This is a genomic window from Streptomyces sp. NRRL F-5122 (assembly GCF_001507435.1).
GTDB lineage: Bacteria > Actinomycetota > Actinomycetes > Streptomycetales > Streptomycetaceae > Streptomyces > Streptomyces lannensis.
On record NZ_LMWH01000004.1, the window covers coordinates 167521 to 217377 of the forward strand.

Annotated in this window: 42 protein-coding genes and 3 pseudogenes (1 of these 45 only partly in view); 15 read left to right on the plus strand and 30 right to left on the minus strand. The window is 71.2% G+C overall.

Annotated elements, in window-relative coordinates:
- From ADL25_RS02970 to ADL25_RS02990, 5 genes and pseudogenes are all read left to right on the plus strand, one after another.
- On the plus strand, window positions 1–1430 hold the 3' portion of the coding sequence (locus ADL25_RS02970) for a glycoside hydrolase family 13 protein (protein ID WP_059126004.1). 250 nt of this gene lie to the left of the window's left edge; 1430 of the gene's 1680 nt are visible here — the last part of the coding sequence; the start codon falls outside the window, past its left edge; its stop codon occupies window positions 1428–1430.
- A 262-nt stretch (window positions 1431–1692) separates the two neighbouring features.
- A complete protein-coding gene (locus ADL25_RS02975) occupies window positions 1693–3075 on the plus strand; it encodes an alpha-amylase (protein ID WP_059126005.1) in 1383 nt (460 codons plus the stop codon).
- A gap of 216 nt (window positions 3076–3291) precedes the next feature.
- A complete protein-coding gene (gene pulA, locus ADL25_RS02980) occupies window positions 3292–8709 on the plus strand; it encodes a pullulanase-type alpha-1,6-glucosidase (RefSeq protein WP_059126006.1) in 5418 nt (1805 codons plus the stop codon).
- Between the two features lie 71 nt (window positions 8710–8780).
- Window positions 8781–10399: pseudogene (locus ADL25_RS02985) on the plus strand (SpoIIE family protein phosphatase).
- Between the two features lie 27 nt (window positions 10400–10426).
- Entirely contained in the window at window positions 10427–10777 is a 351-nt protein-coding gene (locus tag ADL25_RS02990) for a 5-carboxymethyl-2-hydroxymuconate Delta-isomerase (protein ID WP_059126007.1), read from the plus strand.
- A gap of 25 nt (window positions 10778–10802) precedes the next feature.
- On the opposite strand, the gene ADL25_RS02995 is transcribed toward ADL25_RS02990, so the two are convergent.
- The 5 genes from ADL25_RS02995 to ADL25_RS03015 all read right to left on the minus strand — a co-directional run bounded on the left by ADL25_RS02995 (window position 10803) and on the right by ADL25_RS03015 (window position 15959).
- Complete coding sequence (locus tag ADL25_RS02995; RefSeq protein ID WP_107116489.1) at window positions 10803–11492, minus strand: TetR/AcrR family transcriptional regulator; 690 nt, start codon at window positions 11490–11492, stop codon at window positions 10803–10805.
- A 167-nt stretch (window positions 11493–11659) separates the two neighbouring features.
- On the minus strand, window positions 11660–13588 hold the full coding sequence (locus ADL25_RS03000) for a hypothetical protein (protein WP_059126064.1): 1929 nt from the start codon (window positions 13586–13588) through the stop codon (window positions 11660–11662).
- A gap of 128 nt (window positions 13589–13716) precedes the next feature.
- Window positions 13717–14244: a tetratricopeptide repeat protein gene (locus tag ADL25_RS03005; RefSeq protein WP_059126009.1), complete on the minus strand. Its 528-nt coding sequence runs from the start codon at window positions 14242–14244 to the stop codon at window positions 13717–13719.
- A gap of 153 nt (window positions 14245–14397) precedes the next feature.
- Window positions 14398–15543 (minus strand): RNA polymerase sigma factor, encoded by a 1146-nt coding sequence (locus ADL25_RS03010; RefSeq protein WP_059126010.1) that lies wholly within the window; start codon window positions 15541–15543, stop codon window positions 14398–14400.
- Between the two features lie 8 nt (window positions 15544–15551).
- A complete protein-coding gene (locus ADL25_RS03015; protein ID WP_059126011.1) occupies window positions 15552–15959 on the minus strand; it encodes a YciI family protein in 408 nt (135 codons plus the stop codon).
- Between the two features lie 291 nt (window positions 15960–16250).
- On the opposite strand from ADL25_RS03015, the gene ADL25_RS03020 reads away from it, so the two are divergent.
- The gene (locus ADL25_RS03020) at window positions 16251–16673 is read left to right on the plus strand and encodes a hypothetical protein (RefSeq protein ID WP_059126012.1); all 423 of its coding nucleotides are present in this window, start codon (window positions 16251–16253) and stop codon (window positions 16671–16673) included.
- A 75-nt stretch (window positions 16674–16748) separates the two neighbouring features.
- Here the strand turns inward: ADL25_RS03020 and ADL25_RS03025 are convergent, their stop codons facing one another.
- The 5 genes from ADL25_RS03025 to ADL25_RS03045 all read right to left on the minus strand — a co-directional run bounded on the left by ADL25_RS03025 (window position 16749) and on the right by ADL25_RS03045 (window position 22354).
- Window positions 16749–18278, minus strand: coding sequence for a DUF1996 domain-containing protein (locus tag ADL25_RS03025; RefSeq protein WP_059126013.1), 1530 nt, complete (start codon window positions 18276–18278; stop codon window positions 16749–16751).
- Between the two features lie 374 nt (window positions 18279–18652).
- Window positions 18653–19645, minus strand: coding sequence for an NAD-dependent epimerase/dehydratase family protein (locus ADL25_RS03030; protein WP_079050136.1), 993 nt, complete (start codon window positions 19643–19645; stop codon window positions 18653–18655).
- 70 nt (window positions 19646–19715) lie between these two features.
- Window positions 19716–20300: a winged helix-turn-helix domain-containing protein gene (locus tag ADL25_RS03035; RefSeq protein ID WP_059126015.1), complete on the minus strand. Its 585-nt coding sequence runs from the start codon at window positions 20298–20300 to the stop codon at window positions 19716–19718.
- 398 nt (window positions 20301–20698) lie between these two features.
- Window positions 20699–21727 carry a glutamine synthetase gene (glnII, locus tag ADL25_RS03040; protein WP_059126016.1) on the minus strand — a complete coding sequence of 343 codons (1029 nt, stop codon included), beginning with the start codon at window positions 21725–21727 and terminating at the stop codon, window positions 20699–20701.
- 141 nt (window positions 21728–21868) lie between these two features.
- Window positions 21869–22354, minus strand: coding sequence for a MarR family transcriptional regulator (locus ADL25_RS03045; protein ID WP_059126017.1), 486 nt, complete (start codon window positions 22352–22354; stop codon window positions 21869–21871).
- Between the two features lie 67 nt (window positions 22355–22421).
- Here ADL25_RS03045 and ADL25_RS03050 point away from each other — a divergent pair, with 67 nt between their 5' ends.
- Complete coding sequence (locus tag ADL25_RS03050) at window positions 22422–23285, plus strand: alpha/beta fold hydrolase (protein WP_059126018.1); 864 nt, start codon at window positions 22422–22424, stop codon at window positions 23283–23285.
- 2 nt (window positions 23286–23287) lie between these two features.
- On the opposite strand, the gene ADL25_RS03055 is transcribed toward ADL25_RS03050, so the two are convergent.
- Entirely contained in the window at window positions 23288–23974 is a 687-nt protein-coding gene (locus ADL25_RS03055) for a hypothetical protein (RefSeq protein ID WP_059126019.1), read from the minus strand.
- A 136-nt stretch (window positions 23975–24110) separates the two neighbouring features.
- The gene (locus tag ADL25_RS03060; RefSeq protein ID WP_059126020.1) at window positions 24111–24470 is read right to left on the minus strand and encodes an arsenate reductase family protein; all 360 of its coding nucleotides are present in this window, start codon (window positions 24468–24470) and stop codon (window positions 24111–24113) included.
- Window positions 24471–24634: 164 nt separating this feature from the next.
- Here ADL25_RS03060 and ADL25_RS03065 point away from each other — a divergent pair, with 164 nt between their 5' ends.
- Entirely contained in the window at window positions 24635–24943 is a 309-nt protein-coding gene (locus tag ADL25_RS03065) for a hypothetical protein (RefSeq protein WP_059126021.1), read from the plus strand.
- A 67-nt stretch (window positions 24944–25010) separates the two neighbouring features.
- Here the strand turns inward: ADL25_RS03065 and ADL25_RS03070 are convergent, their stop codons facing one another.
- Window positions 25011–26204, minus strand: coding sequence for a winged helix DNA-binding domain-containing protein (locus tag ADL25_RS03070; RefSeq protein WP_059126022.1), 1194 nt, complete (start codon window positions 26202–26204; stop codon window positions 25011–25013).
- A gap of 151 nt (window positions 26205–26355) precedes the next feature.
- Between ADL25_RS03070 and ADL25_RS03075 the strand changes: the two genes are divergently transcribed.
- Window positions 26356–26850 (plus strand): hypothetical protein, encoded by a 495-nt coding sequence (locus tag ADL25_RS03075; protein WP_234380348.1) that lies wholly within the window; start codon window positions 26356–26358, stop codon window positions 26848–26850.
- A 117-nt stretch (window positions 26851–26967) separates the two neighbouring features.
- Here the strand turns inward: ADL25_RS03075 and ADL25_RS03080 are convergent, their stop codons facing one another.
- Window positions 26968–27690 carry an alpha/beta hydrolase gene (locus tag ADL25_RS03080; protein ID WP_059126024.1) on the minus strand — a complete coding sequence of 241 codons (723 nt, stop codon included), beginning with the start codon at window positions 27688–27690 and terminating at the stop codon, window positions 26968–26970.
- 260 nt (window positions 27691–27950) lie between these two features.
- Here ADL25_RS03080 and ADL25_RS03085 point away from each other — a divergent pair, with 260 nt between their 5' ends.
- Window positions 27951–28226 carry a hypothetical protein gene (locus ADL25_RS03085; protein WP_059126025.1) on the plus strand — a complete coding sequence of 92 codons (276 nt, stop codon included), beginning with the start codon at window positions 27951–27953 and terminating at the stop codon, window positions 28224–28226.
- Between the two features lie 22 nt (window positions 28227–28248).
- On the opposite strand, the gene pspAB is transcribed toward ADL25_RS03085, so the two are convergent.
- The 3 genes from pspAB to glnA all read right to left on the minus strand — a co-directional run bounded on the left by pspAB (window position 28249) and on the right by glnA (window position 31425).
- Window positions 28249–28833 carry a PspA-associated protein PspAB gene (gene pspAB / locus ADL25_RS03090; RefSeq protein ID WP_059126026.1) on the minus strand — a complete coding sequence of 195 codons (585 nt, stop codon included), beginning with the start codon at window positions 28831–28833 and terminating at the stop codon, window positions 28249–28251.
- A gap of 6 nt (window positions 28834–28839) precedes the next feature.
- Window positions 28840–29760 carry a zinc metalloprotease HtpX gene (gene htpX / locus ADL25_RS03095; RefSeq protein ID WP_059126027.1) on the minus strand — a complete coding sequence of 307 codons (921 nt, stop codon included), beginning with the start codon at window positions 29758–29760 and terminating at the stop codon, window positions 28840–28842.
- A gap of 255 nt (window positions 29761–30015) precedes the next feature.
- Window positions 30016–31425: a type I glutamate--ammonia ligase gene (gene glnA / locus ADL25_RS03100; protein WP_059126028.1), complete on the minus strand. Its 1410-nt coding sequence runs from the start codon at window positions 31423–31425 to the stop codon at window positions 30016–30018.
- 198 nt (window positions 31426–31623) lie between these two features.
- Between glnA and ADL25_RS03105 the strand changes: the two genes are divergently transcribed.
- Window positions 31624–32091 (plus strand): RDD family protein, encoded by a 468-nt coding sequence (locus ADL25_RS03105; protein ID WP_059126029.1) that lies wholly within the window; start codon window positions 31624–31626, stop codon window positions 32089–32091.
- Between the two features lie 151 nt (window positions 32092–32242).
- Here ADL25_RS03105 and ADL25_RS03110 read toward each other — a convergent pair whose 3' ends face one another.
- From ADL25_RS03110 to lipB, 4 genes are all read right to left on the minus strand, one after another.
- A complete protein-coding gene (locus tag ADL25_RS03110; protein ID WP_059126030.1) occupies window positions 32243–32941 on the minus strand; it encodes a DUF4191 domain-containing protein in 699 nt (232 codons plus the stop codon).
- 87 nt (window positions 32942–33028) lie between these two features.
- Window positions 33029–33226 carry a hypothetical protein gene (locus tag ADL25_RS03115; RefSeq protein WP_059126031.1) on the minus strand — a complete coding sequence of 66 codons (198 nt, stop codon included), beginning with the start codon at window positions 33224–33226 and terminating at the stop codon, window positions 33029–33031.
- A gap of 280 nt (window positions 33227–33506) precedes the next feature.
- Window positions 33507–34472, minus strand: coding sequence for a lipoyl synthase (lipA, locus tag ADL25_RS03120; RefSeq protein WP_059126032.1), 966 nt, complete (start codon window positions 34470–34472; stop codon window positions 33507–33509).
- 105 nt (window positions 34473–34577) lie between these two features.
- The gene (gene lipB, locus ADL25_RS03125; RefSeq protein ID WP_059126033.1) at window positions 34578–35375 is read right to left on the minus strand and encodes a lipoyl(octanoyl) transferase LipB; all 798 of its coding nucleotides are present in this window, start codon (window positions 35373–35375) and stop codon (window positions 34578–34580) included.
- Between the two features lie 251 nt (window positions 35376–35626).
- On the opposite strand from lipB, the gene ADL25_RS03130 reads away from it, so the two are divergent.
- Window positions 35627–37063: a hypothetical protein gene (locus ADL25_RS03130; RefSeq protein WP_059126034.1), complete on the plus strand. Its 1437-nt coding sequence runs from the start codon at window positions 35627–35629 to the stop codon at window positions 37061–37063.
- Window positions 37064–37066: 3 nt separating this feature from the next.
- Here ADL25_RS03130 and ADL25_RS03135 read toward each other — a convergent pair whose 3' ends face one another.
- Entirely contained in the window at window positions 37067–38485 is a 1419-nt protein-coding gene (locus ADL25_RS03135) for an NAD(P)/FAD-dependent oxidoreductase (RefSeq protein WP_059126035.1), read from the minus strand.
- Window positions 38486–38672: 187 nt separating this feature from the next.
- A complete protein-coding gene (locus ADL25_RS03140; RefSeq protein WP_059126036.1) occupies window positions 38673–39575 on the minus strand; it encodes a TIGR01777 family oxidoreductase in 903 nt (300 codons plus the stop codon).
- 95 nt (window positions 39576–39670) lie between these two features.
- Between ADL25_RS03140 and ADL25_RS03145 the strand changes: the two genes are divergently transcribed.
- Complete coding sequence (locus ADL25_RS03145) at window positions 39671–40189, plus strand: GNAT family N-acetyltransferase (RefSeq protein WP_181923027.1); 519 nt, start codon at window positions 39671–39673, stop codon at window positions 40187–40189.
- Here ADL25_RS03145 and ADL25_RS03150 read toward each other — a convergent pair.
- Window positions 40184–41368, minus strand: coding sequence for a MarP family serine protease (locus ADL25_RS03150; protein ID WP_059126038.1), 1185 nt, complete (start codon window positions 41366–41368; stop codon window positions 40184–40186). The genes ADL25_RS03145 and ADL25_RS03150 overlap by 6 nt on opposite strands.
- Window positions 41369–41555: 187 nt before the next feature.
- Between ADL25_RS03150 and ADL25_RS03155 the strand changes: the two genes are divergently transcribed.
- Both ADL25_RS03155 and ADL25_RS03160 read left to right on the plus strand, forming a co-directional pair.
- Window positions 41556–42362 (plus strand): peptidoglycan recognition protein, encoded by an 807-nt coding sequence (locus ADL25_RS03155; RefSeq protein ID WP_079050138.1) that lies wholly within the window; start codon window positions 41556–41558, stop codon window positions 42360–42362.
- Window positions 42363–42486: 124 nt separating this feature from the next.
- Window positions 42487–42699, plus strand: coding sequence for a hypothetical protein (locus ADL25_RS03160; protein WP_059126039.1), 213 nt, complete (start codon window positions 42487–42489; stop codon window positions 42697–42699).
- Window positions 42700–42766: 67 nt separating this feature from the next.
- Here ADL25_RS03160 and ADL25_RS03165 read toward each other — a convergent pair whose 3' ends face one another.
- From ADL25_RS03165 to ADL25_RS03190, 6 genes and pseudogenes are all read right to left on the minus strand, one after another.
- A complete protein-coding gene (locus tag ADL25_RS03165; protein ID WP_059126040.1) occupies window positions 42767–43285 on the minus strand; it encodes a DUF4240 domain-containing protein in 519 nt (172 codons plus the stop codon).
- Between the two features lie 56 nt (window positions 43286–43341).
- The gene (locus tag ADL25_RS03170) at window positions 43342–44316 is read right to left on the minus strand and encodes a helix-turn-helix transcriptional regulator (protein ID WP_059126041.1); all 975 of its coding nucleotides are present in this window, start codon (window positions 44314–44316) and stop codon (window positions 43342–43344) included.
- A 124-nt stretch (window positions 44317–44440) separates the two neighbouring features.
- Complete coding sequence (aceE, locus tag ADL25_RS03175) at window positions 44441–47143, minus strand: pyruvate dehydrogenase (acetyl-transferring), homodimeric type (protein WP_059126042.1); 2703 nt, start codon at window positions 47141–47143, stop codon at window positions 44441–44443.
- Between the two features lie 277 nt (window positions 47144–47420).
- Window positions 47421–48044 carry a GntR family transcriptional regulator gene (locus ADL25_RS03180; RefSeq protein ID WP_059126043.1) on the minus strand — a complete coding sequence of 208 codons (624 nt, stop codon included), beginning with the start codon at window positions 48042–48044 and terminating at the stop codon, window positions 47421–47423.
- A 335-nt stretch (window positions 48045–48379) separates the two neighbouring features.
- A pseudogene (gene sucB, locus ADL25_RS03185) lies at window positions 48380–49597 on the minus strand (2-oxoglutarate dehydrogenase, E2 component, dihydrolipoamide succinyltransferase); the annotation flags it as partial.
- 74 nt (window positions 49598–49671) lie between these two features.
- Window positions 49672–49857 (minus strand): annotated as a pseudogene (locus ADL25_RS03190) (dihydrolipoyl dehydrogenase); the annotation flags it as partial.

The following is a 49857-nucleotide window of genomic DNA, read 5'->3' on the forward strand; positions in this document are numbered from 1 at the left end:
CCGACTACCGCGCCGTCGACCCCATGTTCGGCAACCTCCTGGACGCCGACGCGCTGATCCGCGACGCCCACGGTCTGGGGCTGCGCATCATCGTCGACCTGGTTCCGAACCACTCCTCGGACCAGCACGAGTGGTTCAAGCGGGCGCTCGCCGAAGGTCCCGGCTCGCCGCTGCGCGAGCGCTATCACTTCCGCCCGGGCAAGGGGGAGAGCGGCGAACTGCCGCCCAACGACTGGGAGTCCATCTTCGGCGGCCCGGCCTGGACCCGTGCCGTCGAACCCGACGGCACCCCCGGCGAGTGGTATCTGCACCTCTTCGCGCCCGAGCAGCCCGACTTCAACTGGGACCACCCCGCGGTCGGCGACGAGTTCCGCTCCATCCTGCGCTTCTGGCTCGACATGGGCGTCGACGGGTTCCGCATCGACGTCGCCCACGGCCTGGTGAAGGCCGAGGGACTGCCCGACCTCGGCAGCCACGACCAGCTCAAGCTGCTGGGCAACGATGTCATGCCGTTCTTCGACCAGGACGGCGTCCACGCCATCTACCGGCAGTGGCGCACCGTTCTGGACGAGTACGCCGGGGAGCGCGTGTTCGTCGCCGAGGCCTGGACCCCCACCGTCGAACGCACCGCCAACTACGTCCGCCCCGACGAACTGCACCAGGCCTTCAACTTCCAGTACCTGAGCGCCGACTGGGACGCGGCCGGGCTGCGCGTCGTCATCGACCGGACCCTGGAGGCCATGCGCCCGGTCGGCGCCCCCGCGACCTGGGTGCTCTCGAACCACGACGTGACCCGCCACGCCACCCGCTTCGCCAATCCGCCCGGCCTCGGCACCCAGATCCGCACGGCAGGCGACCGCGAGCTGGGGATCCGGCGGGCGAGGGCGGCCACCCTGCTCATGCTGGCGCTGCCCGGGTCGGCGTACATCTACCAGGGCGAGGAACTCGGTCTGCCCGACGTGGTCGACCTGCCCGACGAGGTGCGCCAGGACCCGGCGTACTTCCGCGGCGCGGGGCAGGACGGCTTCCGCGACGGCTGCCGTGTCCCGATCCCGTGGACCCGCACCGGGTCGTCCTACGGCTTCGGCACCGGCGGCAGCTGGCTGCCGCAGCCGGAGGGCTGGGGCGACCTGAGCGTCGAGGCACAGCAGGGCGTGGCCGGCTCCACCTTGGAGCTGTACCGTTCCGCGCTCGCCGCGCGGCGCGAGCAGCCGGGTCTCGGCGCGGGCGACGCGGTGGAGTGGCTGCGTGCGCCCGAGGGTGTACTGGCTTTCCGGCGCGGGGAATTCGTCTGCGTCGCCAACACCACCGGTGAGTCGGTCGCCGTCCCGGCGTACGGCCGTGTGCTGCTAGCGAGTGACGAAGTGACCGAGGCGGACGGTGAGGTGAAGGTGCCGGCCGACGCGACCGTCTGGTGGACGGCCGTCTGACGCTTCGCAAGGTTTCGGGGGCCCGTCGTCCGGGATGGACGGCGGGCCCCTTCGTTCGCCGCTGCGGCACCAACTCCCGGTGATCCTGGCCTGGTTGGCGGCCATGACAGGAACATGCCCGAGGGGTTGACCGCCGTGGTCCGGGCTCGTACGGTCTGCTCCACTGCAAGTGGTTGAAAACTTGCAGCAATTCCCCGCAGCGAGTCCCAGGGTCCCCGACAGGCGCCCTCAGCAGATCCTTCAACGGAGAAGGAACCCCCACATGGCCAGCAGAACGCTCTCCGGCGCCCTCGCCCTCGCGGCGGCCGCGTCGGTCGCACTCGCCGTCCCCGCCGGGACCGCCCAGGCCTCCCCGCCCGGCACCAAGGACGTCACGGCGGTCCTTTTCGAGTGGAGATTCGCCTCGGTCGCCAGGGAGTGCACCACGACCCTCGGCCCGGCCGGCTACGGCTACGTGCAGGTCTCCCCGCCCGCCGAGCACATACAGGGCTCGCAGTGGTGGACGTCCTACCAGCCGGTGAGCTACCGGATCGCGGGGCGCCTCGGCGACCGCACGGCCTTCCGGAACATGGTCGACACCTGCCATGCGGCAGGCGTGAAGGTCGTCGTGGACACCGTCGTCAACCACATGTCGGCCGGCAGCGGAACGGGCACGGGAGGCTCGCCGTACACGAAGTACGACTACCCGGGCCTGTACTCGTCCGCCGACTTCGACGACTGCACCGCCCAGGTCACCAACTACCAGGACCGCTGGAACGTGCAGCACTGCGAACTGGTGGGCCTCGCGGACCTGGACACCGGTGAGGAGTACGTCCGCAAGACGATCGCCGGCTATATGAACGACCTCCTCACCCTCGGCGCCGACGGCTTCCGTGTCGACGCGGCCAAGCACATCCCGGCGGCCGACCTGGCCGACATCAAGTCCCGGCTGACAAATCCCTCCGCGTACTGGAAGCAGGAGGTCATCTACGGCGCGGGCGAGGCCGTCCAGCCGACCGAGTACACGGGCAACGGCGACGTCCAGGAATTCCGCTACGCCTACGACCTCAAGCGGGTGTTCACCAGCGAGAAGCTGGCCTACCTCGGCAACTACGGCGAGGGCTGGGGCTACTTGAACAGCTCGGTCGCCGGAGTCTTCGTGGACAACCACGACACCGAGCGCAACGGCTCGACCCTGAACTACAAGAGCGGCGCGAACTACACGCTGGCGAACGTCTTCATGCTGGCCTGGCCCTACGGGGCGCCCGACGTCAACTCCGGCTACGAGTGGTCCGACGCCGACGCGGGCCCGCCGAACGGCGGCCAGGTCAACGCCTGCTGGCAGGACGGCTGGAAGTGCCAGCACGCCTGGCCGGAGATCAAGTCGATGGTCGCCTTCCGCAACGCCACACGCGGCCAGGCGGTCACCAAGTGGTGGGACAACGGCGGCAACCTCATCGCGTTCGGCCGCGGCAGCAAGGGCTATGTGGTGATCAACCACGAGAGCACGGCGGCCGACCGGTGGTACGAGACGTCGCTGCCCGCGGGCACCTACTGCGACGTACAGGGCAACAGGACCGTCACGGTCGACGGCAGCGGCTGGTTCCAGGCGTCGGTCGCCCCGAACACGGCGCTCGCCCTCTACGCAGGGAAGTCGAGCTGCTGAGTCCGGACACCCGTCGAGGCCCGCTGCCCGCCCTGTCCGGGGCAGCGGGCCTTCGGCCGTCGTGCGACCGCCGATGCAATTGTTTTCCGATGGTTTCAAGACTCTTGCTGTAAAGCTTGCAGGGACGGTACGGTCGCGCGGGCGCCCGGCGACGGAGCCGTGCCGCGGCGCAGGGGTCGGACCCGATCGAGCCGTAATCGCAAGGAGTTCACGCCTGTGATACCGAGATGGCCGGCGCCCCGCAGGCGCCCCGCCCAGAGCCGGACAAGGGTCGCGGCCCTCACCGTCACCGCACTCGCCGCGGCACTCATGCCGCCCCTGGCCGCACAGGCCGCCACCGTGCCACCGCCGCCGACCGACGCGCGGCTCGCGGCCGAGCCCGCACGGCACGACGCGACCCGGGAGCAGTTCTACTTCGTCATGCCGGACCGCTTCGCCGACGGCGACGTCTCCAACAACCGTGGAGGGCTGACCGGTTCGCGTCTGGCGACCGGGTACGACCCCAGCGACAAGGGGTTCTACCAGGGCGGTGACCTCAAGGGCCTGACCAAGAGGCTCGACTACATCAAGGGCCTCGGCACCACCGCCATCTGGATGGCGCCGATCTTCAAGAACCAGCCGGTGCAGGGCACCGGTTCCGACGCCTCGGCCGGCTACCACGGTTACTGGATCACCGACTTCACCCGTGTCGACCCGCACTTCGGCAGCAACGACGACCTGCGGACCCTCATCTCCAAGGCGCATGCCAAGGGCATGAAGGTCTACTTCGACGTCATCACCAACCACACCGCCGATGTCGTCGACTACAAGGAGAAGTCCTACGACTACCTCTCCAAGGGGGCCTTCCCCTATCTGACCAAGGACGGGCGGCCCTTCGACGACGCCGGCCACGCCGACGGCACGAACGGCTTCCCGGCCACGGACGCCGACTCCTTCCCGCGCACCCCGGTGGTCCCCGCCGCGAAGAAGGACGTCAAGGTCCCCACCTGGCTCAACGACCCGACGATGTACCACAACCGCGGTGACTCCACGTACGCCGGCGAGTCCACGACATACGGCGACTTCTCCGGGCTCGACGACCTGTGGACAGAGCGTCCCGAGGTGGTCGAGGGCATGGAGAGGATCTACGAGCGGTGGGTGCGGGACTTCGGTGTCGACGGCTTCCGCATCGACACCGTGAAGCACGTGAACATGGAGTTCTGGACGCAGTGGGCGACGGCGCTCGACCGGTATGCCGCCGCGCACGGACGCAAGAACTTCTTCATGTTCGGTGAGGTCTATTCCTCCGACCCGTCGGTCACGGCCCCGTACGTCACCCAGGGGCGCCTCGACGCCACCCTCGACTTCCCCTTCCAGGAGGCGGCCCGCCAGTACGCCTCCCAGGGCGGCAGCGCGCAGAAGCTCGCGGGCGTCTTCGCGAACGACTACCGCTACACGACCGACAAGGCCAACGCCTACGAGCAGGTCACCTTCCTCGGCAACCACGACATGGGGCGGATCGGCTCCTTCCTGGAGCAGGACAACCCCGAGGCGTCGGACGCGGAACTGCTCGGGAAGGACCGGCTCGCCAATGAGCTGATGTTCCTCAGCCGCGGCAATCCGGTCGTCTACTACGGCGACGAGCAGGGCTTCACCGGATCGGGCGGCGACAAGGACGCCCGCCAGACGATGTTCGCGTCCAAGGTCGCGGACTACCTGGACGACGACGAGATCGGCACCGAACGCACGCACGCGAGCGATGCCTACGACACGAGTGCGCCGCTCTACCGGCAGATCAGCACCCTCTCCGCGCTGCGCAAGGACAACCCCGCGCTCGCCGACGGTGTCCAGACCGAGCGGTACGCGGCCGACGGCCCCGGCATCTACGCCTTCTCCCGCACGGGGAACGACGGGACCGAGTACGTCGTCGCCTTCAACAACGCCGGCGCACAGAAGACGGCCACGTTCGCGACGGGGTCGGCCACGATGGCGTTCCGCGGCATATACGGGACCGACACGCAGGTCAGGAGCGGCGCGGACAAGAAGGTCACCGTCACCGTCCCCGCCGGGTCCGCCGTCGTCCTCAAGGCCGCCGCCCGTCTCGGCACCCCCGCCGCAAGGCCGACCCTCGTCCTGAAGGCCCCGGACGCGGGCGCCACCGGCACCGTCGACCTCACGGCCGACGTCGACGGTGGCCTGCTCGACCGGGTCGTGTTCGCCGCCCAGACCGGCAACGGGCCCTGGCGTGTGCTCGGTTCAGCCGACCACGCCCCGTACCGGGTCACCCAGACCATCGACAAGGACGCGGCCCCCGGCACCGTCCTGCGCTACAAGGCGGTCGTGGTCGACACGGCCGGGCGCACCGCGAGCGCCACGGCCACGAGCACCACCGGCACGCCGCCCGCGCCCGAGGTCCCCACGGCCTCCTCCCGCGACTATGCCGTCGTCCACTACAAGCGAGCCGACGGCGACTACGCGAACTGGAACCTGTACGCCTGGGGCGACCTCGCCGACGGCGAGGCGACCGAGTGGCCGGCCGGCCACCCCTTCTCCGGGCGCGACGCCTACGGCGCCTTCGCCTGGGTCAAGCTCAAGCCGGGCGCCTCGAACGTGGGCTTCCTGGTCGTCGACAAGAACGGCACCGAGGACGTGTCCGCCGACCGTGCCATCGACGTCACCAGGACCGGCGAGGTCTGGGTCGAGCAGGGCAAGGAGACCGTCCTCACCGAGAAGCCGGCGGCCGACTACCCCGCCCAGGACAGGATGAAGGCGATCCTCCACTACCACCGCGCGGACGGTGACTACGACGGCTGGGGGCTGCACGTCTGGACGGGCGCGGCGAACCCCACCGACTGGTCCGACCCGCTGAAGCCGGTGCGCACCGACGCGTACGGCGCGGTCTTCGAGGTGCCGCTCACCGAGGGGGCCACCAGCCTCGGCTACATCGTCCACAAGGGCGACGAGAAGGACCTGCCCTCGGACCAGTCACTGGACCTCACGGCGAACGGCCACGAGGTGTGGCTGCTGAGCGGCCAGGAGAAGTACCTGCTGCCCCAGCCCGCGGGCAGCGCGGCCGCCCTCGACCTGACCACGTCCAAAGCCGTCTGGACCGACCGCGACACCCTGGCCTGGAACGGTGCCGACAACGCCGCCTCGACCCAGTTGCTCTACTCCCACGACGGTTCGATCGCCGTCGAGCACGGCACACTCACCGGCGACGACGTGCGCTGGCTGCGGCTGACGAGGAGCACGCTCACCGACGCGCAGAAGGCGAAGTTCCCGTATCTGAAGGACTACACGGCCTGGTCCGTCGACCCGCGCGACCGGGACCGGGTGCGCGAGGCACTGAGCGGTCAGCTCGTGGCCTCCCAGCGCGCGGCGAACGGCGCCGTGACGGCCGCGACGGGAGTGCAGATCGCCGGTGTCCTGGACGATCTGTACCCCGATGCGACCAAGGCCGCCCTCGGCCCGGTCTTCCACGACGGCCGGCCGACCCTGTCCGTGTGGGCGCCGACGGCCCAGAGCGTGCACCTCGACCTCGACGGCACCACCGTCCCGATGCGCCGTGACGCCGCCACCGGCGTATGGTCCGTCAGCGGCCCGGCGTCCTGGAAGAACAGGCCCTACCGGTACGTCGTGAAGGTCTGGGCGCCCAGCGTCCGCAAGATCGTCACCAACGAGGTCACCGATCCCTACTCGGTCGCCCTGACCGCGAACTCGGAGCGCAGCCTGGTCGTCGACCTGAACGACAGATCCCTCGCCCCGCGCGGCTGGTCGACGCTCGACAAACCGAAGGCCGTGCCGCTCAGGGACGCCGAGATCCAGGAGTTGCACATCCGGGACTTCTCGGCCGCCGACGGCACGGTCCCGGCGAAGGACCGGGGTACCTATCTCGCCTTCGCGGACAAGGACAGCGACGGTTCCGCGCACCTGCGCGCGCTGGCCGAGGCCGGGACGTCGTACGTCCATCTGCTGCCCGCCTTCGACTTCGCCACCGTCCCCGAGAGGCAGGCCGACCGGACGAGCCCCGACTGCGACCTCACCTCCTACGCGCCCGACTCGGACAAGCAGCAGGAGTGCGTCACGAAGTCCGCCGCCAAGGACGCCTACAACTGGGGTTACGACCCGTACCACTACACGGTTCCCGAGGGGTCCTACGCCACCGACCCGGACGGCACCGCCCGTACGCTCCAGTTCCGCGAGATGGTCAAGTCGCTGAACCAGGACGGCCTCAGGGTCGTCATGGACGTCGTCTACAACCACACGTCGGCGAGCGGTCAGGCGGAGACCAGCGTCCTGGACCGGATCGTGCCGGGCTACTACCAGCGGCTCCTCGCCGACGGCTCGGTGGCGAACAGCACCTGCTGCGCCAACACCGCGACCGAGAACGCCATGATGGGCAAGCTCGTCGTGGACTCCCTCGTCACCTGGGCCAAGGAGTACAAGGTCGACGGGTTCCGGTTCGACCTCATGGGCCACCACCCGAAGGCCAACATCCTCGCCGTGCGGCGGGCCCTCGACACGCTGACCGTCGAGAAGGACGGTGTCGACGGCAAGAAGATCATCCTGTACGGGGAGGGCTGGAACTTCGGCGAGGTCGCGAACGACGCCCGCTTCGTCCAGGCCACGCAGGCGAACATGGCGGGCACCGGCATCGCCACCTTCTCCGACCGGGCGCGTGACGCGGTGCGCGGCGGCGGCCCCTTCGACGAGGACCCCGGCGTCCAGGGCTTCGCCTCCGGTCTGTACACCGACCCCAACTCCTCGACGGGCAACGGGACGCCCGCCGAGCAGAAGGCCCGCCTGCTGCACTACCAGGACCTCATCAAGGTCGGTCTCAGCGGCGACCTCGCCGGCTACCGCTTCACCGACACGGACGGCAGGAAGGTCACCGGAGCCGAGGTCGACTACAACGGTGCACCGGCCGGTTACGCAGACGCGCCGGGTGACGCCCTCGCCTACGCCGACGCGCACGACAACGAGTCGCTCTTCGACGCGCTCGCGTACAAGCTGCCCAAGGACACCTCCGCGTCCGACCGGGCCCGTATGCAGGTCCTCGCCATGGCGACGGCCGCCCTCTCGCAGGGCCCCTCGCTGTCCCAGGCGGGCTCGGACCTGCTGCGCTCCAAGTCCCTCGACCGCAACTCGTTCGACAGCGGCGACTGGTTCAACGCCATCCACTGGAACTGCCGCGACGGCAATGGGTTCGGCCGCGGGCTGCCGCCCGCGGCCGACAACCGGTCCAAGTGGCCGTACGCGGGGCCCCTGCTGACCTCGATCGAGGTGGGGTGCGCCCAGATCGACGGCACCTCCGCCGCGTACCGGGACCTGCTGAGGATCCGTACGACCGAGCGCGTCTTCTCGCTCGCGACCGCCGACGAGGTGCAGTCGAAGCTGTCCTTCCCGCTTTCCGGCAAGGACGAGACGCCCGGTGTGATCACGATGCAGCTGGGCGATCTGGTCGTCGTCCTCAACGCGACGCCGCAGCGGCAGGAGCAGACGGTCGCGGACCTGGCGGGCAAGGCCTACGCGCTGCACCCGGTGCAGGCCGCGGGCGCAGACCCTATCGTCAAGACGTCCTCGTACGCGGAGGATTCCGGGACGTTCGCCATTCCGGGTCGCACGGTGGGGATCTTCTCCAGGGTCGGACACTAGGACACCAGCGTGGTGGGGCGGGCCGGGAACTCCCGGTCCGCCCCTTCTCCGTGCGCCGAGGGGCGGCTCACATGGATGGCAACGGCAAACAGACCGAGTCCACCGTGATGGTGGTCGACGACGTGCACGCCAGCCGCTACGCGCTGGGTGCGGTGCTCCGCCGGGCGGGACACAGCGTGGTGCCCGTCGCCAGCGGCGGCGAGGCACTGACCGAACTCGATCTGCGGCTGCGCCGGGGCACCCTGCCCGACGTCGCCCTCGTCGACGTGGGCCTGCCGGACATGAGCGGCTTCGAACTGTGCCGCAGGCTCAAGTCCTCGCCCACCACCGCCGCACTCCCGGTCGTGCACTTCTCGGCCGTATCCGCCGGGCCCGGATTCCGCTGCCGTGGGCTGGACTCCGGCGGCGAGGCGTATCTGTCGGTGCCGGCCGAACCCGAGGAGATCCAGGCCGTCGTACGCGCCGCCGTGCGCGGAGCACGGATGAGGACCGGGGCGGAGGCACTGGCGCGGCGGCTGACGCTGCTGTCCGAGACGATCGTCTGTGTGCAGGCGGCGCGCTGCATGACGGAACTGGTACGGGCCGCAGCCGAGGGCGCCGCCCGGCTCACCGGCTCGCCCGCGTGGTCTTCGTGCTCGGTGAGGAGGGGGAGCTGTACCGGGGACTGTCCCGCTCCCGCGCCCGCACCTCGCTGCCGGACTCCGAGGCCCATGAGACGGTCGCCCGGCTGATCCGCGGTCTGTTCGGCGCGCACACGGGCGCGCACGGCACGGTGGTGCCCTATCCACTGTGGCCTGCGGGGTTTCTGCGGCCCGGCAAGGCCGAGGACGCGCGTGTGGTGGTCGCGCGAAGCCGGGAGTGCAAGCCCGCCGTCTGCGTCGCCGTGCCCGCACACGGCCCGACGGACGAGGGCGACCGGCTGGTCACCCGGCTCGCCCGGGCCACCGCCCTCGCCGCGGAGACGCTGCTCATGTACCAGGTGGAGCGCCATGTGGCGCTCACTCTGCAGCACAGCTTCCTGCCCCAGGAGGCGCCCGAGGTCCAGGGTGCCGAGACGGTCGTCCGCTATGTGCCCGCCTCGCGGCAGACGGAGATCGGCGGGGACTTCTACGCGGCGCTGACCACCTCGCAGGGGGTGCTCGCGGCGGTGGGCGACATCGCGGGGCACTCGCTGGACGCCGCCACCGTCATGGTGGAGATCCGGCACGCGTTGCGCGCCTACTGCGTCGAGAACCCGGATCCGCGGATCCTGGCCGGGCGCCTCGACCGGCTGCTGCAGCACTTCCATCCGGACGTCACCGCCACGGTCTGCCTGGCCCTGGTCGAACCGGCCGACGGGCGCATGCGGATCGCCAACGCGGGCCACATTCCACCCCTGGTCGTGCACGAGGACGGCACGGCGGAGTACGTATGCGCCGAAGGGCCGTTGCTCGGACTCGGGCTGGACCGGCCGCCGCCGACCGAGGCGGTGCTGGGTCCCGCGGACCGCCTGCTCATGGTCACCGACGGGCTCATCGAGACCCGTGGCACCGATCTCGCCGTGTCGATGGAACACCTGCGCTCGGCCGCCGCCGGGGCTCCGCCCGGTGCGGCCACACTGTGCGACACACTGCTGCGCTGCTTCGGTCGGGACCGCGAGGACGACATCGCACTCCTCGCGCTGCGGCTGGGCGGCACGGAGCTAGGGTGAGGGTGCCCGCCGTAGAACAGGAGCGTCATGCCGCAGATCACCGTCGACTACTCCGCAACACTGGAGGACTCCTTCGACCGGCGCGGGTTCGCGCCGGCGCTGCACGCCGAGGTGGTCGAGATCGCGGCCGCGCGGATCGAGGCGTGCAAGACCCAGTTCCGCCGCACCGAGGACACCACGGTCGGCGCCGACCTCGAGGGCCACGCGGTTGTGCACGTCACCCTGGGGCTGCTGGCCGGACGCAGCGACGACACCAGGGTGCGGCTCACCGAGGCGACACTTGAGCTGCTGCGGCAGCATGTGAAGCCGGCCGAAGGACTCGCCCTGCACCTCTCCGCCGAGGTGCGGGATCTCGACCCGTCGTACCGCAAGTCCTAGAGCTGACGGGCCGTCGACGCGTCCGTCAGGACGCCAGGGAGATCAGCCGGGCGGCCAGATCGCCGAAGGGTCCGTCGCCCGGCTCGTCCCGCAGCACCCGCCGCAGCAGCGTCGCCATCTCGTCGTCGTGGACGGCGCTCACCGCCGACAGCGCGGCGAAGTCGTGCACGAGCTGGACCTCCAGCTCGCGGCGGGGGATCCGGCGCCCGTCCAACCAGATCAGTGCCGTCGACTCGACGAGCGAGATCCACGAGCGGATCACCAACTCCAGGCGCGCCGGCGGCTCCGTGATGCCCAGGTGCGCGAGGATCTGGACATACGCGGCCTGACGCACCGAGTCGATGAGCGCGTTCGTCCGCGACGAGCCGACCGCGGGCCCGCCGCGCATCAACGCCGAGAAACCGGGGCCGTGTTCGTCGACGAAGTCGAAGAACCGGTGCATCACGCGCAGCAGCCGGGCGCCCAGCGGCCCCTCCTGCGGCTCCACGAAGCGGCCCGCCAGATCCTCCGAGGCGCGCGTCAACGCGGCTTCGTAGAGGCTCAGTTTGCCGGGGAAGTAGTGATAGACCAGCGGCCTCGAGATGCCGGCGGCCGACGCTATCTCGTCGATCGAGACCTCGTCGGGGGAGCGCCGGCTGAACAGTTCGAGCGCGATGCCGATCAACTGCTGCCGCCGTTCCTCGACTCCCATTCTGCGGCGTACCCCGGTTGTCATGCGAACACCTTACCGATCGGATCCGGTCCCGAACGGGTCCCGGTGACCATGGAGGTTCACATATTCAGCACGATCTACTCACCGAATGCCCATGATTCGGGTGTCAACGGCCCGCGCCGCACCGCGGTCGGCCCCCGAGACACCACCGAGCGGCCGGCAGCCCGCGCTCAGCGCAGACCGCTGATCGTCCTGCCGTCCTCGAGAGTCCCCTTCAACCCGGCCTGCGCACCCTGCGCCGCCCGCACCGCCAGCAGGTTTCCGTCCGCCGAACCCGTCACCCCGCCGGTCGCCCGGATCGACCCGGTGTCCGAGCTCCCCGCGGCGAGGAGGTACCAGCGACCTTCCGCGGATTTCCACAACACCCCCGCCAGCACATGGGGATCCTTCGTGCCGCACGCGGTGACGCCCTCGGCCTTGGCCGCGACCGCCCCGTACCGACCGCCAGGCGTCTGGAACTGAGCCAGCACCCGCGGCCCGTCCCCCCGCCAGGTGTCGGCCCGTGTGCACACCCAGGCGGCCGACCCGGACCCGTCCGGCAGCGTCTGCTGCGCGAACTCCCAGGCGTTGACGGACCGGACGCCCTGTGACCGCACGGCCGCCAGCGAGCAGGCGAACGGGGACCAGGTCCGCAGGGCCTCCGCCTTCGAGGCCTCGCCCGGTGCGCCGGGCCGTCCCACGGTCAGATGCGCCGGGGTCAGCTCCCCGAGGTCGGTCAGCAGCCGGGTGCCCGAACCTTCCGTGAGCTGGAGCACGTTCCACGACGAGCACGAGCCGGTCCCCTCGGCCGGACCGGCCAGCGGCGCGGTCACGCCGTCCTGGAGGCCCAGGTCCACCGCCTCGGCGGACGGTTCGAGCAGGTCCCGCTCAGCGGCTTCGGTCACCCAGGGCGCGGTCAGATAGCGGACGTTGCCGTCGGCGCGGCCCAGGACGACCGCCTCCGCCTCGGCGCCGGTGGCCGCGTCGACCCGTGCGAAGTCGAGTGCGGCTCCGTCCGTGCCGCCGGCCGGCTCGGCATAGCGGGCGATACGCAGACCGTCGTAGAAGATCACCACGCGTGCCGCGTCGACGCGCCCGGCGTAGAGCAGTTGCGGTGGCCCGGCCGGAGCACCCGAAGGGGTGCCGGGGGTGGCGGAGACCTGGACCGACCCACCGGGTCGCGACCAGACGGCGAGGGCGCGCCGGAGCAGCGCGGTGTCCCCGGTGAGGCCACCGCGCGCCGGCCACACGGAGAAGTCGGTGCGCGCCGAGGTCCGCCAGGCGGTGGGCGGCACCTTGGTGAGCTTGGCCGGGTCCAGTGCGGCCCGGGCCGCGGGGTTCTGCGCATCCCCCGGGGCGGCCGCACCGTCCGGGCCCCAGCCGCCGCTGGGCAGGGCGAGCAGCACGCCGCACACCACGGCGGCGCCCGCTGCGGCGAGCGCGGCCTTGGTGTGCTGCCGGCGCCGCATCAGATCGGTCGGCCGGGCCTGCAGTGAGCACGGGTCGAACTCGGGGGACCCCAGCAGCGCGTCCTGCCTGGGCACGCGCGAGGCCTCGCGCAGGGCGGCCGTCGGGCGGGTGACACCCGCGGCGGACAGCACCTTGCGCACGTCGTCCTCGGGCAGCCGCTCCAGGCCGCGCAGCACATAGGCGGCGCGGGCCGGCCCGGGCAGGGCGGACAGCTGCTGGTCCAGGGCGAGTTCCTCGGCGCCGCCCGAGCGTGGGAACAGCTTCAGGCCCCACACCTGGGGAAACAGGGGTGGCAGTTGCGAGCGCCTGGGCCAGGCCGTGCGCTTCGGCGGGCGGCCCGCCTGCAGAGCCGTACGCAGTACCTGGAGACGCAGCAAGGAGTACCCGGGGTCCTCCTTCCCGCCGTCGGTTCCTCCCGCGGCCTGAGCCGGGATCACGGAGGCGGAGGCGCGTCTGCGGGGCAGCGCACGCTGGACGAGGGCGTGTGCGGTCAGCACCCGCCGCGTACGGCCGAGACCGGGTGGCAGCACCAGATAGGCGAGGCGGACGAGCCGGGGGTAGTGCTCGACGAGTGCGGCCTCGGCCTGCTCGACGTCGACGACCGGTCCGGAGCCGGGAGTTGATCGCGGGGCGACTTCCTGTGACTGCACGTCCGGCAAACGAGCGAGACGGTGGTTGGTCACCTGGACGGTTGGCCGGCCCGGTTCCCGGGCGACCCTGGGCACAGGGCGCCCGCGGACGTTTCGGACCGGGCCGTCCGAGCGGGCCGGACGGACGCTCAGGCTCCCGGTTCGACCAGCATGCGGGCGTAGTTCGCCATCGAGCGCTGGTAGCGCGGCAGATGGGGTGCGAGCGCGCCGAGCACCAGGGACAGGCCCTCGCGGTCGCGGCCCAGGCTGGACAGGCACAGGGCCAGGCAGCCGCGCACGGCGTCGTCCAGTTCGTCGGAGGGGGCGTCGAGTTCGGGGGTGAGCAGGGTGACACCCTCCTCGGCCTGTCCGGTGTTCCGCAGCGAACTGGCCAACTGGATCTTCGTGCGGCGCCCGCGGTAACCGTCGAGGCCGCGGGCGAGCGCCTCCCGGTACAGCGGCACCGCCTTGTCCGAGTGACCCGTCGAGTCCCAGGCGCAGGCCCTTTCGAAGAACCCGAGCGGGCTGTCCTCGGGCAGTTCGGCGACGAGGGCGTCGATCACGGCGCGGAAGTCCGCGGCGCTCTCGGGCGATCCGCCGCCGGGTGCCGTCCTGGTGTGCTCCTCGAAGGCCGCCCAGGCGGCGGCCACGCGCTGTTCCCAGTCCTGCGTGCTCATGATCCCCCTTGCTCCGGTGTTCAGGCCGCCCACCCTCGCACAACTGTGCCGGTTGGGGCACCGGATTCGGGGCCGCCACGAACGGGCCCGGTTCGGCGGCTCTCCGGGCGGCCGTACCGCCGCCGGGCAGGTCGCCGTCCGGGCGGTGGGCCGTCAATGACGGAACCGAGCGTTGAGCCGGGCCGCCTGGCGCGTCAGATGGTCGCGCTCGGCGAGGTTCGCCGCCTTGCGGGCCGCCTCGGCGTACAGACGCGCGGCCGTACCGAGGTCGCCGTCGCGTTCGTGGAGGTACGCCGCCACCGCGCAGTGGCGGGGGAGCGAGTCGTCCAGCCCGGCGAGCGCCGCAAGTCCGGCGCGCGGTCCGTCGGCCTCGCCCACGGCCACCGCGCGGTTGAGGCGGACGACCGGGCTGTCGGTCAGCCGCGCGAGCTCGTCGTACCACTCGACGATCTGCACCCAGTCGGTCTCCCCGGCGGTGGGCGCGTCGGCGTGGAGTGCGGCAATGGCCGCCTGGGCCTGGAACTCGCCGAGCCGGTCGCGGGCGAGGGCCCCCTGCAGGATCCCGACACCCTCGGCGATCGCCTCGGTGTCCCACCGGGCGCGGTCCTGCTCGGCGAGCGGCACCAGGCTGCCGTCGGGTGCGGTCCGGGCAGCGCGCCGGGCGTGGTGCAGGAGCATGAGGGCCAGCAGCCCGGCCACCTCGGGGTGGTCGATCACGGCCGCGAGCTGCCGGGTGAGCCGGATGGCCTCGGCGGCCAGGTCGACGTCGCCGGAGTAGCCCTCGTTGAAGACCAGATAGAGGACGCGCAGCACGGTGGCGACGTCCCCGGGCTGGTCGAACCGCACGCCGGAGACGGTGCGCTTGGCCCGGCTGATGCGCTGGGCCATGGTCGCCTCCGGCACCAGATAGGCCTCGGCGATCTGACGGGTGCTCAGCCCGCCCACGGCGCGCAGCGTGAGCGCGACCGCGGACGACGGCGTGAGCGACGGGTGGGCGCACAGGAAGTAGAGCCGGAGCGTGTCGTCCGCCGTCGGGGCCGGACCGGGCGTCGGCTCCTTGTCGACGGCCTCCTCGCGCCGGCGGCGCGCCGCGTCCGCCCGGGTCGCGTCCAGGAACCGGCGCCAGGCCACGGTCACCAGCCAGCCCTTCGGGTCCCGCGGTGGCCGCTCCGGCCACACGCGGACCGCCTCCACCAGTGCGTCCTGCACGGCGTCCTCGGCCGCCGCGAAGTCGGCTCCGCGGCGGACGAGGACGGAGAGCACGCTCGGTGTGAGGCTCCGGAGCAGGGCCTCGTCCATGGGGGAGGTCACTCCGTGATGGTGGGCGGGGCGCTCAGGAACGGGCGCACCTCGAGCCACTCGTGGATCGGCTTCCCGCCCGCCCCGGGAGCGGCCGACAGCTCCCCGGCCAGGTCGACGGCGCGCTCGTAGCTGTCGACGTCGATCACCATCCAGCCGGCGATGAGGTCCTTGGTCTCGGCGAACGGGCCGTCGGTGACCGGAGGGCGGCCCTCCCCGTCGTAGCGGACCCACCTCCCCTCGGGGGCGAGCGCCTGACCGTCGACGAACTCGCCGGTCTTCTCCAGCCGGGCCGCGAAGTCCTGCATGTACTGGATGTGCGCCGAGATCTCCTCCGGCGTCCACTGGTCCATGGGTACGTCGTTGACCGCCGCCGGTGCTCCGCGGTAGTGCTTCAGCAGCAAGTACTTGGCCATCGTGATTCTCCTCGGTGCTGGTGCGACCCATTGTGGTCACGTTCACTGCGGGGACGGAGCCGCTCACGTGTTCTCGACATCGCCGACGGATTGTTTTTGGGAGATCTTCCGGACGGGGCCCGGGCCCCGTCCCGGACGTCGTGCCGGAGCCGTCCCCGCACGGCCGGATCGTGCGTGATCCGGAAGGGACCGCCGGTGCCATTGAGCACGGGCCGCGCCGCAGCCGTAGGGAAGGGCAGGGCCCTTGCGGGGGCTCCCGGCGGCATGGGCCCCGAGGAGCGGAGGAAACACATGAGATGGACGCGCGAGATGCTGACGGCCGGTGCGGCCGCCGCCCTGCTGACGCTGACCGGGTGCGCGGGGTCGGGAGGGTCGGACGACGCCCAGGAGAGGATCCCGGTGACCGCGACCGGCAGCCTGGAGGACCTGGCAGCGGACGTGAAGTGCAAGCCGGACATCCAGACGGACGCGGACGAGATCCGGCAGGCCATCTGCAACAACTCCGACGGCAAGTTCGTGCTCGCCACCTTCGCCACCGACCGGGGGCAGCGTGACTGGATCAACGACGCCAAGGACTACGGCGGCTTCTATCTGGTGGGCCGCAAGTGGGTCGCGGTGGGCGACGACGGCGTGGTCAAGGCGTTGCGCGGCACGCTGGGCGGCGATGTGGAGATCGGCACGGACCACCACGCCCACGCGGGGCACGGCGGCTGAGCCGCGTGGGGGCGGACATGCCGAAGGCCGGTGGCGGGATCTCCCGCCACCGGCCTTCTTCAGTCGATCACCGGGTCACTGACACTGCTGACCGCGGTTGACGCAGTTGGTGATCTTGTTCGCCAGGCCGCCGGTCGTGACACTGATGAAGTCGTCGTGATCGGTGGCCGGCTTGTGGAGCTGCTCGGGGAAGCCGTCCACCGCATAGGCGTTCTTCACCACGCCGTTCTGCAGGGTCGGCGGCGTGATCTTGTACACCAGACGCATCGTCAGCTGCGGGATCGCCTTGAAGCCGTTCTGGCAGTTGCCGCGCGCGTCGGCGAAGGCCACATGCGTGCGGTGGTTGGCACTGTCGATGTTCTGGCCGTCCCAGCAGCTCTGGAACGCGAACGTGCGGACCACGTTGCTGCCCCGCGGGCAGATCGGGTACTGCGTCGTCAGCTGGACCTTGTTCTCGAAGCCGGTGCAGCTCCAGTGCGCGTTGGCGTTCGCCAGTCCGTTGGTCGTGGTCTTGGCGTCACCGGTGATGATGCGAAGGAACTGCGGCATCGCGACGACCTTGCCGGTCGGGCTGCCGACGTACTTGATCTGCGCCTGCACCGGCGTCAGGATCCGGCCGACGTTGCCTTCCTTGCCGCCGCCGTCCGCGTCCTGGTCGAAGTCCTGCGAGCCGTCCTGAACACGGACGACCGGCCAGTAGTAGGACGACAGGTCGTTCTTGTTCTGGCAGCTGGTCCCGCCCTGCAGGAACGTGTCGTTGCTGGCGAACGCGTTGACCTTCTGGTTGCCGACGTAGTCGTGCAGGTGGTGCGCGCCGTTGGCCACGCCGGGCGCCACGATCACGTTGTCGGTGTTGTGGTTCTTGTTGGCGTTCACGCCGCACCGAGTGGTGAACGTGCCCGTCGAGGCGTTGCGGCTCCTCTGGGGCTTCGCCTGGACGTTCCGCCGCACCTTCGTGATGTCGACGAAGTCGGCCGCGACGGGACCGTTGCCGGCCTGGCCGCCGTTGCCCTGCTGCTGGCCGCCGTTGTTGTTCTGCTGCTGACCGCCGTTCTGCTGCTGGCCACCGGTGTTCTGCTGCTGACCACCGTTCTGCTGTTGGCCCGTGTTGTCCTGGCCGGCGTTGGTGTTGGCCTGATTGGCGGTGGCTCCGGTGCAGCCGGCCAGACCGTCCAGGCTGTCGGGCGCGCTGGCGCCGACCCGGTTGATCTCCAGCTGGATGCGGTCGATGATCACCTGTCGCCGCTCCTTGAGCGGCTGGAGGATCGAGTTCTGGACGAAGCTCGCGTCCCTCGACTGCGCGTCGCGCGTGGTCGCCAGACGCTGGTAGGCGTCCGTGATCTGGCGGTCGAGGTTGGCCAGTTCGCCGTCGACCTCGGTACGGGCCTGGTTCGGCACGTTGGTGAGTTGCTGCCCCACGTCCGGGCAGGTGATGGTGGCCACCTGCGCCGTGGCGGCCTTGGTGGTGTTCTGTCCGTTCGTCTCGTGTGCCGAGGCGTAGTAGTTCGCCCAGATCAGCCCGCCCCCACCGAGCGCTAGGGCAGCCGAGGCGGCTATGGCCTTGGTGGCCAGCGGCGTACGGCGTTTTCTTGTGTTGCGTCCCATGGAACTCCTCTGACTTCCTTTCGGGGCGGAGGCGCCCGACAGGGGTGAAGCGGCGCCGTCCCATACGCAGGGGGTTCGTGGGGCGTTCAGAATTCTCAGAAAAACTTGGCGGCCCGGGTGGTCATTTCAGGCACAAGAGGCACAGAAGCCCCTGTTTCAGCGGCAGTTGAGCGGGGTAGCCCTCTGGTTTTGAATTACATTCAGTTTTGAGTCCGGTGCCGTCTTTTCCGGTCGCGGTCCATATGGGCGACTGCGGCCGTGAACCGGCCATTGTCGTCGTGAGAAAACGCCATGACCCGGTTTGGCGAAAATGTGGGAGATATGTTTCGCGATCGCCCGTTCCGGTACGACGATGGGACGGCACCGGATCCGGATCAGAGCCCGAGCACCTTCGCCTCCACCGTGGGGTCGAGTCCCACCGGCGGCAGGCCCGCCCGCCGCGGTGCTTCCCCGTCGAGGCCGCGCAACCACTCCCAGGTGTCCCGTACCGTCTCCTCGACCGTCCGGCACCGCAGCCCGTCCCGCACCGCTCGTGAGACGTCCGCGGCGTGCAGGGCGGCGTGGTAGTCGGTGTCCGGCGGCACCCACACCGGCAGCTGTGTCCACGGTTCGATCCCGGCGGCCAGGATCGCCTCGGGCGCCGTCCAGCGCAGTTGCGCGGCGCCCCCGGTCACCTGTGCGCAGGCGTCCAGCAGTGCGCCCATGGTCGCGTGGCCCTGCGGGCTGATGAGGTTGTACGGCCCGCTGAGTCCCTGCTCCACCGCACCGAGGATCCACCCGGCGAGGTCCCGGGCGTCGATGTACTGCAACGGCAGATCGCGCGGACCGGGCGCGAGCACCGGCCCACCGCGGGCCATCCGGCCGAGCCACCAGGGCAGCCGGCCGACGTTCTCGTGCGGACCCAGGATCAGCCCGGCCCGCACGAGCAGCGCCGCGTTCGCGCCGAAGGCCCCGGTCGCGGCCAGTTCCCCGCCCAGCTTGTCCTGCGCGTACTCGGTGCGCTCCGCGTCCGCCGCGGCTCCCTCGACCAGGGGAGCGCTCTCGTCGTACCCGGGGTCGGGCGCCCAGGCGTACACCGAGCAGCTGGACACATACACATACCGGGCGGCGCGGCCGGCGAGCAGCCCCGCGGTCTCGTGCACCGCGCGGGGCGCCCCCGACCAGGTGTCGACGACGGCGTCCCACTCGCCGTCGGCCAGCGCCGCGAGTCCGCCGGTCCCGGTGCGGTCGCCCCGCAGCGCGCGTACCCCGGGCGCGGGCCGGTGCCGCCCCCGGTTGAGGACGGTGACGTCCCATCCTCGATCGAGGGCGGCGTCCACGACGGCCCGCCCCACGAACTCCGTTCCACCCAGCACCAGAAGTCTCATGCCGACGACTGTGCCCGGCGGGCCCGCGGGGCGGAACCCCGATCTGCTGACAGGAGATTCGCCGCAGGCGTCAGCGTCCGGCCCGAGGCACGTACTTGTAGCCCACGCGACGCACCGTCTGGATCGCACCGCGGTGCTCGGCGCCGAGCTTGCGCCGCAGCCGGGCGATGTGGACGTCGACGGTGCGTCCGTCGCCCACATGGTCGTAGCCCCACACCGTGGTCACCAGCTGGTCCCTGGTGTGCACCCGGTGGGGGTGCGCGACCAGGTGCGCGAGCAGCTCGAACTCCAGATAGGTAAGGTCCAGCGGCCGTCCGGCCACCGTGGCGGTACGCCGAGCGGTGTCGACGCCGAGGAGACCCGCGCCGTCGGCGGCGGGGGCGGGGTCCTGCTCGCCGGGCACCGCGACCGGCAGCACCGGCGGTTGCCGGTCGGCCGGGACGAGCACCAGGTAGCCGATCATCGGGGGCCTGCCCGGCAGGCCGGGCAGGGAGTGCTGGGGTGCCGGCAGCCAGGTGGCGCCGGGCGGCAGGAAGTCCGCCATGTCGACGACCTCGTCGCGGTCGACGGCTCGCAGCCGGTGGCGTGCGGAGCCGTCCGCGGAGGCGGCGGGGGTGTCGAGGGCGGCGGTCGAGAGAGGACGAGTGGTCGCCATGAGAGGTCAGCTCTTTCGCGCGAGAAGTTCGTCGGGAGAGGCCGACGACCGCGGGTGAGGCCGGGGTCGTCGGGGACGTACGTCGTGCGCGCTGGCCGTAGGCCGGGTGTACGGCTTCAGAGGGCCCGCGCGTTTCGCGCGCGACAACACACCCGGTCGAAGTCGTGGTGCTGACGGGAGGGCCAGAAGGGCTCGAGGTCATGGCGACCCGTCGCACTGAGCTTCTGGAAGCTGGCCATGGATCCATTGAAGCAGACGACAGCGCTGCGCAGGAGACCGCTCTCACCCGTCGGAAGCTCTTGACGTGAACGTGACGTCGCCCACCGCACGGAGGGCGGGAGACGCGAGGGGGCGCCCACCGTGCGGTGGGCGCCCCCTCGGAGCCGATGGTGCGTCGATCAGACCTGACCGGCCTTCTCCAGCGCCGAGCAGCAGGTGTCGACGATCAGACGGGTCACGAGATACGGGTCGACGTTGGCGTTCGGACGGCGGTCCTCGATGTAGCCCTTGCCGTCCTTCTCCACCTGCCAGGGGATGCGGACCGAGGCGCCGCGGTTGGACACCCCGTAGGAGTACTCGTTCCACGGGGCGGTCTCGTGCAGACCCGTCAGCCGGTCGTCGATGCCGGCGCCGTAGCTCTTGACGTGGTCCATCGGCTTGGAGCCCTCGCCGAGCGCCTCGCACGCGGTGATGATGGCCTCGTAGCCCTCGCGCATCGCCCTGGTCGAGAAGTTGGTGTGCGCGCCTGCGCCGTTCCAGTCGCCCTTGACCGGCTTCGGATCGAGGGTGGCGGAGACACCGAAGTCCTCGGCGGTGCGGTACAGCAGCCAGCGCGCGACCCACAGCTGGTCCGCGACCTCGAGCGGGGCGAGCGGGCCGACCTGGAACTCCCACTGACCGGGCATGACCTCGGCGTTGATGCCGGAGATGCCCAGACCCGCCTTCAGGCAGTTCTCCAGGTGCGCCTCGACGATCTCACGGCCGAAGATCTCGTCGGCGCCGACACCGCAGTAGTAGCCGCCCTGCGGGGCCGGGAAGCCGCCCTCGGGGAAGCCGAGCGGACGCGTGCCGTCGAAGAAGGTGTACTCCTGCTCGATACCGAAGATCGGCTCCTGCGCGGCGAACTTCGCGGCGACCTCGACCAGCGCGGCGCGAGTGTTGGAGGGGTGCGGCGCCATGTCCGTGTCGAGGACCTCGCACAGCACCAGAACGTCGTCGCCGCCGCGTACCGGGTCGGGACAGGAGAAGACCGGCTTGAGCACGCAGTCCGAGGAGTGGCCCTCGGCCTGGTTGGTGGAGGAGCCGTCGAAGCCCCAGATCGGCAACTCGGCACCCTTGGCGTCGTCTCCCAGGATCTTCGTCTTGGAACGGAGCTTGGCCGTCGGCTCGGTGCCGTCGATCCAGATGTACTCAGCCTTGAAGGTCACGGGCCACATCCTTCGGGGTGGGTCTCGACCGCGCGGTCGAACCGGTTGCGGGTGCGCGGCGCGGCGGCACTGGGCGCCTGGTGTCGCCCGCAGCCTGTCAACAGGCGATTTCCCGGCCGTTGCCCATGTGTGAACCCCGTGTTACCCGGGGTCGGTGTGCCCTGTCTCCGCGCCGTGGTCCGCGGCGGCACGGCGGACGCCGTCCAGGAAGCCCCGCACCGCCGCCAGTTCCCGTTCGTCGTACCCCTGGAGCAGCTCGACGGCCCGTCCGATCAGCGGACCGAAGGACGCCCACCCGAGCTCCACCGCCCGCTCGTCGACCTCGACGAGCACCCGCCGCCGGTCGCGCCCGTCCCGTACGCGCCGGACGTGCCCGAGCCGTTCCAGCCGGTCGACCAGGGCCGTGGTGCCCGCGGAGTTGAGCCCGAGGAGTGCGCCGAGACGGCCGGCCGTCATCTCCTCCCCGGCACGCGAGGCGTCCATGAGGGCGATCAGGGCACGCACGTCGGTCGGGTGCATGCCGTTGCGATGGGCGAACCGGACACTGTGCAGGCCGAGTTCGACGGTCGTAGCGCGCAGGAGATGGACGATCTCCAGCTCGGGTCCCTGGTGTGCCCGGTCCGCCATGCGCGCCCCGATCGTCGGCTTGTATCTTGCTGGCCAAGTATCTCGCTCAGCGAGAGAATAAGGGCTCATGGACTCCTCCGCACACAAGACGCATGATCCGGCCGAATTCCTCGCGGCGTACGACGACCTGCTCGCCCGGTGGCCCGCCGGCACCCGGCACGGCACCGTGGCCACCGACTTCGGCAGCACCCGGGTGAACAGCTGCGGCCCGCACGACGGTCCACCGCTCGTGCTGCTGCCGGGTGGCCGTGCGACCTCGGCCTCCTGGTTCGCCAACGCGGCCGCCCTGTCCCGTGTCTTCCGTGTCCACGCCGTCGACCTGATCGGTGACGCCGGGTGCAGTGTTCCCGACCCGAGCCGCCCCGTCCGCACGGTCGAGGACCTGACGGCCTGGCTCGACGCGGTACTCGACGGGCTGGGGATCGAACGGGCCGCCCTGACCGGGCACTCGTACGGCGGCTGGATCGCCCTCCACTACGCCTTGCACGCCCCGGGCCGTGTCACCCGTCTCGCCCTGCTCGACCCGACCCAGTGCTTCGCCGGGTTCCGGGCCGGCTACCTCCTGCACGCCCTGCCCATGACCCTGCGGCCCGCCGCCCACAGGGTCCGGGCCTTCCTGGAGTGGGAGACGGGCGGGGTGCCGCCCGCCGTGTGGCTGCGGCTCCAGGAGGCGACGGCCGGTTTCCCGACGGCCCGTCCGGTCACGGGGCCACGCCCGAGCGCCGCCGCGCTGCGCTCGCTGCGTACCAGGGTCCTGCTGCTCGTGGCCGCGAACAGCAGGACCCATGATCCCCACCGGGTGGCCGCCCGTGCCGCCGAGTTGCTGCCGGACGTGGAGACCCATGTACTGCCAGGGGTGTCTCATCACGCGTTGCCGTACACCGACCCGGCGGTCACGGACCGCCGCCTCCTGGAGTTCTTGAGCGGCTGACGTCACCCCACCTTCTCGATCACGGCCCGGCGGATCAGGAACTTGCCGGGCTCGCGGACCTGCTCGAAGGCCGCGTTGTTGAGCAGCGCGCAGCTACCGGAGACCGAAGTGACCGTCACCGTGGTGGACTTGTTGTTGTCCAGGTTGGTGACCTTCAGCCTCGTGCCCGCCGGGAACTGGTTGCTCGACGCGGCGGGGGCGCCGGCCTCACCGGACAGCGTCACCGTCGAGCCCTTGCAGACCTGTTGGCCCGAGGTGTTCCCGGTGTTGCCCGCGGGGGCCGTCGTCGCGGTTGCGTTGCCGGCGGGCTGCGAGGCCTGAGGGTCCTGAGCCGACCCCCCGGCCTGCGCGGCACCGCCGGGCTGTGCCGCCCCGCCCGCCTGGACGGACTCGCCCACCTGACAGCCCGACGCCTCCTGCTGGACCTTGATCTGGGCGATCACCGCCTCACGGTTGGCGATCCGCGCCGCCGACTGGGCGTCCGGAGCGGCCTTCTGCCCGGCGATGAACGACTCGTTGTTTCCGAGCGCGGTGGCCAGCCCCTGGCAGACCGTCGAGTTGGACGCGTTCTGCACGTTCGCCGCGTTCGAGGTGGCCGCGAGGGCGAAGGCCCCGCTGCCGGCCACGGCGACGGCGGTGACCGCCAGCGCGATCTTCTTCTTGCGACCGAGGGTTCTCCTACGCGACATGCGCGCCTCCTGTCCCCGGCCGCCTTCCCCGGCGGCCGGTCGCGATAGGTACGCCGCTATGTACGAGGACCCGAACGGGGTTGCTCAGCAGTTGCAGAAGTCGCCGAAGTAACGTGGATCACACGGCAGTTGTGGCTCAGCGGGCCAGGGCGTCGCGTACCGCTTCGTCCGTACGGGCGACGACGGCCGTGCCGTCCTCGGCGGTGATGATCGGCCGCTGGATGAGCTTCGGGTGCTCGGCGAGCGCGCGCACCCAGCGGTCGCGGTTCGCCTCGTCCCTCGCCCACGCCTTCATGCCGAGTTCCTTGGCGTCGGCCTCCTGGGTGCGGGTGATGTCCCAGGGTTCGAGGCCGAGGCGGGTCAGTACATCGCGGATCTCGTCCTCGGTCGGGACGTCCTCCAGATAGCGCCGGACCGTGTAGTCGGCGCCTTCGGCGTCGAGCAGGGTGAGCGCGCTGCGGCACTTCGAGCAGGCCGGATTGATCCAGATCTCCATGTCCCACACGGTAGTCGAAGCACCACTTCTCACGGGTGTCACAACCTCGCCCAAAGCCCTTGTGGCCAGCGGCTTTTGTCAGTGGGCGGCAGTAGAATAGAAGCAGTGTTCGAGGGAGTTGCCGGGACGTCCGGACGGCTCCCCGCCGCGACAGGAGGATGCCCGTGCCCGCTGCCGCAACGAAGCCGAAGTCGAACAGGTCCACCGCCCACCGGCAGGTCGCGCTGGATCTGCCGTACGCGCCGGTGGCGAAACGCCCGCTCCCTCCGGGGCGGCCGCGCGAGTGGTACGTCACGCACAACCGGCGCCTGAAGGCGATGCGTCTCGCCATCGCCCTTCTCGACTCCGGGGTGTACATGGCGAATCAGGCGCGCAACGAGACCATAAGGACCACGGCGGAACGGATCGGAGTGCACCCGCCGTCGGACACGACGTGTCACATGGTGCGGGCGCTGATGAGGTACAGCCGCTGACCCGTGGTGCCGGGCGCCCTCCGGACGGGAGGGCGCCCGGCACCGGTGCGGTCGGGAACGGGTGGCGTCACGCGGAGAGTTCCTTCTCCAGAGGCGTCCGGAAGCGCGGTGTCACCGGGGTGCCGGCCAGCCACGATCCGAGCCGCTCGGCCTCCGCCCCGATCACCGACCGTTCCTCGCGGCCGAGGCCCGCCGTCTCCAGCAGCCGCCACACCACCTCGCCGTCCGGTCTCCGGGCCCAGCCGCCCACCACGCGACCGTTCCACCACACCGTCGGGCCCACGTTGCCGCTGCCGTCGAACAGGGCCGGGCGCAGGCCGGGGGAGAGATACCAGTCACGCTCCTGCCAGCCCATCGCCGTGGGGTCCAGACCGGGGAGCAGGGCCGCCCACGGTCCGGCCGGTGACTCCACCGGTTCCGTGTCCTCGGCGGTCACATACGCCGTGGCCCCGCCGTCGACGGTCACCGGAACCGCTCCGATCGCGGCCAGCGCCCGCCGGACGTCCGTGAGCTTCCACCCCGTCCACCACTTGAGGTCCGTCTCCGTGGCCGGGCCGCAGGCCGCCAGCCAGTGGCGTAGCAGCTCCCGCTGCGCCTCATCGGGCGGCAGTACGGGGTGGGGCGGGGCGACCGCCCAGCGGAACTGCGATGACGTCCACGCCCCCAGCGGACGGCCGCGCACCACCCGCCCCTCGACGCCGAGAACCCGCATCAGACGGGACGACACCGTCTGCTCGGTCTCGTAGCTCCTGCCCGCGCCGTAGGTGAAGCGCTCCTTCAACCGCGGTTCGTCCCGGGTGAGTTCGGCGACGGTCGCCTGTCCACGCCGGGCCAGCGCGGCCAGCGCCGACGCCTCCACCTCGCTGAGCCACTCCGCCGTCAGCCGGCCCTCGCTCCCGGTCACCATGTCCTTCACCAGCGCGGCCCGTGCCTTCACCGCGATGGTGAGTCCCGTCGACGCGTGCACCACGGCGGCCAGCCCGGTGGGGAACACGAACACGGTGTGCCGCATGCCGTGCATCCGCACCAGCGTGCGCTCCTCGTACAGTGCCCGCTCGCCCTCCGCCACGGTCCGTCCCGCGTCCGCGAGCCGCGCCCCGACCGCCAGGTACACCGTGGCCGGGTCCGTGCCGTGCAGGGCGACCAGCGACCCGGCCACCTCCTCGGGTGTCACGGCCCGCGCCTGAGGGGCCAGCCGCTGCCGCAGCGCGAGCCGCGCCCGCCGTTCCTCAGTGCCGATGTTCCTCTGCCGCCCGCCCACGCCGCCTCCCCGCCGACCCCGTACGAGAACGTGCCCATCCTTGCCGAAGCCGGTCCCTCGCGGGCCCCGTCACCCGAAGCGCGGTACCCCGCGTGCGGATGTGCGCCCGATCGGCCTTGACTGAACCCATCAAGGGAAGGCGGGAGAGGCGATGGCACGACACGGAATGCGGGACATGGCGCGAGGTGCCGCGATCGTCGTCGCGGCGGCCGCCGTGCTCTCGGGCTGTTCCGACAGAGGCGCCTCGGGCACCGCGTCGCAGGCCGCTTCCGCCGCGACCGAGGCGGCCTCCGCCGCCGCCTCCGAGGCCGGGGCCGCCCTGGCGTCCGCGAGCGCGGAGGCCGGTCGCAAGCTGGACCAGATCAAGGGCGGCGCCCACGCCAAGGCCGATGTGAAGCTGGGCGCGATCGCGGACGAGTCGGGAGGGCGCAAGGCGGCGCCGGTCGCCGTCACCAACCCGACGTCCGAGTCGCGCACCTACGCCGTGCAGGTCAACTTCAAGGACACCAAGGGCAATCTGCTCGACACGGTCGTCGTCACGGTGTCCGACGTCCCCGGTGGCGGCTCGAAGAACGCCACCGCGCTGAGCAACCGCGGGCTCTCGGGTGATGTCGTCACCTCCGTCGCCCGCGCCGTACGGTACTGATCCGGTGCCCGGCCCCCACGCGCCAGGACAGCGACCGCCGGGCCCGCGCGCCCCGCGGTCGGGCCCCCGGCGCCCACCGCGACCCGGCCCGGGCCCCGCGCGCCCCCGTCCCGTGGTCTAGGGTCTGTCCGCCAGTACGACGTCCACGAACCGCCGGCGGTCCTCCGCATGGTCGCGGAACCACAGGCCCAACCGGTGTTCCGCGCGGGGCAGGTCGAGCCGGGTGAAGGAGGCGTTCACGGCGAGCGCCGCCGCCACCGACGCCGTCACCTCGGCCGGGATCACGGAATCGGTGCCGGGCACCGCGAGCACCGCCCGGCCCCGGTAGGTGCGCAGCACCTCGAGCGCGGGTGCCGTACGCCAACTCCCCGGCGTGCGCAGGATCTCCGTGAAGCGGCCCGCTCCGTCGCCGAACGGGAGCGGCCAGGCGTCCGCCGCGTAGACGGCGGGCGCGCACAGGCCCAGCGCCACCACCCGCCTCCGGTAGTGCCGCGCAAGGTCCGCGACCGTCTGCCCGCTCATGCTGAAACCGACCAGAACCAGCGGCCCGTTCGCAGGTGTCCGCGCGTCGATCACGGCGACGGCCTGCTCGAAACGCCGCTTCAGGCTCAACTCGGCGAGTCGGCCCGTGCTTTCGCCGTGCCCGGAGAAGTCGAACGCGAGGCCGCGGCAGCCGCGTGCGACGAACTCCTCGAGCAGCGGAAGCAGTCGCCGTGTACTGCCGTTGCCCGCCCCGTGCAGCAGGACGGCGGTGGCGGCGTCCGGATCGCCGTCGCCGCCGTGGATCCCGCTGAGTCGTTCACCGTCGTGTCCGTGTGCGAAAGAGGAGAACCCGATCACGGGTCCATTCACGCACGGTCACGGCTTCCACCCTCCCCGATCCGCCGAATCGGGCGTGCGGGAAAAGGAGATGCACACCGAGTGACCGTCTCCCTACGCTGGACATGCGTACCGGAGCGGCCCACCACCGCTTTCCACCGGACCGGCATCACCCGGTGGACTCGGGGCTAATCTCTACGCACCGACGGCGGCCGCCCACCCCCAGCGCCCCGTCGTATCCCCTTGGCACAACCACTCACCCACGCCCACGGAGGCCCGTCATGGGCACCTTCCTCATCGCCGGAACCGTCGTCCTCTTTCTCCTAGGGTTCAACAACCACGTCTGGTGGCTGGCCGCCGGCTTCCTGCTCTTCGTCTACGTGAGTTACGGACGGAACTCGTCCTCGGCGTCCTCGACGGGCTCGGGAGGCCCCCCGGCTGCGGCGGGCAACTACCAGCAGTACCGCGAGCGCCGTGACCAGCAGGCCAAGTGGGAGCGCCGCTACCGCCGCGAGCGCCCCTTCGAGTCCCGTCGTCAGGACCGGGACAAGAGCTAGTGACGCCGCCGGGGCCGCCCGCTCACAGGCCGGGCGCGCCCCAGACGGGGAACCAGCGGCCGAGGTCCTGCTCGATCCGCAGGTCGTCGGCCAGTGCGGCTTTGACCTGCAGTTCCAGCGCGTTGTCGCGCCGCTCGCCCGGTCCGGTGAGCGGCGCGAACGGATAGAAGGTGCCGCGCTTGTAGAGATAGACCAGGCCGAGCCGCCGCCCGCGCGCGTCCTGGAAGCCGGCCGTCGAGCACAGCAGTTGAGGCCCGAAGCCGTTGATCTCCATCGCGCTGTTCACCGCGTGCAGATCGTTGACCAGGGCGGGCAGCTGGTCGGGAGTGCGACGCGACACCAGCCAGGAGTAGCCGTAGTCGTCCCGCTGCAGTTCGACGGGCGGGCCGCTGCGATCGACGTCCGCGTCCAGCAGCGCCTGGACCTCGCGGTTGGTCTGCGAGAACGCACCGCCCTCGACCGTCGCGAAGCAGACCGCTCCGGTCCCGGTCGGGGTGAACCCGGCTGCGGCCTCGAGCGTGATCGCCGCCGAAGGAAGCGCGAAGAGCTGGTCGAGATCGGGCGCCACCGGCTTTGTACGACCGAGCAGGATGTCCAGGAATCCCATGGGGGTTCAGACCGCCTTTCCCGGTGCCGCCGCCTCGCCCAGCTCCGCGGAGATGCGGCCGAGCTGCTCGAGCCGCTGCTCCAGGGTCGGGTGGGTGGAGAAGTAACGGGAGATGCCCGGCTCGGCGCCGAACGCGGGGGTGAAGTAGAAGGCGTTGAAGGCCTGCGCGGTCCGTAGGTCCCTCGTCGGGATGCGGGCAATGTCCCCGCTGACCTTGGTCAGAGCGGACGCCAGCGCCGAGGGGCGCCCGGTGAGGTGGGCGGCGGCGCGGTCGGCGGCCAGCTCACGGTACCGGGACAGGGCCCGGATCAGCAGGAAACTGATCGCATAGACGAGCGCAGAGATTCCCATCACGGCACCGAAGACCACGATGGTGTTCTGGTCCTTGCGCCCACGCCCGAAAAGCTCCGAGTAGAACGCGAACCGGACGACCAGTCCGGCGATCACCCCGAGGAACGACGCCAGCGTGATCACCGCGACGTCCTTGTGCGCCACGTGCGACAGCTCGTGCGCGAGCACACCCTCCAGCTCGTCGGGTTCCAGCCGCCGCAGCAGCCCGCTGGTCACGCACAGCACGGCATGGTCGGGGTTGCGGCCGGTCGCGAAGGCGTTCGGCATGTCCATGCCGGAGACCGCGACGAGCGGTTTGGGCATGTCGGCCACCGCACACAGCCGGTCGACCACCCCGTGCAGCTGCGGATACTCCTCACGCTCCACGATCCGCCCGTGCATGGCGTACAGCGCGATCCGATCCGAGAACCAGTACTGCGCGCCGATCACCAGGGCCGCGATCACGACGACCAGCACCCAGGATTTCAGCAACGCGATCAACGCGGCGATGAAGGCCACGTACAGCAATCCGAGCAGAAACATCGTGACCGTCATCCGCACGGTCAGTCGCCGATCGCTCCGGAACCGGCTCTGCATCCTGCATCACCTCGCAGTACCCAGCAGTGAGGCACCCGTCCCACCACCATTGTGCGCCCATCCCCGCCCATGAACCGGTCCCGAACGACCCCATGGCAGGCAAAGAGTGTCGGCGAACGGGTGCCGCACGGCAGACGGCGCCCGGAAGCCCCACCATGGACAAAGCCGTCGGCCGGCTCTCCCGGAGAGGGAGAGCCGGCCGACGGCTCGAAGACGGTCCAGGAGCGCGATTACCCGCGCTGACCTGGGGTGATATCACACGTCGAAGTAGAGCTCGAACTCGTGCGGGTGCGGACGCAGCTGCAGCGGGGCGATCTCGTTCGTGCGCTTGAAGTCGATCCACGTCTCGATCAGGTCGGTCGTGAAGACGTCGCCCTGGAGGAGGAACTCGTGGTCGGCCTCGAGGGCGTCGAGCACGGCCGGCAGCGAGGTCGGGACCTGCGGGACACCCGCGTGCTCCTCGGGAGCGAGCTCGTACAGGTCCTTGTCGATCGGCTCGGCCGGCTCGATCTTGTTCTTGATGCCGTCCAGGCCCGCGAGCAGCAGGGCGGAGAAGGCCAGGTACGGGTTGCCGGAGGAGTCCGGGGCACGGAACTCGACGCGCTTGGCCTTCGGGTTCGAGCCCGTGATCGGGATACGCATCGCCGCGGACCGGTTGCGCTGCGAGTACACCAGGTTGACCGGCGCCTCGAAGCCCGGAACCAGGCGGTGGTAGGAGTTCACCGTCGGGTTGGTGAAGGCCAGCAGCGACGGGGCGTGCCGCAGGATGCCGCCGATGTAGTAGCGGGCGGTGTCCGACAGGCCCGCGTAGCCGGCCTCGTCGTAGAACAGCGGGTCGCCGTTGGTCCACAGCGACTGGTGGACGTGCATGCCCGAGCCGTTGTCGCCGAAGATCGGCTTCGGCATGAAGGTCGCGGTCTTGCCGTTGCGCCAGGCGACGTTCTTCACGATGTACTTGAAGAGCTGGAGGTCGTCCGCGGCGGCGAGCAGCGTGTTGAACTTGTAGTTGATCTCGGCCTGACCGGCGGTGCCCACCTCGTGGTGCTGGCGCTCGACCTTGAGGCCGGCCTTCTCCAGCTCCAGGCTGATCTCGGCGCGCAGGTCGGCGAAGTGGTCGACCGGCGGGACCGGGAAGTAACCGCCCTTGTAGCGGACCTTGTAACCGCGGTTGTCCTCGAGGGCGCCGGTGTTCCAGGCGCCGGCCTCGGAGTCGATGTGGTAGAAGGCCTCGTTCGCGCTGGTGGCGAAGCGGACGCTGTCGAAGACGTAGAACTCCGCCTCGGGACCGAAGTACGCGGTGTCGGCGATGCCGGTGGAGGCCAGGTAGGCCTCGGCCTTCTTCGCCACGTTGCGCGGGTCACGGGAGTACTGCTCACCCGTGATCGGGTCGTGGATGAAGAAGTTGATGTTCAGCGTCTTGTCGCGCCGGAACGGGTCGATCCGGGCGGTCGACAGGTCGGCGCGCAGCGCCATGTCGGACTCGTGGATGGCCTGGAAACCGCGGATCGACGACCCGTCGAAGGCGAGCTCGTCGTCCGGGTCGAACGCATCGACGGGCACCGTGAAGTGCTGCATCACGCCCGGCAGGTCGCAGAAGCGGACGTCGATGAACTTGACGTCCTCGTCCGCGATGAACTTCTTGGTTTCGTCGGCGTTCTGGAACATCCAGCTCCTCCTACTCCCGACCGTCCTCGTCGGGGTGGTAGTTCGTTCGTGCGGCCAGTGCGGTGGCACACGCTGCAGCCGACCATAAGGACGGGGCATTTCTCGGGCGTGACCCGTTTGTTTCTCCCAGGTTAACCAGCCCGGGGCTCGATGGCCCCGCCTGCATGCCCGCCAAAACGGGCGCAGTACCTTGGACGGGTGGACAACAGGCAAGCAATCGGATCCTGGCTCTCCGGTCCCCGCGCGGCCATGGAGGAAGCCGGGGGGGACCTCGGATACCGGGGAGAGCAGCTCGGGCTGCCGCAGCAGGGGCCGGGCTCGATCGCCCGCCCGGGCCGGCGCCTCGGCGCCCTCGCCGTCGACTGGGGCCTGTGCCTCTTGATCGCATACGGCCTGATCACGGACAGCTACAACCGTGCGGCCCAGGTCTGGGCGCCGCTCATCCTCTTCGCGCTGATCGCCGTCACCGTGAGCACGGTCGGCTTCACCCCGGGCAAGCGGCTGTTCGGACTGCGTGTGGTGGCCCTCGGCACCGGCCGCGTCCATCCGCTGCGCGCGCTGTGGCGCACGGTTCTGCTCTTCCTCGCCCTCCCGGCGCTGGTCTGGGACCGCGACGGCCGGGGTCTGCACGACCGGCTGGCCGGAACGGTCGAGGTCAGGATCTGAGGGTCGGTTTCACTCGGCGGGGGACCGGCCCCGCCGGAGTGCGGAGCCCCCGCGTGAGCGGGAGTGCTTGCGCACTTCCGGGACAGACCATGGGCCCGGGGAACCTCGACGGTTCCCCGGGCCCGGAGACTTCGGTTCGGCGCCGCGACGGCTAGCGCATGCGGCCGCCCTTGGGCATCCGCATCCCCTTCGGCATGGGCCCCTTCGGCAGCGGCATGTTGCTCATCAGGTCGCCCAGCGCCCGCAGCCGGTCGTTCGTCGCGGTCACCTGGGGACCGGTCAGCACCCGCGGGTACTTCAGCATCGTCGTACGGAGCTTCTTCAGCTCGACCTGGCCCTCACCCGTGCCCACGATCACGTCGTGCACCGGCACATCGGCCACGATGCGTGCCATCCGCTTCTTCTCGGCGGCCAGCAGGGTCCTGACCCGGTTCGGGCTGCCCTCGGCGACCAGCACGATCCCGGCCTTGCCGACCGCGCGGTGCACGACGTCCTGGCTGCGGTTCATCGCGACCGCCGGGGTGGTGGTCCAGCCGCGGCCGATGTTGTCCAGAACCGCCGCGGCGGCGCCGGGCTGGCCCTCCATCTGACCGAAGGCGGCGCGCTCGGCCCTGCGTCCGAAGACGATCGCCGTCGCGAGGAAGGCGAGCAGGAGGCCGAGAATGCCCAAGTAGACAGGGTGACCGAGCAAGAAGCCGATCGCGAGGAAGACACCGAAGGTGACGATTCCGACAGCCGCGAGTACAAGACCGATCTTCGAGTCGGCCTTGCGGGTCATCTTGTAGGTCAGGACGATCTGCTTCAGTCGCCCCGCGTTCGCAGCGTCCGCTGCAGTTTCCTTCCTCGCCATGGCACGAAGTCTACGTGGCCCGGCGGGCGGCGACGACGGCAGTGCGGGGATGGAGCGGCGGGGTCGCTCCGGGGAGTGCGGGTGTGGCTACCGGCGCGACGCCACGGCGTCCAGGAAGCGCTGCGCCTCGACCCGGTCCTTGGCGCGGCGGCGGTCCTCAAGGACGGAGGTCCAGGCGTTGCGGCGGGCGGTCCGCTGGCCGCTGCTCATGAGCAGCGACTCGACGGCACGCAGTGCATCGGTGAACGACGGAATGGCGGTGGCGCGAACAGGCGCGGCCTGCATGGTGGAGGTCCCCCTCGGATTCGGCGGTTCGGGGCCCGGGCGGTACGTGGTGTAAGACCAGGGTCACTGACTGGTGTTACCAGGGCGTGACCGACCGGTCAAACACCTATGAAGCCTTGATACGAGGGGCGAAAAGCCTGACGCGGCCCTGACGCGCCCGCTAGCTGCGCGGACGTCCCGGACCGCGTCGATCGACCACTACCCGGCGGTAGTCGCTTGTGTGGGGATTCACACCAGGGGGCCGGCACGGAGTGCCGGCCCCCCGATTCCCGCGGCCGGGTCAGACCGCCTGCGAGGCGATGTACGATCCGCGCTTCTCGACGGCCATGCGGTACAGCCGTCCGGCGCGGTAGGAGGAGCGCACCAGGGGACCGGACATGACGCCGGAGAAGCCGATCTGCTCGGCCTCCTCCTTCAGCTCCACGAACTCGTTCGGCTTGACCCAGCGCTCCACGGGGTGGTGGCGGACGCTCGGGCGCAGATACTGGGTGATGGTGACCAGCTCGCAACCGGCGTCGTGCAGTTGGCGCAGCGCGTCGCTGACCTCCTCGCGGGTCTCGCCCATGCCGAGGATCAGGTTCGACTTCGTCACCAGGCCGTAGTCGCGGGCGGCGGTGATGACCTTCAGGGACCGCTCGTAGCGGAAGCCGGGGCGGATGCGCTTGAAGATCCGCGGGACGGTCTCGACGTTGTGGGCGAAGACCTCGGGGCGGGAGGAGAAGACCTCCTCGAGCTGCTCGGGGACGGCGTTGAAGTCGGGGGCGAGGAGCTCGACCTTGGTGTGCCCGCCCTCGCGGGCGGCGGTCTGCCGGTGGATCTGGCGCACGGTCTCGGCGTAGAGCCAGGCGCCGCCGTCCTCCAGGTCGTCCCGGGCGACACCGGTGATGGTGGCGTAGTTCAGGTCCATGGTGACCACGGACTCGCCCACGCGGCGGGGCTCGTCGCGGTCGAGCGCCTCGGGCCTGCCGGTGTCGATCTGGCAGAAGTCGCAACGCCGGGTGCACTGGTCGCCGCCGATGAGGAAGGTCGCCTCACGGTCCTCCCAGCACTCGTAGATGTTCGGGCAGCCGGCTTCCTGGCAGACCGTGTGCAGGCCTTCGCTCTTCACGAGGTTCTGCATCTTCGAGTACTCGGGACCCATTTTCGCCCGGGTCTTGATCCACTCGGGCTTGCGCTCGATGGGGGTCTGACTGTTGCGGACCTCAAGGCGCAGCATCTTGCGTCCGTCGGGTGCGACTGCGGACACGTCGGCTCCCTGTAGCTTCGATTCTTCGGCGTACACCAGAGTACGCCCGTGTTTGTGGGCCCTACCGGTCAGGCCAACCCCGCGACCGTGGGGGGCATTCCCGGGTCAGGCGGAGGCCTTCTCGACGATCCGCGGCATGAGCTCCGCGTTCTCCAGCACGTCCTTCAGATGCCGCTCGACCACGGGCAGCACCTCCGTGACCGTGACGTCCCTGCCCAGCTCGTTCGCCAGGGAGGTGACGCCCGCGTCGCGGATGCCGCAGGGGATGATCCGGTCGAACCAGACGTTGTCCGGGTTCACGTTCAGCGCGAAGCCGTGCATCGTGACGCCCTTGGCGACGCGGATGCCGATCGCCGCGATCTTGCGGTCCTCCCGGCGCTGGCCGGCGTTGGAGGGCGCGTACTCCGGGCCGTTCAGCCGGGGGTCGAACTCCTCGTCGGCGAGCCTCGGGTCGAAGTCCAGGGAGAGGCCGCCGAGGGAGGGCCGCTGCTCCACCGGGTCCCCGAGGACCCACACGCCACTGCGTCCCTCGACCCGGGTGGTCTCGAGGCCGAACTCCGCGCAGGCGCGGATCAGTGCTTCTTCGAGGCGGCGTACGTGGGCCACGACGTCGACCGGGCGCGGGAGCTTCTGGATCGGGTAGCCCACCAGCTGGCCGGGGCCGTGCCAGGTGATCTTGCCGCCGCGGTCCACGTCGATCACGGGGGTGCCGTCCAGAGGCCGCTCGTCGTCCGCGGTGCGCCGCCCCGCGGTGTAGACCGGGGGGTGCTCCAGCAGCAGGCAGGTGTCCGGGGCCTCGTCGGCGAAGCGCGCGGCGTGCACCCGGCGCTGCTCGTCCCAGGCGACCTGGTACTCGACGGCCTCGGCCCCGAACCCCATGCGGACGAACCGCAACTCACTCACGGCAAGCGCCTCCCTAGAAGCCTCGTAAGGCGCGAACGGCGCCCACGCCACTGTACGTCCAGCAGGTGCGGGCCGAATCGGGGCGGGGTGCCACCGTCTCCCGCCCGCTGCCGTCATCCGATCGGGCAATCCTCACACGATCGGATGAATGGACGCCGATGCCTGCGACCGACTGCTCACTCTCCGCTACATTCACGCCGTTCACATGGCCATCAGGGCTGCTCACAGGCGATACGGAGACCGCACCGCAGATGACGGAACGACCCGCGCAGCGCACCCCCAACCGACAGCTCGCCGCGCTCATCGCAGAAGCGGGGTTCTCCAACGCAGGTCTCGCCCGTCGCGTCGACCAGCTGGGCCTCGAACACGGGCTCGATCTCAGATACGACAAGACCTCCGTGACGCGCTGGCTGCGCGGGCAGCAGCCCCGCGGCACCACGCCCGCGCTCATCGCCGAGGTGTTCACCCGGCGGCTCGGACGCCGGCTCACGGCGCAGGACCTCGGGCTCGACGCGTGTGCCCCGGTGTACGCGGGGCTGGAGTTCGCCGCAGGCCCGGAGGAGGCCGTCGACATCGTCAGCGGCCTGTGGCGCAAGGACTCCGGCAGCCACGCGGAGCTGCGGAAGATCGCGTTCACCCCGGCCGGGCTGGTCGTGCCGAGCCGGGACTGGCTGATCGGCCGGGCCGACGACAAGGTGAGCCGCGGGGAGACGGTCCCCCGCATCCCGGCCCAGGGCCGTCCCGCGGTGCCCCGGCAGCGCGGCCAGTCGGAGCGCGGCCCCGGCCAGAAGGTCAGCGGGGGCGACATCGCAGCGCTCCGTTCGGTCGGCGAGCTGTTCCGCGCCCTCGACCACGCCTACGGCGGCGGCCACGCCCGCCAGGCGCTGGTGCGCTATCTGGAGCACGAGGCGGAACCCATGCTGCGCGGCACCTACGGCGAGCAGACGGGCCGCCGTCTGTTCGCGGCGGCCGCCGATCTGACCCGGCTCGCGGGCTGGACGTCGTACGACATCGGTGCGCACGGTCTCGCCCAGCGCTACTTCGTCCAGGCGCTGCGGCTCGCCCAGGCGGCCGGGGACCGGATGTACGGGGCGTACGTGCTGGTCACGATGAGCCGGCAGGCCGTCTACCTCGGACACGGGCGCGAGGCCGTGCAACTCGCACGCGTGGCGCAGCAGGGCGTGGGCGGCTCGGCGCCGCCCGCCATCCAGGCGCTGATGCACGCCGTCGAGGCGCGGGGTCACGGGGTGCTCGGCGAGGTGCGGGCGTGCACGGCCTCGCTCGTCCGGGCCGAGCGGGCCCTGGAGACCGCCCGCCCCGGCGACGAACTGCCGTACTGGGCACGGTTCTTCGACGAGGCGCAGCTTGCCGACGAGTTCGGGCACTGCCACCGGGACCTCCAGCAGTACCGTGCGGCCGTCCAGCACTCCGAGCGGTCGTTGCAGCTGCGGGCGGCCGGGTTCGCCCGCAGCCGGCTGTTCTGCCGGGTCGTGCTCGCCTCGGCGCGGCTCGGCCTCGGCGAGCTCGACCAGGCCTGCCAGTTGGGGGCCGAGGCCGCCGGGCAGGCGTCGGAGATGCGGTCGGTGCGGGCGGTCGAGTACGTGCGGGACTTCGAGCGCCGCCTGGAGCCGTACAAGGACGCCGCGCCCGTACGGGGGTACCGCGACAAGGTCGCCGCGCTCAGTTGAGGTTCAGGCCGCCCTGGGCATTGGTTCCGCGGCGTGCAGGGGCCCCGCACCCAGGTCCGCCAGGACCGCCTTGGCGGCCCGGGTGCCGGAGTGCAGTGCGCCCTGCACCGTGCTTGTGTCCCGGTGGTCGCCGCACACGTACAGCCCGGCCAGCAGCCGCACCGTCCGGCGCAGGTCGTGCGGCGGCCGCATCGCCGGGACGGCCCGCGCCGTGTGGTGCACGGCGAGCGTCTCCCAGCGCGTGGTCGAGGTGCCGTGGAGGCGGGCCAGATGAGCCCGTACGGCACCGTCTACGTCGTCCGGGGGCGTGCCCAGCACCGTCGAGGAGATCAGGGCACGGCCCGCGGGGGCCCGGGACGGGTCCACCAGGCTGACGACGGCCGTGTGCGACACCGGCCCGTCGCGGTCCGCGTCCAGCAGCAGCGAGGCCCCGGTCGACGGCGGCTCGTCGGTCGTGTGGTGGACGACGGTGACCGGGTGGAAGCCGGGCACGCGCAGACCGGGCAGCAACTCGGCGGCGGCATGCGCGTCGGTGGCCAGCAGGACGGAGCGGCAGCGGATTTCACCGTGGTCGGCGGTGGTCACCGAGGTCGTGGAGACGGAGGTGACGCGAACGCCGGTGTGCACCGTGCCCGGTGGCAGCGCCCGTGCCAGCAGTTCCGGCAGGACCTCCGCGCCGCCCTCCGGCAGGCACAGCCGGCCGCGCGCGAAGGCGTGCAGCGCCAGGTCGGCGCAGCGGCTCGAGGTGGTCAGCTCCGGGTCGCACAACAGGGCGGCGAGCAGAGGGCGCAGAAAGCCGTCGACCGTACGGGACGGGAGCCCGCGGTCGGTGAGCGCGTGCCGGGCCGGCGACTCGGGCCGGGCCAGCAGTCGTTCGACGGGGGTGGCGGCGATGCGTGCGAGCGCCGCTGCGAGCCGCGCCTGGTCCACGGCACTGCCCAGCGGCGCGGCGGGCCGCGGCACGGCCGTACGGGATCCCGTCGCCCTCGACAGCGCGGCGCGCGCTCCGGCCGCTCCGAGCCCGGCGCGCGGCGTGGCAGACGTGAGGGGAGCACTGGCGAGGGCGCGAACGGCATTGAGTGCGCCCCGTGCGCCCCCCGCGCCCCCTCCCGCCGGGGGAGGGCTCGCACGATGGTGGCGCCCCTCGCTGTGCACCAGGACGCCCGGTGCGAAGGGACGCAGGACCAGCGTGTCGAGCCCGGGGGTCAGGCCTAGTTCGGGATAGGACGTGGACAGAAGCTGTCCGATCCTGTCGAGCCGGAAGCCGTCGACCTTCTCGGTCGACATGCGGCCGCCGACGCAGTGAGCGGCCTCCAGGACCGCCGTCGACACTCCTGCACTGGTCAGCCGGTGGGCCGCCGCGAGGCCGGCGACCCCGGCCCCCACGACGACGACGTCCGCCTGGTACACGGGCTCTGGCACGTGCCCCTCCTCGAGGTTGTGCGGCCGGTGGAGACGTCATGCCCCCAACAGGCGTCCGGAATACCCGAGTCGGGATGAGCGTAGGTCCGTGAACGGTCGGGCGAAGTCGCGCATGGGCAGAGCACGGTCGCACGGTGGTCGCATACGGTCGAATGTGGGCTTTCCCCCAGGCCGTTCGGCCTCGCGGCTACGACCGGAGCGCTGCTCGCAACGCCTCGTCGATCTCCGGATGGGCGAACGAGAACCCGGAGTCCAGCAGCCGTCCCGGCAGCACCCGCGCACTGCCGAGCACGTCCCCTGCCATCTCGCCGAGCGCGAGGCGCAGGGCCTGGGCGGGCGCCGGGAACAGCGTCGGCCGGTGCAGCACACGCCCCATCGCCGCGGTGATCTCACGGTTCGTCAGGGGCTGGGGCGCCGTCAGATTGAAGGGGCCGGAGAGGCCTTCGCGGTCCATGAGGTGGCGGATGGCGGCCACCTCGTCGTGCAGCGAGATGAAGGACCAGTACTGGCGCCCGTCGCCCAGCCGCCCGCCGAGCCCCGCCTTGAAGAGCGGGAACAGCCTGCCCCAGGCCCCGCCCTCCCGGGCCACCACCAGGCCCGTCCGTACGAACACCGTCCGTACGCCGGCCTCCTGCGCGGCGTCCGCGGCCTCCTCCCACTCCACGCACAGCGAGGGCAGGAAGCCGTCCCCGGGCGGCGCGGTCTCGTCCACCGCCCGGTCCCCTGTCTCGCCGTAGTAGCCGATCGCGCTGCCGCTGACGAAGACGCGCGGCGGTTCGGGAAGGGCGGCGACGGCCTCCGCGAGCGCCGCCGTGCCGAGCACCCGGCTGTCGCGCAGCGTCTTCTTGTACGCGTCCGTCCAGCGGTGGTCGCCGATGCCCGCGCCGGCGAGGTTGACCACCGCGTGGCACCCGAGAAGACCGGCCGTGTCGATGTACTGCTCCTCGGGGTCCCAGCAGACCTCGCCCTCGCCACGGGCCGCACGGCGCACCAGGCGGACCACCTCGTGCCCGTCCGCGGTCAGGGACCGCACCAGGGCGCTTCCGATGAGACCGGACGCACCGGCCACGGCGATTCGGGAACGTTCCATGACCCCATCCTGCCCGGTGCATCCCGTTCGGCCCGTCCGGCGGCCCCGAGTTGCGACCGGACGGATCCTCGTACGCCCGCCGTACAGTGACCCTCATGCCCGTTCCGTACATACGCCACGCCACCGACGACGACGAGGAGGCGCTCGGCCGGCTCGACCGGGTCACCTGGTCTCCGCTGCACTCCGTCCAGCCGCGTCCACGGCCGCCGTACGAGCCCTTCTTCACCGAGCGGTTCGGGCCGCGGGACCATCTCGTCGCCGAACTCGTCGGCGTCGTCGTGGGCTATATCCGGCTCGGATTCCCGACGCCGCTCGCGTGCAACTCCCACGTCCGGCAGATCCAGGGCCTCGTCGTCGCGGACGAGGCACGCGGCAGCGGGGTCGGGCGGGCGCTGCTGCGGGCCGTGCAGGAGGAGGCACGGCGGCGGGGAGCCCGCCGCATCACCCTGCGGGTCCTCGGGCACAACACCCCGGCGAGGGCGCTCTACGAGTCCGAGGGGTTCGTGGTGGAGGGGATCCTGCCCGAGGAGTTCCTGCTCGACGGCGAGTACGTCGACGACGTGTTCATGGGGCGCTCCCTGCAAGGACCCGCGCCCGGCGCGGTCGGCTCATGAGGCGGTGAGCTCGCCCGTGTCCACCGCCGCCGTGGCGTGCGCCGCGCGCTGCGCGTCGCCCGCGACCTCGTCGGCCGTCAGCACATAGCCGGTCTCCTGGTCCGAGGTGGAGCGGGCGAAGACGACGCCGTAGACCCGGCCGTCGGTGGTGAGCAGCGGGCCGCCCGAGTTGCCGGGCAGGACGGTCGAGCGGATGGAGTAGATCTCCCGGGTGACGGTGTCGGTGCTGTAGATGTTCGGGCCGGTCGCCCGGATCCGGTTCGCCACGGTGGCCGCACGCAGCGTCAGGCCGCCGTCCTCCGGATAGCCCGCCACCACGGCGGCGTCCCCGCGCCTGGCGCCGGCGTCGAAGCGCAGGACGGGGGCGCGCAGATCGGGCACGTACAGCACGGCCACGTCGCGGTCCGGGTCGAAGAGCACCACACGCGCCGCGTACGCCGGTCCGACGCCGCCGATCCGGACGCTCGGGTGATCGATGCCCGCCACCACATGGGCGTTGGTCATCACGTGCCGGGCCGCGTACACAAAACCGCTGCCCTCCCGGCCCTGGATGCCCGAGGCGCCCTCGACCTTGACCGTGCTCAGCTTGGCGGCGTTGGTCGCGCTCGCCGTGACGCTGTCCCCGCTGGGCCTCGCCACTCCGGCCGAAGGCTCGTTCTCGAAGGGGTTGAAGACCTGCGGGAAGCCCGCCTCGGTGAGTGCCGAGGTGGCCCGCGAGAACCATGTCGGAGTGGTGGCCGGCATCGTGTTCTGCACGGCGCCGAGCAGCCTCGAGTCCCGGATCGCCTGGGTCACCAGCGGGGACGAGGAGGCGCCCAGGACGCTCGCGGCCACCCACGCCACGATCAGCACGGAGACCGCGTTCGCCGCCGCGCCGCCCACTCCGTCGGCCACCCGCAGCGGCCCGTGGTCCAGCTCGCGCCGCAGCTTGAGCGCGAGGCGGCCCGCCAGCTCGTGCCCTATCACCGCCGGGACCAGCACGGTGACCACGGCGGTCACCGTCGCCGCGGTGGTCCCCCGGGTCACCAGGTTCATGACCCAGGGCAGGATCCACACGCCCACCGCGGCACCGCCCACGAAGCCGGCCAGGGAGACACAACCGGCCACCAGCCCCCGCCGATAGCCGGAGGCCGCGTAGGCCAGGATCACGAGGATGAGCAGTATGTCGAGCAGGTCCACTGAGCCGCCTTTCTCTCGGACCCCCTAGTACGCGCGACGCGAGCCCGGTGATCAGCCACTCGCGCGTGTGCCCGGAAACCGGGCACGCACGCGTCGACCTGTAAGAACGCCGCAGACCATGACAATGGTTCCGCCAGGTGGCACACCACACATCGCGGATGTTGCAGGACGGAAGGAAAGTGGCTCCATGCGTGACTTCCGAAGAACGTGGGGGGCCTGGAGCAGCGGTGCGCCGAGGCTCAAGGGTGCCGTCCTGCTGCTGCTCGGCTGCCTGCCGGGTGTCGCCGCCGCCGGCGCACTGGTGGTGTGCGCCTCCGGCGTCGAGCGCCCGGTCCTGGTTCGTACCCCGCGTCCGGTCGTGGCCCGGTCCGCCGTTCTGCACCAGGCACCCAAGCCGCACATCGTGCTCAGGGCGGCCTGGGCGGACGCCGCCACCCGGGACCAGCCGCCACCACGCTACGACGACAAGGTCGTCGCCGTCTTCGTGCACCACACCGACTCGCCCAACGGCTACGACTGCGCCACCTCGGCGCGCATCATCCGCTATCTCTACACCGGCCAGCGAGGCGGCCGCCACTGGGACGACATCGGCTACAACTTCCTCGTCGACCGCTGCGGCACCATCTACGAGGGCCGCGCGGGCGGTATCGACCAGCCCGTCATGGGAGCCCACACCCAGGGCTTCAACCACCGCACGGTCGGCATCGCCGCCATCGGCACCTTCACCGCGGGCGTGCCCGTCCCCAAGGCCATGGTCGACTCGATCGCCGCCCTCGCCGCCTGGAAGCTCGGCATCGCCGACATCGACCCGCGCTCCAAGGTCCGGCTCGTCTCCAGCAACGGCCTGAGCCGGTACAAGTCGGGGACCCCCGTCATGATGCCCGCGCTCGCGGGTCACAACGACGGTTATTCGACGAGCTGCCCGGGTGCGGCACTCAAGGCCCTGCTCCCTTCGATCAGGGAGGAGGCGGCCCGTCTCCAGGGCCGAAGGTGAAGGGCCCGGATTCCCGGCACCCGCACGGAAGACACGACTCACAGCGGCGTCACAGGCCGCACGCAGAGACCTCCGATCCCCGCCTCCCACGGTTGCCGGCACGAGCCGACCGGAGGCGGGGATCATGAGCAGCGGCGATCGTGCACGGGCGGGGCGAGTGAGCACCTGGGCCGCGGCCGTGCGCGTCCCCTGGACGGTGGTCCGTGCGGTCACGACGGTCGTCCTCGGACCGGCGGCGTCCACGGCGTCCGCCCTCGGCCGGGCCGACGGGGCGCCGCTGCACCCGGCTGCCCGGCGGGGCCGGGCACCTCGGCGCCTCGGCGCGGGCGGCCGGTGAGACACGGGGCCACCGGTCCTCGCGGGCGGTCCGCCGGAGCGCGGCGTGAGTGACGACGCCATCCGCATCAGCCCTTGAACCGATCCCACAGCCTGGGATAGCGCTCCGCCAGCGCGGATTCGCTCTCCAGGTCGAAGGAGGTCCCCGCCGGTTCGGAGGCCGCGGGCGGGATGCCCAGGTCGGGTGCCACGGTTCCGGTTAGCTGCTCGTACGCCTCGTCCGCCGCGTAGCCGAGCTCCTCGCCGTCCCCGTCCACCTCCTCGTCGAACTCCCCCAGGAGGTCGGCGAGCGAGTCGGGGTCGTGCAGGGCGCCCTCGAAGACGTCCCGCCCCTGGCCGATCAGCCAGCACCGGAAGAAATCGAACGCATCGTCACTCGCCCCGTCGAGCAGGACCCAGGCGGCGCCCCACAGATCCCAGCGGTAGGCGCGGTTGTAGCGGGACTCGAAATGCCGGGCGAAGTCCAGGACGGAGTCGGGGTCGAGCCGGACGAGCCGTTCGACGAGCTGGTCGGCCTGCTCGTCGGCGTCGCCCTCGGCGGCTTCCCGGCTCGCATCCACCAGGTCCCAGAACTCCGTCTCGTCCATCACCCGACCAGCATCGGCCCTGCGCCGGTGGGGCGCACGTGGAGTGCGGCGGATCGTTATGAGCGGTAGAGCTCCGCCAAACGTGTGGCGTCGCCCGCGAAACGGGCCCGCAGCCCCTCGGGAGAGAGCACCTCGACCTCCGGGCCCAGACCCGTGAGTTGGGCGTGGGCGACCTCCTCGGACTCCACCGGCAGGGTCACCGTCACCCAGCCCCGCTCGTCCGGGGCGTCCGCGGCTGTGAGCGCCAGTCGGGCCGAGACGGGATCGACGGCGTACGCCAATCTCCGTACACCGTCCTCGGACAGCCGCACCACGACCTCGTCCCGCAGGATGGACCGCGCGAACTCCTCGGCCCGCTCGGCCCAGAAGGCCGGCAGATCGAACTCCTCGTCCCGCCCGAACCGGTCCTCACCGGAGATCACGGCGGTGAAGCGGTCGATGCGGTACACCCGGAAGGAGCCGTGCTCCGCCACTCGGGCGCACAGGTACCAGACCCCCGCCTTGAGGACGAGCCCGTACGGCTCGAGTTCCCGCTCCACCGCCTCCTCGCCGCGCCGGTAACGCGCGGTGATCCGCCGGTCGTCCCAGACTGCGTCCGCGACCGCGGGCAGCAGCCGCGGCGTCGCGGGTTCGGTGAACCAGGCGGGCGCGTCCAGGTGGAACCGCTGCGCCGCCGTGCGGGAGGCGTCGCGCAGGGAGGGCAGGAGGGCCGCGGACACCTTCAGCCGCGCCGCTGAGGCCGCGTCCTCCAGGCCCATCTCCCGCAGCGCGCCGGGAACCCCGCTGAGGAACAGGGCCTCGGCCTCGCCGCGCGCGAGCCCGGTCAGCCGGGTGCGGTAGCCGCCGACCAGCCGGTATCCGCCGGCCCGCCCCCGTTCGGCGTACACCGGCACACCCGCCTCCGACAGCGCCTGGGCGTCCCGGGTGACGGTGCGCTCGGACACCTCGAGCTCACGGGCCAGCTCGGCCGCGGTCATGGACGGCCGGGACTGCAGCAGCAGCACCATTTTGATGAGACGGGCGGCACGCATGCCGTCATCATGCCGTGCACGAACGGATCGACGGTCCGTTCGCCCGGGAGGAGCACTACGCCCTGCCGTCGGAGACGGTGAAGGGGTACGGCGGCCGCCGTACCCCTTCACCGGACACCGACCTCTACAGGCCGTACTTGTCCCGGGCCTCCTTCACGGCCGTGGCCTTGACCTCGCCGCGTCTGGCGAGCTGGGCCAGGGCTGCGACCACGATCGACGGGGCGTCGACGCCGAAGTGGCGGCGGGCCGCCTCACGGGTGTCCGAGAGGCCGAATCCGTCGGCGCCCAGCGAGGAGTAGTCCTGCTCCACCCACTGCGCGATCTGGTCGGGAACCTGGCGCATGTAGTCGGAGACCGCGAGGACCGGGCCCTCGGCGCCCTGCAGGGCCTGACGCACGTACGGGACGCGCTCCTCGCCCCGCAGCAGCGCGGCGTCGGCCTCCAGGGCGTCGCGGCGCAGCTCGCCCCACGACGTCGCCGACCACACGTCCGCGGCGACACCCCACTCCTCGGCGAGCAGTTTCTGCGCGTCGAGCGCCCAGTGGATCGCCGTGCCGGAGCCGAGGAGCTGGATGCGCGGGGCGTTCGCCGCCGGGGAGAGCCCCGCCGACTCCGCCGTGTTGTAGCGGTACAGGCCCTTGACGATGCCCTCGTCGATACCGGCCACCCCGGGCTTCGCGGGCTGGGGCAGCGGCTCGTTGTAGACGGTGAGGTAGTAGAAGACGTTCTGGTCCTCGCCCGGAGCCGCCTCGCCGTACATGCGGCGCAGGCCCTCCTTGACGATGACCGCGATCTCGTACGCGAACGCCGGGTCGTAGGTCAGCGCCGCGGGGTTGGTGGCGGCGATGACGGGGGAGTGGCCGTCGGCGTGCTGCAGGCCCTCACCGGTCAGCGTGGTGCGGCCGGCGGTGGCGCCGACGAGGAAGCCGCGGCCGAGCTGGTCGCCGAGCTGCCACATCTGGTCGGCCGTGCGCTGCCAGCCGAACATCGAGTAGAAGATGTAGAACGGGATCATCGCCTCGCCGTGCGTCGCGTACGCGGTGGACGCGGCGATGAAGTCGGCCATCGAACCGGCCTCGGTGATCCCCTCGTTGAGGATCTGGCCGTTCTTGGCCTCCTTGTAGTACATCAGCTGGTCGCGGTCGACCGGCTCGTACGTCTGGCCCTTGGGCGAGTAGATGCCGAGCGAGGGGAAGAGCGACTCCATACCGAAGGTGCGCGCCTCGTCGGGGACGATCGGCACCCAGCGCCTGCCGGTCTCCTTGTCGCGGACCAGGTCCTTGACCAGGCGGACGAAGGCCATGGTGGTCGCGACGTTCTGCGAGCCGGAGCCCTTGTCGAAGGAGGCGAACGCCTTCTCGGCCGGCGCAGGCAGCGGGGCCAGAGGATGGACCCGGCGGGCCGGGGCCAGGCCGCCGAGGGCGGCGCGGCGCTCCTGGAGGTAGCGCACCTCTGGGGAGTCGGCGCCCGGGTGGGCGTAGGGGACCACACCGTCGTCGAACCGGCTGTCGGGGATGGGCAGTTCGAGCAGGTCCCGCATGGTCTTGAACTCGTCCACCGTCAGCTTCTTCATCTGGTGGTTGGCGTTCTTCGACGCGAAGCCCTGGCCGAGCGTGAAGCCCTTGACGGTCTGCGCCAGGATGACCGTCGGTGCGCCCTTGTGCTCCAGGGCCGCCCTGTACGCCGCGTAGACCTTGCGGGCCTCGTGGCCACCGCGGGAGAGGTGGAAGCACTCGAGGATCTTGTCGTCGCTCAACAGCTTCGCCATCTCGACGAGCGCCGGGTCCTTGCCGAAGAAGTCCTCACGGATGTACGCGGCGTCGCGGGTCTGGTACGTCTGCACCTGCGCGTCCGGTACCTCGCGCAGCCGGCGTACCAGGGCACCGGTGGTGTCGAGCGCGAACAGCTCGTCCCAGGCCGAGCCCCACAGCGACTTGACGACGTTCCAGCCGGCACCGCGGAACTGGGCCTCCAGCTCCTGCACGATCTTGAAGTTGGCGCGGACCGGGCCGTCGAGGCGCTGGAGGTTGCAGTTGATGACGAAGGTGAGGTTGTCCAGCTCCTCGCGGGCGGCCAGCGCGAGGGCCGCCGTCGACTCGGGCTCGTCCATCTCGCCGTCGCCGAGGAACGCCCACACGTGCGAGGACGAGACGTCCTTGATGCCGCGGTTGGTGAGGTAGCGGTTGAAGCGCGCCTGGTAGATCGCGGAGAGCGGGCCGAGGCCCATGGAGACGGTCGGGAACTCCCACAGCCAGGGCAGCCGCCGCGGGTGCGGGTAGGAGGGCAGACCGTTGCCGCCGGCCTCCTGGCGGAAGTTGTCCAGGTGGGCCTCGGTGAGGCGGCCGTCGAGGAAGGCGCGGGCGTAGATGCCGGGGGAGGCGTGGCCCTGGACGTAGAGCTGGTCGCCCGAGCCGTCGCCCTCCTTGCCCTTGAAGAAGTGGTTGAAGCCGGTCTCGTAGAGCCAGGCCGCGGAGGCGAAGGTGGCGATGTGGCCGCCGACGCCGTGCTTGCTGCCCCGGGTCACCATCGCGGCCGCGTTCCAGCGGTTCCATGCGGTGATCCGGGCCTCCATCGCCTCGTCACCCGGCACGGCGGGCTCGGCGGCGGTGGGGATGGTGTTGACGTAGTCGGTCTCGAGCAGCTTGGGCAGCGCGATGCCGGCGCCCTCGGCACGCTCCAGCGTGCGGCGCATCAGATACGCGGCACGGTGCGGCCCGGCCGCCTTGGCAACGGCGTCCAGGGAGGCCTGCCATTCGGCGGTCTCCTCCGGGTCGCGGTCCGGGAGCTGGTCGAGCTCGCTCGGCTGGATGGCGTTGGGGTCGGTCATGTCGCCGCCTTCCTCAGTCGAAGGGGGTGCCCTCATCGGTAAGGGTCGGGGGTGCCCTTGGTCTTTGGCAGGACAGGGCTGGGGCTTCGGTGGAAGCCCATCGGTGACTGTAACTCCCTGATCGATGATCGATCAAAGGGGGCAGGGCCAAAAACCCCCGATCACGAGAAAGTCGGCACGGGGTGCCTCGACGGGAGACACCGGGTGCCGCATCGGCGTGGGGTTTTCGCAGGTGGAGCGGCGTTTGAGCGGCGGGCTGCTCGGGTGTTCGAGGACCTCATGCGCGCGGTGCGCAGCCGAGGACGTGGGCCTTCACTATGTCCGCGATCCGTGGATCGCGGCGGCGGAACGCGGCCACCAGCTCCTCGTGCTCCTCCGCGTACGACTGCTGCACCGTGCCCAGCCACCGGATCGACAGCGCCGTGAACACCTCGATGCCGAGCCCCTCCCAGGTGTGCAGCAGCACCGAGTTGTGCGCCGCCCGCACCAGCTCCCGGTGGAACGCCACCGTGTGCCGCACCTGCCCGGTCCCGTCCGACCTCCGGTCCGCCTCGTACAGCGCGGTGACATGCGGTTCGAGGGCCGAGCAGTCCTCCGCCAGCCGGTCCGCCGCCAGTTCGGCCGCGATGGCCTCCAGGCCGGCTCGCACGGGGTAGGACTCCTCCAGGTCCGCTGCGGTCAGATTCCGCACCCGTACGCCCTTGTTGGGTGCCGACTCGATCAGCCGCAGCGACTCCAGCTCCCGCAGCGCCTCACGGACCGGCGTCTGACTGACCTCCAGCTCCGTGGCGATCCGACGCTCCACGATCCGCTCGCCCGGCTTCCAGCGCCCGCTGACGATCCCCTCCACGATGTGCTCGCGGATCTGTTCGCGCAGCGAGTGGACGACGGGCGCGGTCATGAGGGCTCCTTATGCGGGGGCTGACGTTTAGACAATAAGGCCGTCTCCCCGTCCCGGAAGGGTGCATGGCGGCGCTTTCGCGCAGGTGAGACAAGACTTACACGCCCCGTCGGCGGTACGCCGCTCCCGGGCCGTCCAGGGCCTTCGCGACGCCGTGACCGCCCTGCCACCGGCGGAAACGGCCCCCCCCGATCTCGTCGGCGGCCGCGCACGTGCGGGCCCCGCGCCGGGCGGGACCGAGGCGGCCGCGCGGCCGGACGAGGGACGAAGCACGGCGCCCCCGCCCGGAGGGTTCCGGACGGGGGCGCCGCAGGGTTCGGTCACCTGGCGGTGGCTCAGAGGCCGAGTTCCACCTCGAACTCGCCCGCCTCCAGGATGGCCTTGACCGCGGTCAGGTAACGGGCCGCGTCGGCGCCGTCCACCAGACGGTGGTCGTAGGACAGGGTCAGGTAGGTCATGTCGCGGACGGCGATGACCGTGCCCTCCTCCGTCTCGAGCACGGCGGGGCGCTTCACGGTGGCGCCGATGCCGAGGATCGCGACCTGGCCCGGCGGCACGATGATCGTGTCGAACAGCGCACCGCGCGAACCGGTGTTGCTGATGGTGAAGGTCGCGCCGGACAGCTCGTCCGGGGTGATCTTGCTGGCCCGGACCTTGCCCGCCAGGTCGGCGGTTGCCTTGGCGATGCCGGCGATGTTGAGGTCACCGGCGTGCTTGATGACCGGGGTCATCAGGCCCTTCTCGGAGTCCACCGCGATACCGATGTTCTCGGTGTCGAAGTAGGTGATGGTCCCCTCGGCCTCGTTGATCTTGGCGTTGATGACCGGGTGGGCCTTCAGCGCCTGGGCGGCCGCCTTGACGTAGAACGGCATCGGGGAGAGCTTGACGCCCTCGCGGGCCGCGAACGCGTCCTTGCCCTGGGCGCGCAGGCGCATCAGGCGGGTCACGTCGACCTCGACGACCGAGGACAGCTGGGCCTGCTCGTGCAGGGCCTTGACCATGTTGTCGCCGATGACCTTGCGGATCCGCGGCATCTTCACGGTCTGGCCGCGCAGCGGCGAGACCTCGAGGACCGGAGCCTTCTTCGCGGCCGGAACGGCGGCGGCCGGAGCAGCGGCCGGTGCCGCGGCGGCGGCCTTCGCGGCCTCGGCGGCGGCGAGGACGTCCTGCTTGCGGATACGGCCGCCGACGCCGGTGCCCTTGACGGTGGACAGGTCGACGCCGTTCTCGGCGGCGAGCTTGCGCACCAGCGGGGTCACGTACGCACCCTCGTCGGTCGGCTGGGCGGCGGCCGGGGCCGGGGCCGGGGCGGCGGCGGGGGCGCCCGTGCCGTCGTCGATGACGGCCAGTTCGGCGCCGACCTCGACGGTCTCGTCCTCGGCCACCTTGATGGAGGTCAGGACACCGGAGGCCGGTGCGGGGATCTCGGTGTCGACCTTGTCGGTCGAGACCTCGAGCAGCGGCTCGTCGGCCTCGACCCGCTCGCCCTCGGCCTTCAGCCAGCGGGTGACGGTGCCCTCGGTGACGCTCTCACCGAGCGCCGGAAGGGTTACGGAAACCGGCATGGTTTCGGTTGCTCCTTACGAATTGCGGAAGTCTGTGTCGTCGCGCCCGAAGACTGAAGGCGTCAGTCGTGGGAGTGGAGGGGCTTGCCGGCGAGAGCGAGGTGGGCCTCGCCGAGCGCCTCGTTCTGCGTCGGGTGGGCGTGGACGAGCTGGGCCACCTCGGCCGGCAGCGCCTCCCAGTTGTAGATCAGCTGCGCCTCGCCGACCTGCTCGCCCATGCGGTCGCCGACCATGTGGACGCCGACCAC

Coding starts and splice junctions, on each gene's coding strand:
- ADL25_RS02975 (WP_059126005.1), top strand. CDS start 1,693: ATGGCCAGCAGAACGCTCTCCGGCGCCCTCGCCCTCGCGGCGGCCGCG.
- ADL25_RS02990 (WP_059126007.1), top strand. CDS start 10,427: ATGCCGCAGATCACCGTCGACTACTCCGCAACACTGGAGGACTCCTTC.
- ADL25_RS02995 (WP_107116489.1), bottom strand. CDS start 11,492: ATGACAACCGGGGTACGCCGCAGAATGGGAGTCGAGGAACGGCGGCAG.
- ADL25_RS03005 (WP_059126009.1), bottom strand. CDS start 14,244: ATGAGCACGCAGGACTGGGAACAGCGCGTGGCCGCCGCCTGGGCGGCC.
- ADL25_RS03010 (WP_059126010.1), bottom strand. CDS start 15,543: ATGGACGAGGCCCTGCTCCGGAGCCTCACACCGAGCGTGCTCTCCGTC.
- ADL25_RS03015 (WP_059126011.1), bottom strand. CDS start 15,959: ATGGCCAAGTACTTGCTGCTGAAGCACTACCGCGGAGCACCGGCGGCG.
- ADL25_RS03020 (WP_059126012.1), top strand. CDS start 16,251: ATGAGATGGACGCGCGAGATGCTGACGGCCGGTGCGGCCGCCGCCCTG.
- ADL25_RS03025 (WP_059126013.1), bottom strand. CDS start 18,278: ATGGGACGCAACACAAGAAAACGCCGTACGCCGCTGGCCACCAAGGCC.
- ADL25_RS03030 (WP_079050136.1), bottom strand. CDS start 19,645: ATGAGACTTCTGGTGCTGGGTGGAACGGAGTTCGTGGGGCGGGCCGTC.
- ADL25_RS03035 (WP_059126015.1), bottom strand. CDS start 20,300: ATGGCGACCACTCGTCCTCTCTCGACCGCCGCCCTCGACACCCCCGCC.
- ADL25_RS03045 (WP_059126017.1), bottom strand. CDS start 22,354: ATGGCGGACCGGGCACACCAGGGACCCGAGCTGGAGATCGTCCATCTC.
- ADL25_RS03050 (WP_059126018.1), top strand. CDS start 22,422: ATGGACTCCTCCGCACACAAGACGCATGATCCGGCCGAATTCCTCGCG.
- ADL25_RS03055 (WP_059126019.1), bottom strand. CDS start 23,974: ATGTCGCGTAGGAGAACCCTCGGTCGCAAGAAGAAGATCGCGCTGGCG.
- ADL25_RS03060 (WP_059126020.1), bottom strand. CDS start 24,470: ATGGAGATCTGGATCAATCCGGCCTGCTCGAAGTGCCGCAGCGCGCTC.
- ADL25_RS03075 (WP_234380348.1), top strand. CDS start 26,356: ATGGCACGACACGGAATGCGGGACATGGCGCGAGGTGCCGCGATCGTC.
- ADL25_RS03085 (WP_059126025.1), top strand. CDS start 27,951: ATGGGCACCTTCCTCATCGCCGGAACCGTCGTCCTCTTTCTCCTAGGG.
- pspAB (WP_059126026.1), bottom strand. CDS start 28,833: ATGGGATTCCTGGACATCCTGCTCGGTCGTACAAAGCCGGTGGCGCCC.
- htpX (WP_059126027.1), bottom strand. CDS start 29,760: ATGCAGAGCCGGTTCCGGAGCGATCGGCGACTGACCGTGCGGATGACG.
- glnA (WP_059126028.1), bottom strand. CDS start 31,425: ATGTTCCAGAACGCCGACGAAACCAAGAAGTTCATCGCGGACGAGGAC.
- ADL25_RS03110 (WP_059126030.1), bottom strand. CDS start 32,941: ATGGCGAGGAAGGAAACTGCAGCGGACGCTGCGAACGCGGGGCGACTG.
- ADL25_RS03115 (WP_059126031.1), bottom strand. CDS start 33,226: ATGCAGGCCGCGCCTGTTCGCGCCACCGCCATTCCGTCGTTCACCGAT.
- ADL25_RS03130 (WP_059126034.1), top strand. CDS start 35,627: ATGACGGAACGACCCGCGCAGCGCACCCCCAACCGACAGCTCGCCGCG.
- ADL25_RS03140 (WP_059126036.1), bottom strand. CDS start 39,575: ATGGAACGTTCCCGAATCGCCGTGGCCGGTGCGTCCGGTCTCATCGGA.
- ADL25_RS03145 (WP_181923027.1), top strand. CDS start 39,671: ATGCCCGTTCCGTACATACGCCACGCCACCGACGACGACGAGGAGGCG.
- ADL25_RS03155 (WP_079050138.1), top strand. CDS start 41,556: ATGCGTGACTTCCGAAGAACGTGGGGGGCCTGGAGCAGCGGTGCGCCG.
- ADL25_RS03160 (WP_059126039.1), top strand. CDS start 42,487: ATGAGCAGCGGCGATCGTGCACGGGCGGGGCGAGTGAGCACCTGGGCC.
- ADL25_RS03165 (WP_059126040.1), bottom strand. CDS start 43,285: ATGGACGAGACGGAGTTCTGGGACCTGGTGGATGCGAGCCGGGAAGCC.
- ADL25_RS03170 (WP_059126041.1), bottom strand. CDS start 44,316: ATGCGTGCCGCCCGTCTCATCAAAATGGTGCTGCTGCTGCAGTCCCGG.
- aceE (WP_059126042.1), bottom strand. CDS start 47,143: ATGACCGACCCCAACGCCATCCAGCCGAGCGAGCTCGACCAGCTCCCG.
- ADL25_RS03180 (WP_059126043.1), bottom strand. CDS start 48,044: ATGACCGCGCCCGTCGTCCACTCGCTGCGCGAACAGATCCGCGAGCAC.